Genomic DNA, 54,926 nt, shown 5'->3' with positions numbered 1-54,926 from the left:
CGGGACGGAAGCGTCGCATCCGCAGGGTCAGCGCTGCTCGCCGAGGCTCGCGAGGGTGCCGGTCGTGGGCGCCCCGGCCGTCGTCGTGCCGCCGCTGCGGTTCCAGCGCGTCGCCTCGATGATGTTGGTGCCGATGGTGGTGCGCACGGAGATGCGGATCGGCAGGAGCACGCGGGTGCCCTCCACGGGCGCGAGCCACACGGACATGTCGCGGTTGTCCTCCATGAACTTCACCCCCGGCCGGTCGGGCCGGTGACCCGCGATGGCCTGGTAGCGGGCGTTGCAGACGAGGATCGGCCCCGAATAACCCGGCTTCTCCACCGTGCGGGTCTCGCCGTAGCTCAGCACCACGTCGAAGCGGGTGGCGCCGTCGAAGACCGGCAGGGTGCGGTTGCAATTGGCCGGGTCGATGAGCTCGCCCCGGGCCACGGCGGGCATCATCAGGGCGCTCGCCGGATCGATGACGCCGCGCTTGTTCTCGGGCGTGATCGGCACGCGGTCGCCCATGTCGACCAGCGGCGGGGTGATTTCGGCCTGGGTGACGGTGCCGCGCGCCAGTGCCATCCGCACGGCGATGCCGGAATTCGAGGTCTTGGTGGAGATGGCGAAGGCGCTCGGCTGCGGGCCGGTGGCGATGAGGCCGCTGGCGCGGGCCGAGCCCATGCCGCCCGTCACCGCGCCGACGAGGCCCGTGAGCCGGGCCGACACGTCCATGCGGTAGCGCGTGCTCTCGAAGGCCCCCGTCACCTGGGCGGTGCCGATGGGGATGCCGGCGAGCGCGATGCCGTAATCGACGGTGACGTTGGCGGGGGCGGCGGCGGACGCCTTGGGGCGCGCCTGAACCGGCGCCGTCGCGACCATGAGGGCGGCGAGAGCCGCGAAGGAAAGGCTGGCGCTGGGGAAACGCTGGGCGCACATGGCTGGGAACTCGGGGTGCTGCGAGGATGCCCGGTCGAGACGTGGCCGGGTCCGTAGTCCCGCATCGTCCGCTCCCATGGTTAACACATCGTTGGACCGGTGCCAGCTTGACCGTGCCGAGGCTGAATAAGGCCGCGATGCCTTGACGCCTGGGGCACCCTTCCCCTATAGGCTCGCGCCTTCAATGAGAACGCCGCTCCACCGGGCTTGGCGTGCGTGAGACCCATTCGCGGGTGTCCCGCCATCGCCCTGTCGGACATGCGGAACGAACCGGGAAGTTTGATTATGTCGCGCCGTTGCGAACTCACGGGCAAAGCCGTGCAGACCGGCCACCTCGTGAGCCACTCGAACCGCAAGACCAAGTGCCGGTTCCTTCCGAACCTGTGCCAGGTCACCCTGCAGTCGGACGCCCTGAAGCGTCGGGTGCGCTTGCGCGTCACCGCCCATGCCCTGCGCTCCGTCGAGCACCGTGGCGGCCTCGATGCCTTCCTCATCAAGGCGCGCGAAATCGAGCTGTCGCAGACGGCCCGCCTGATCAAGCGCGAGCTGCACAAGAAGCTCGCCGAGGTCGAGACCCCCGTCGCCGCCTGAAGGCCGACGGGCCGGCCCCTGAGCCGGACCAGACATCTCAGTCGAAGCCGTCGCCCGCTTGAGTGCGGGCGGCGGCTTCGTCGTGTCCGGGGTGTCTCCGGTCGCGTGCGGGTGGGGCGCCGCGACCCGGATTGACGCGGCTCCGACCGGATTGTACCGATCGGTACAGCGCTGGCGAATCGGCGCGCCAGGAGTTCGCATGTCCGACGCCCGTCCGCCCCTGCCGCCCTTCACCCGCGAGACCGCGATTCAGAAAGTCCGCGCCGCCGAGAACGGCTGGAACGGACGCGACCCCCACAAGGTCGCCCTGGCCTACACGCCCGACAGCCGCTGGCGGAACCGCTCGGAGTTCTTCACCGGGCGCCCCGCCATCGTGGCGTTCCTCGAGGCGAAGTGGGCGCGCGAGCACGAGTACCGGCTGATCAAGGAGCTGTGGGCGTTCACCGAGAACCGCATCGCCGTGCGCTTCGCCTACGAGTTCCACGATGCCGCCGGCGCGTGGTTCCGCGCCTACGGCAACGAGAACTGGGAGTTCGACGCCAACGGCCTGATGCGGATGCGCCACGCCAGCATCAACGATCTGCCCATCACCGAGAACCAGCGTCTGTTCCGCTGGGCGGCGCCCGGCCCGCGGCCGGAGGATCACCCGGGGCTCACCGAACTCGGGCTGTGAGCGCCGCGGCCCCGGGCGCGCGGGAGGCGGCGATCCCGGCGCTCGCGGAGGTGTTTCGCGAGCATGGTTACGCCGGGGCCAGCCTCGCCCTGCTCGGTGCCCGCGCGGGGCTCGGCAAGGGCAGCCTCTACCACGCCTTTCCCGGCGGCAAGGCCGAGATGGCGGACGCCGTCCTCGACAGCATCGGCGCCTGGTTCGAGGCGGAGATCTACGCAGCCCTGCGGGACGATCCCGACCCCCGCGCCGCCATCCGGCGCATGCTGTCGGAGACGGATGCGTATTTCCGCTCGGGGCGACGGGTCTGCCTCGTCGGCGCGCTCGCCCTGTCGGAGAGGCGCGACCGATTCGGGATGCGGATCGCGGGGTATTTCGCGGCGTGGCGGGATGCCCTCACGGGAGCGCTGCACCGCGCCGGCCGGGCGGAGGCCAAGATCCTGGCCGAGGACGCCGTCCTGGCGATCCAGGGCGGCCTCGTCCTCGCCCGCGCCCTCGACGATCCCGGCGTGTTCGAACGCCTGCTCGCTCGCCTGGAGCGGCAGCTCTGTGGGACGCCATGAGCCTAGGGATGCGTTCGTCTTTGCAGGGGCGATTCATCCGACCGGCGTCCCGACTACTCCGCCCCCGGCGTCCCGGAATTGCGTCGTCACCCAGGTGAACGGGCGACGGGCCGGCTCAGGCCGCCGCCAGAGTATGGCCGCGGGCCGCCGCCAGAACTGCCTCGGCCGGGACGTTCACCCAGGTCTCGCCATCCGCCCCCGGATTCGCCCGCACCCAGTCGCCCGCAATCCGGTAGCCGAGGGTGTAGCCGTACCACCGCGGATACGCGTCGGACCCGAAGAACCAGGCCGCGTGATCGTAGTCGCGCGCCGCGAGAAGAGCCGCGTCGGGGCGCTGCGCCGCGAGCGCGGTGTCATCGAAGGCGTTTTCCCACGGTTCGGGGGCCGCGCCGAACAGGCGCTCCACGAACCGGCCCGCCAGGCCTTCGCTGACCAGGGCTTCGCCGAGGGTCCAGCCGTAGCCGGGCCCGGCCATGCGCAGGCAGTGATGGGCTTCGTGCACCACGGTCCGGCGGATGTCCCCGTCCGCCAGCACGCCTACGAAATTGGGATTGTCCGGGTCGATGGTCAGGGAGAACAGAGTCGAAGCGTAGGCCCGGCCACCGGTTCCGGTCTCAGGTAGGACCCCGTCGGCGTCGCGCTGCACGAGGATGTCGAGGGGGCGCACCGGTACCAAGCCGACGATGGCGCGGCGGGCGATTTCCACCTCCGCGGTGATCGCGTCGCGCCAGGGGCCGAGATCGCCCGAGGCTTCGAGCCAGTGCAGGTGCCACGTCATCGCGGGATCCGGGTCGGTTTGGATGCCTGCCTCTCAAGCATCGCGTTTCACAGACGACAAGCGATATCGCAACGCCCGCGTGCAGCCGGGCGGCGATGAAACCGACGTCGGGGGTCTAGCGCCGCCCGCCCGCGCGTGAGGCTTTGCGCCCACCGTTGCCCGCATCCTCCTCGAACAGCTCCGCCAGCTTCTCCGTCATCGCGCCGCCGAGTTCCTCGGCGTCGATGATGGTCACGGCGCGGCGGTAGTAGCGGGTCACGTCGTGGCCGATGCCGATGGCGAGGAGCTCGACGGGGGAGCGGGTCTCGATGTCCTCGATCATCCAGCGCAGGTGGCGCTCGAGGTAGTTGCCCGGATTGACCGACAGGGTCGAATCGTCCACCGGCGCGCCGTCTGAGATCACCATGAGGATCTTGCGCTGCTCCGGCCGGGCGATGAGGCGCTTGTGCGCCCAATCGAGGGCTTCGCCGTCGATGTTCTCCTTCAGCAGCCCCTCGCGCATCATCAGCCCGAGGTTCTTTCGCGCCCGGCGCCAGGGAGCGTCGGCGCTCTTGTAGACGATGTGGCGCAGGTCGTTGAGGCGACCGGGCGCGTTCGGCTTCGACGCGGCGAGCCACGCCTCGCGCGATTGCCCACCCTTCCACGCCCGGGTGGTGAAGCCCAGGATCTCCACCTTGACGCCGCAGCGTTCCAGGGTCCGCGCCAGGATGTCGGCGCAGGTGGCCGCCACGGTGATGGGCCGGCCGCGCATGGAGCCGGAATTGTCGAGCAGCAGGGTCACGACGGTGTCGCGGAAGTTTGTGTCCTTCTCCTGCTTGAAGGAGAGGGGCTGGAACGGGTCCGTCACCACCCGCACGAGGCGGGCGGGGTCGAGCTGGCCCTCCTCGAGGTCGAAATCCCAGGCGCGGTTCTGCTGGGCCAGGAGCCGGCGCTGGAGCCGGTTGGCGAGGCGCCCGACCACGCCCTGCAGGTGGGCGAGCTGCTTGTCGAGGTAGGTCCGCAGGCGTGCCAACTCCTCGGCGTCGCAAAGGTCCTCGGCGTGGATCACCTCGTCGAAGCGGGGATTGAACACCTTGTAGTCGGGGCCGCGGGCCTCGTTGCCCCGAGACGAAGGCGGCCGCCAAGCCTCCGAGGCCTCCTCCGATTCGGCGTTCTCGGCCTCCTCCGGCAGTTCGCCGGACGGGGCGTCGGCCGATTCGGTGGCGCCCTCCTGGAGGTCGTCGGAGGCCTCTTCCGACACCTCCATCTCGGCGCGGTCGCCCTGCGACTGCTCCTCGGCCTCTCCCTCGCTCGGGGTCTGCTCGTCGTCCTGGGACTCGCCCTCGTCGTCGTCGTTGTCGTCGTCCTCGGGGTCGAACGGCGTCTCGTCGGCCATGTCGAGGGAGCTGAGGAGGTCGCGCACGGAGCGGGCGAAGGCGCGCTGGTTCTCGAGTGCGCCGATGAGCCCGTCGAGGTTCGGCCCGGCCTTGTCCTCGATATGGGCGCGCCAGAGGTCGACGATCTTCTGCGCCGCCGGCGGGGGCGCCTGGCCGGTGAGGCGCTCGCGCACCATGAGGGCGACGGCGTCCTCCATGGGGGCGTCGGCCCGGTCGGTGATCGCCTCGTACTTGCCGCCGCGATGGTAGCGGTCCTCCAGCATGGCGGAGAGGTTCGAGGCGACGCCCGACATCCGCCGCGCGCCGATGGCCTCGACCCGGGCCTGCTCGACGGCGTCGAACACCGCCCGCGCGCCGGAATTCTCGGGCGCCAGACGGCGATGGACGGCCACATCGTGGCAGCCGAGCCGAAGCGCCATGGAATCGGCGTTGCCGCGCAGGATCGCCACGTCGCCGGGCGTCAGCTTGCGCGGCGGTTCGGGCAGGCGCGCCTTGTCGCCGGTCAGCGCCGGCCGGTCGCTGGCATAGACCACCTCGACCTCGGCCCGCTTGGCGATGGCGCGCAGGCAACCGGCCACCGAGCGCTTCAGCGGTTCGGCGACGGGCTCGCGGCGTTCGCCGGCTTTGCGGTTGGAGATGCTCACGGGCGCTGCTTCTTCACCGAGTCAAAATCGAAGGGCCGGTTCAGGATGTCGTCCCATTCGTAGGGGCATTCGGGGGGAAACTCATCCGGCGGGAGGTGCGTCTCGTCGGACGCCCACTCCCGTGCGTCCGGGTAGGCGTTGCCCAGAGCCTCGTCGATGCGCGACTTCAGACCGGGGTTGCTCGCCAGAATGCGCTCGTAGCGGCGACGCTGCTCGCGGATCGAGAAGATCCAGCTCGGCGTACGGTGCTCGGGCTGCTGATCCCATTTGAGCATGTGCATCACGAGGACGCGCAAGGCGCTCTGAAGCTTGCCGAACTCGCTCTCGGACAAGCTCTCCAACTCCTCGGCAATATGATCGAGATCGAGCGCATCGACCCGCCCGGCACGGAGAAGCGCCACCTGCTCCTGCACCCAGGTGTAAAGGTCGTCCTCGTAGCGCGTCCGGCCGGGGACCACCTCCCCCGTACGCGGTCCGCCCTTCACAGCCGGCTCGCCCATCGCGTCCTCCGCCAAAGATTCCCTAGCTCAGGGCCACGTTCGAGGCGCTCTCGGGCAGGTCCTTGCCGAAGGCGCGCTGGTAGAATTCCGCCACGAGGGTGCGCTCCAGCTCATCGCACTTGTTGAGGAACGTCACCCGGAAGGCGAAGCCGATATCCTGGAAGATGTCGGCGTTCTCGGCCCAGGTGATGACCGTGCGGGGGCTCATGACCGTCGACAGGTCGCCGTTCATGAACGCATTGCGGGTCAGATCGGCCACGCGCACCATCTTGCTGACGATCTCGCGGCCGCCGTCGCGCTGGTAGTGCAGGGCCTTGGACAGGACGATGTCGACCTCGCGGTCGTGGGGCAGGTAGTTGAGGGTGGTGACGATGGACCAACGGTCCATCTGGCCCTGATTGATCTGCTGGGTGCCGTGATAGAGGCCCGAGGTGTCGCCGAGGCCCACGGTGTTGGCGGTGGCGAACAGCCGGAAGGCCGGGTGCGGGCGGATGACCCGCTTCTGGTCCAGCAGGGTCAGGCGGCCGGAGAGTTCGAGGACGCGCTGGATCACGAACATCACGTCGGGCCGGCCGGCATCGTACTCGTCGAACACCAGGGCGACGTTGTTCTGCAGGGCCCAGGGCAGGATGCCGTCCTGGAAGGCGGTGATCTGCTTGCCCTCCTGTAGCACGATGGCATCCTTGCCGACGAGATCGATGCGCGAGACGTGGCTGTCGAGGTTGATCCGGATGCAGGGCCAGTTCAGGCGGGCGGCGACCTGCTCGATATGGGTCGACTTGCCGGTGCCGTGATAGCCCGTGACCATGACGCGGCGGTTGCGGGCGAAGCCCGCCAGGATCGCCAGGGTGGTCTCCCGGTCGAAGATGTAGTCCGGGTCGAGGTCGGGCACATGCTCGTCGGTCTTCGTGAAGGCCGGAACCATGAGGTCGAGGTCGATGCCGAAGGCCTCGCGCACGGAGACGGTCCGGTCGGGCAGCGAGGCGGGCGAGACGTCAGAGAGCATACGGGACCTCGTGGAGCGGGCGCCGGCGGGACCGGAACACGCGGGGGGCTGTGTCGGGCGAGAGGGGCGCGACGCGCGCGGAGCCGCTTTCGCCCCGTCATCTAGGGGACGGCGCCGGGGGACGCCAAGGGTGGATGCCACACGAAAGAGACGTGGTCGGGCACGATATAGGGCGCCGCGCGCCGATTGCCGCCCAGGCCCGGGCCGACCAGACCTGCAAATCCGACCAGACCTGCAAATCCGACCGGATCCCGAAAATCCACGCAGGGTTCGTGCCGCTCTCAGCACAACCCGGCGGCGCGCAGGGCGTCGTGGGCGCGGATGATGTCGCGCAGGCGCTCCTCGAACGAGCGGTCGCCGCCGTTGGCGTCGGGGTGGAAGCGCTTCACCAGCACCTTGTACTGCGCCTTGATGGCCGCCGAATCGGCGTTCTCGTCGAGCCCGAGGACGTCGAGGGCCTTGAGGGTGGCCGAGGAATGGCGCGGCCGGCGCGGCTCGGGCGCGCGCTTGCGCCGGGCGGTCTCGCCGACGCCCTCGGCGCGCAGGATGTCGAGGGGATCGACATAGGCCCAGTCGCGCGTGGCCTCGGGCTTCGGCTTCGCCGCGGCGGTGGCGGGGTTCACCCCCATGGCCCAGGTCGGGCGATGGCCGATGATGGCGTCCTTCTGGAAGGCCTGCACGGCGGCGTCGTTCATGCCGTCGAAGTAGTTGTACGTGGCGTTGTAGGCCTTCACGTGGTCCATGCAGAAGCGCCAGTACTGCCCCTCCGCCTTCCGGCCCTTGGGGGCGCGGTAGAGCCCGGGGTTCTGGCAGCCGGGCGTGTCGCAGCCCTGCGCCGACGCCTTCTTGGGCTCGTCGCAGGTGCGCTTGATGCGGATGCTGTCGAACAGGGGCGAGTTGAGATCCATGATGGGGCGATTATGAGAGGGCGGGTCGCAGACACAAGAGCACCGGGCCTGATGCCGCATGCGGCCATCGGGGGTTGACGGGAGCGGCGGCCGAGCCCCCGAACGGGCGAGCCCCGAACGCGACATCATTCGCCCGGAAGGAGACCGCACCATGACGACCATGAGGGACTGGATCGACGAGACCCTGCGATCCGCGCTCGCGCCGACGCATCTCGACGTGATCGACGAATCGCACCTGCATGCGGGCCATGCCGGGGCGCGGCCCGAGGGCGAGACCCATTTCAGACTGGATGTCGTCTCGGCGGCCTTCGACGGCAAGAGCCGGGTCGAGCGCCACCGCATCGTCAACGGCGCCCTCGATCCGGCGTTCAAGCGCGGCCTGCACGCCCTGGCGGTGCGGGCGCGGACGCCGTCCGAGGCCGCCTGACCGAACGGACCGGAGATCGTCGCCGTGGCGCTTCAGTGCACGCCCCAGATCAGCATCGACGAAGCGGAGCTGGAGGAGAGCTTCGTGCGCGCCTCGGGGCCCGGCGGGCAGAACGTCAACAAGCTGTCCACCGCGGTGCAGCTGCGCTTCGATGCGCGGCGCTCGCCGTCCCTGCCCAACGCCGTCGCGGTGCGGCTGATGCGGCTCGCCGGCCGGCGCCTGACGCTGGACGGCATCATCGTCATCTCGGCCCAGCAGCACCGGACCCAGGACCGCAACCGGGCCGATGCCCGCGAGCGCCTCGCCGCCCTGGTGGCGGAGGCCGCCGTGCCGCCGACCCCGCGCCGGGCCACGCGCCCGACGCTGGCCTCGAAGAAGCGGCGCCTCGACGAGAAGTCGAAGCGCGGCGACACCAAGCGCCTGCGTGGGGACCGGGGCGACGGGTGATCCCCGCCCCCCGCCGGCCTCAGGGCGTCGGGGCGGCGGTGCCGTCCGGCGGATGGTGCTCGACCTCGCCGCTGACGTAGGGGCTGCCGGGCTTGGCGATGGTGAGCACCAGGGCGATCACGGCGAGCAGCGCCGCCACGGCCGCCGGAAACAGGAACGCGTCCTCGCCGTAATACATCTGCAGCACGCCGCCGATGACCGCGCCGGTGCTGAGCGCCGCCCACAGGGGCGCCTGGATCCAGAACGACGGCGCCACCACGCCGAGGAGCAGGTTGGCGAGCCCGGTTCCGAACCGCACCACCGCGCCGGTGACGTAGGTGAGCGCCAGGCTGCGGCCGCCCTCGTCCTGCAGGGTCGCGTTCTGCAGGCCGAGCGCGATGACGATGGGATAGGCGTGGAGCGGGAACGCGAAGGTGCCGTGCGGGATGATCAGCCCGATGGTGAGCAGCACCGCCTGGAGCAGCAGCAGCACGGACAGGCGCCAGCGCCCGACCCAGGCGGCGATGAGCGTGCCCGCGAAGGCGCCGAAGCAGAACAGGATGATGACGGAGGCGACGCGCGAGGTGCTCTCCCAGTCGAAACGACTGACAGACACGCCGAACCGCGTGGTGTTCCCGCTCATGAACGACATGAACAGCTGCGAGAACTCGAGGAAGCCGATGGAATCGGCGCAGCCCGCCACGGCCGAGAGGGCGAGGGCGAACGGGATGCGCGTTCGCGCGCTGGCGGGAAACGCCTTGCTCTGCGGGTCTGCCATGGAATCTCCAGAGGATCGGCCCCGGGGAGGGGCAGGGAAACGGCCCGACGCAGGGACGGCGCCACGACGCGGGATTGCCGGTCCCCATACGCGCCCGGGCGCGCAATGGGATTCCGGGGTGTCGTCGAATCTGGCCATGGCGTGCCGTGCGGCACCTGTCCACCGTTCCGCCTCACGGGGACGGGATGATCGGCTGACGTTCGCGTGATCCGGCTTGCCGGCGACCCACCCTCGCCCGTGATCCGAACTCGCCCGGGATCCGGACCGGATCAGCCGGGCCGGCGGGCGACGACGATGCGTCCCGGAACGGGCAGGCCGCGTTCGCGCCGGAGGGTCGCGGGGGCGAGGCATTCGAGGACGAGGCCGGCCCGCGCCACGGCCCGTTCCACCAGGGCGTCGCCATGGGCGTAGCGGGCGTCCGCGCCGAGCACGAGGCCGTCGCCCGCATGGGATTGCACGCTGAAGCCGAGGCGCCCACCCGGCCGCAGGATTGTTGCGGCCCCGTCGAGGAGGCCGGTGAGGCCGCCGACATAGATCATCACGTCGGCGGCGGTGACGAGGTCGGTCCCGGCCGGCCGCTCCGCCGCGAGGCCGGCCACGAGGTCGGCCTCGACGAGGCGGGCGTAGCGCTTCCCCCGTGCGGCCTCGGCCAGCATGAGGGGCGAAAGGTCGATGCCCGTGAGGTGGCGCGCCCGGTCGCCCAGGGCCGCGCCCACGAGGCCGGTGCCGCAGCCGAGGTCGAGCACGGTGTCGTAGACCGCCGGTGCGTCCGGCAGGCGATCGAGGGCCGCGACGAGGAGTTCGGGGGCCCGGTAGGCGAGGTCGTCCACGAGGTGGCGCTCGAACCGAGACGCGTAGGCGTCGAACAGGGCACGGATGTAGGCCGGGGAGATCGCGCCCAGAACGTCGCCGTCGCCGTCCTCCCGGCGGCCCGCGCCGATCTGCGCCAGGGCGAGGCGGGCGCCCTGCGTATCGTCGGGGTCGAGGTCGAGGGCCGCCGCGTAGGCCCGCAGCGCCGCGTGGTGGTCGCGGAGGTCGCCGTGGGTGACGTAGCGGGCCTCCCGCGCCCGGCCGAGGAGAAACCAGGCCGGGGCGTAGCGGGGCGCGATCTCCAGGGTCTGCTCCGCCATCTCGGCGGCCCCCAGGGCATCGCCCTCGGCCAGGCACCCCTCGGCGTAGGCGTAGCGTCTGTCGGCGAGGAACTCGCCGGAACCGGAGGGGCGTGACATGCTGGGTGGGGGTGGCCGCTTCGCTCGGGGATCGGGCGCCCTATATGCCGCGCCGATGACCTTCAGCGCCAGCGATCTCCTCACCCTGACCCGCGAGGGGCTGTATTGCCCCCTCGGCGATTTCCACGTCGATCCGACTTGGCCCGTGCCCCGGGCCCTGATCACCCACGGCCACGCCGACCACGCCCGTGCCGGGCACGGGCAGGTGCTCGCCACGGGCCAGACCCTGCGGATCATGGCCGTGCGCTACGGCGAGGATTTCTGCGAGGCCCGTCAGGAGGCGCGCCTGGGGGAGGATATCCGCGTCGGCGACGTCACCGTCCGCTTCGCCCCCGCCGGGCACGTCCTCGGCTCGGCCCAGATCGCGATCCAGGCGCGGGGTGTGCGCGTCGTGGTCTCGGGCGACTACAAGCGCGCGCCCGATCCGACCTGCCTGCCCTTCGAGGTCATGCCCTGCGACGTGTTCATCACCGAGGCGACCTTCGGCCTGCCGGTGTTCCGCATGCCCGACACCCGGGACGAGGTGCAGAAGCTCCTCGATTCCGTGGCGCTGTTCCCCGAGCGCGCCCACATCGTCGGCGCCTACGCGCTCGGCAAGGCCCAGCGGGTGATGGCCCTCCTGCGGCAGGCCGGCTACGACCGGCCGATCTACCTCCACGGCGCCATGGAGAAGTTGACGGAGCTGTACAAGCAGGAGGGGATTCCGCTTGGCGAGACCCCCAAGGTCGTCGCGGCCGAGCGCGGAAAACTCCACGGCGCCATCGTGCTGTGCCCGCCCTCCGCCATCCAGGACGTGTGGTCGCGAAAATTCCCCGATCCCGTCGCCTCCTTCGCGTCGGGCTGGATGCGGGTGCGCGCCCGTGCCCGCCAGAAGGGCGCCGAACTCCCCCTGTGCATCTCCGACCATTCCGACTGGCCCGACCTCTGCCGCACGATCCGGGAGACCGGGGCCGGGGAGGTCTGGGTGACCCACGGGCAGGAGGACGCCCTGGTGCATTGGTGCGGGACGCAGGGGATCAAGGCCAAGCCCCTGCACCTGCTGGGCTACGGCGACGACGGCGAGGCCGAGCCGGGCGTCGCGGAGGTCGCCGCGTGAACCACTTCGCCCAGCTCCTCGACCGCCTCGCCTACGAGCCGCGCCGCAACGCCAAACTGCGCCTGCTGCAGGACTACCTTTCGCGGACCCCCGACCCCGAACGCGGCTTCGCCCTCGCGGCCATGACCGGCAACCTGACCTTTCGCGAGGCGAAGCCCGCGATGATCCGCGGGCTGGTGGAGGCGCGGGTCGATCCGGTGCTGTTCGCCCTGTCGCACAACTACGTCGGCGATCTCGCCGAGACCACGGCGCTGATCTGGCCGAGCTCCGCCGCTTCCCCTCTCCCCGCCGGGCGGGGAGAGGGCCGCGACGACCTTGGCGTCGGCGCGGCAAGCCCGAGGGGCGAGGGTGAGGGGGTGTCTCCGGATGTGCCACGTCCGACGGCGCCCCCTCACCCGCGGCTGCCGCCTCGCTCTGCCGACGACGAGGTCGACAGAGCCCTCTCACCGCAGGCGGGGAGAGGGGTTGGTCCCGGCCACAACAACCCGCCGCCCCACATCCCGACCCTGTCGGAGGTGGTTGAGACCCTCGCCACCGTGAAGAAGGCCGATTTGCCGGCCCGCCTCGCCGAGTGGCTCGACGCCCTCGACGAGACCGGGCGCTGGGCGCTCCTCAAGCTCATCACCGGGGCCTTGCGCGTCGGCGTCTCGGCGCGTCTGGCCAAGACCGCCGTGGGGGCGCTCGGCGGCCACGAGGCCGACGCGGTGGAGGAGGTCTGGCACGGGATGGTGCCGCCGTACCTGAGCCTGTTCGCCTGGGTCGAGGGGAGGGCCGAGCGTCCGACGACGCTGAACCCGGCGCCGTTCCGGCCGCCGATGCTGTCGCACCCCATCGACGCCGAGACGGACTTCGAAAAACTCGATCCGGCGGCGTTCTCGGGCGAGTGGAAGTGGGACGGCATCCGCGTCCAGCTGTCCGGCGGGCGCGACGAGGCCGGCGTGCAGGTCGCGCGGGTCTATTCGCGCACGGGCGAGGACATCACCGACGCGTTTCCGGATCTGGCCCAAGCCATCACCTTCACGGGCACGCTGGACGGCGAATTGCTGATCCTGAAGGAATCCCGCGTCCAGAGCTTCAACGTCCTGCAGCAGCGCCTCAACCGCAAGGCGGTGACCCCGAAGCTCCTGGAGGAATTCCCCGCCCATGTCCGGGCCTACGACCTCCTCACGGCGGAGGGCGCGGACCTGCGCCCGCTGCCCTTCGCCGAGCGCCGGGCGCGGCTGGAGACGTTCGTCGGCGCCCTCGACCACGCCCGCATCGATCTCTCACCCCTCGTGCCCTTCGCCACCTGGGAGGACCTCGCCGAGGCGCGCGCCGACCCCGGTGCGGTCGGGGCGGGGGAGGATGCCGACGCCATCGAGGGCGTGATGCTGAAGCTGCGCGACAGCCCCTACCTGCCCGGCCGCCCCAAGGGGCCGTGGTGGAAGTGGAAGCGCGAGCCCCACCTCGTCGACGCCGTGATGATGTACGCCCAGCGCGGCCACGGGAAGCGCTCGTCGTTCTATTCGGACTACACCTTCGGCGTCTGGCGCCCCCGCGCGGACGGCAGCCTCGAACTGGTGCCCGTGGGCAAGGCCTATCACGGCTTCACCGACGCGGAACTGGCCAAGCTCGACCGCTACGTCCGCAACCACACCACCAAGCGCTTCGGCCCCGTGCGCGAGGTCGCGTACGGCCTCGACGAGGGGCTGGTGCTGGAGATCGCCTTCGAGGGGGTGCAGCGCTCGACCCGGCACAAGTCGGGCGTCGCGCTCCGCTTCCCCCGCGTCCACCGCATCCGCTGGGACAAGCCGGCGGCGGAGGCCGATCGCATCGCCCTCCTCGAAACCATCCTGGCCCGGGGGACGAGCGAGATCGCCCCGGGCGCCACCCTGGAGATCCCCTCATGACCCGTGGCGCCCGCATCGGCGAACTCGACGGCTTCCGGGCGGGCCCGGTGAGCCGGCAGGCGAGCGCCCGCCTCGTGGTGGCGACGGAGGGCCCCGGCTTCACCGACATCACCGGACGCGTCGCCGCGTTCGTGGCCCGCAGCGGCGTCGCGCACGGCGTGCTGACGGTGTTCTGCCGGCACACCTCGGCCTCCCTGACCATCCAGGAGAACGCCGACCCGGACGTGCAGACCGACCTCATGACCGCCCTCGACGGGTTCGCCCCGCGCCACGGCGCCTACGTGCACGGCAGCGAGGGACCGGACGACATGCCGGCCCATATCCGCACCCTGGTGACGGATGCGAGCCTCGCCGTGCCGGTGCTGGACGCCCGCCTCGCGCTGGGCACCTGGCAGGGCATCTATCTCATCGAGCACCGCGACCGGCCGCACCGGCGGGAGGTTGTTCTGGCGGTTGTGGGAGGATAGTTCGTACAACCCAGGCGCTTGAAGGCGTTCCTCCTGGCAACGACGATCGCCGATGCCTGAAATCCGCCGGACGATCATTTTCGGGCATTGGCTCGATGCGCTTCGAGATCGCCGCGCCGCCGCGCGGATCGAAATGCGTCTCGATCGCTTGCGTCTCGGTAATCCGGGCGACGTCCGACCCGTCGGTGGGGGGATCAGCGAGATGCGGATCGATTACGGTCCAGGGTACAGGGTCTATTTTTCGCGACGCGGAAGCGATCTGGTTATTCTGCTCTGCGGCGGCGATAAATCGACCCAGTCGAACGATATTCGCGCCGCACACGCCTTGGCACACCAGGAGTAGGGCAATGCCCCTCGCGACGTTCCCGTATGATACGGCGGAGCACCTCAAGACCGAGGAAGACATCGCCTTCTATATCGAAGCCGTCCTCGAAGACGGCGATCCTGCTCTGGTCCGTGACACGATCGGGGTCGTGGCGCGGGCGCGGGCCATGACGCAGGTCGCCCGGGAGCTCGGACTACCCCGGGAGACGTTGTTTGAGATGATCGCCGACGAGGGAAAACCGGGTGCCGAAACGGTCGCGAAGGTCCTGAAGGCGCTGGGCCGGCAACCGACGACCGACCCTGCCGTCGCGCCGGCTTGATCGGCGCTGCTCGTTCCTTCCGACCGGAGTCATGCGTCAGGATTTGCTGACGCTGCGTCAGCCCGTCCTCTCCGCGACGAACGCCCGATACCCCTTCGCCCGCAGGTCGCAGGCCGGGCAGGTCCCGCACCCGTAGCCCCAATCATGCCGCGCGCCCCGCTCGCCGAGGTAGCAGGTGTGGCTGTCCTCCACGACGAGGTCGACGAGGGGGCGGCCGCCGAGGGTTTCGGCCAGCGCCCAGGTCGCGGCCTTGTCGATCCACATGAGGGGCGTGTGGAGGACGAAGCGGCGGTCCATGCCGAGGTTGAGGGCCACCTGCAGGGCCTTGATCGTGTCGTCGCGGCAATCGGGGTAGCCGGAATAATCCGTCTCGCACATGCCGCCGACGATGTGGCGCAGGCCACGCCGGTAGGCCAAAGCCGCCGCGAAGGTGAGGAACAGCAGGTTGCGGCCCGGCACGAAGGTGTTGGGCAGGCCGTCCGCCGCCAGGGCGATCGCGGTGTCGCGGGTGAGCGCCGTGTCGGACACGGCGCCGAGCGCCGCGAGGTCGAGGGTGTGGTCGTCGCCGAGGCGCTGGCCCCAGCCCGGGTTCAGGGCCGTCATGCCGTCCCGCAGGGCGGCCCGGCCGTCGAGCTCGATCCGGTGGCGCTGGCCGTATTCGAAGCCCAGGGTCTCGACGTGGGGGAAGCGGTCGAGCGCCCAGGCGAGGCAGGTGGCCGAATCCTGGCCGCCCGAGAACAGGACCAGGGCGCCGTCGTGGCTCACCGGGTCTCGCCTTCGTATTCCGCCCAGGACATCGGCGTCTCGTAGACCTTTACGGAGGACAGGGCCGGCAGGGCCGCCTTGGTGCGGGCCCAGATCCAGGCGGCGATGTGCTCGGCGGTGGGGTTCTCCAAACCTTCGATGTCGTTGAGGCAGTAATGGTCGAGCTGTAGCAGCACGGGGGCGAAGGCGTGCTCCACGTCGAAGAAATCCACCACCCAGCCGGTGTCGGGATCGACGGCGCCGGTGAGCGTCAGCTCCACCCGGTAGGAATGCCCGTGCATGCGGTGGCAGCGATGGGTCTCGGGTACGTTCGGCAGGCGGTGGGCCGCCTCGAAGGTGAAGGCTTGGGTGATCTTCATGGGTCGCAATCTACACGGCTCGCTAGGGGATTCCGATGATCTTGTGGGTCTGGAGCGAGAGCCGCCAGCGCGCGTCGCTCCGACAGTACTCGACGGCCGCCTGCGTGTTGGCGAGGCGCGCCGGCCCGTCCATGGGCTGGAGCCAATGGTGGCGGAAGGGCAGATCCGCGAAATGCGCGGGATCGGCCGCGGCCTCCGCCTGTGGATAGACGAGCTTGAGTTCATGGCCCGTGCGCTGCACCAGGGGATTGCCGGCCTTGGGGCTGACGCAGATCCAGTCGATCCCCTCGGGGGCGGCCAGGGTGCCGTTGGTCTCGACCGCGATCTCGAACCCACGGGCATGCACCGCCGCGATGAGGGCGGGATCGAGCTGGAGCAGGGGCTCGCCGCCCGTGAACACCACGTAGCGATGGTGCGGCCCGCCGGTCCAGGTCGTGGCGATGGCGTCCGCGAGGGCGTCCGGCGTGGCGAACCGGCCGCCGCCCTCGCCGTCCATGCCGAGGAAATCGGTGTCGCAGAACCGGCAGGCCGCCTCGGCGCGGTCCTGCTCGCGGCCGGACCACAGGTTGCAGCCGGTGAACCGGCAGAACACCGCCGCCCGGCCCGCCTGCGCGCCTTCGCCCTGGAGGGTGTGGAAGAGTTCCTTGACCGCGTAAGCCATGCTGTTCCGGGGCGCCCCTCGCCAAGCGCCGCGCCCGATGTTCCCGAATGAGGCCCTGCACATAGGCCCGCCGCGCCCGCGAGGCCACACCGAACCGCGCGGATGCCGTATCGCGGGAAGACGGGCCGGCCGTCGGCCTCACGATCGCTGCGCCTGCTTCATGGAAAACACCCAGCCCATCCACGCGAGCGCGGCTGGCCTGTGCGCTGCGAAACCCTTCGCCATGCTCTCGCCACGGAGGCCGGGTTGGTGGCATCCGAATGGCGGGGACCCTCGCCCGAGCTTTGCCGTTGCCCCCAACATGTCCGCCGGGTTCGATGTCCATCGAGCCGGACTGGACCTTTCCGAGACAGGCCCGATGTCGAACCCGTTGTTGAGGCGTCTCGCCTTTGGTTTCACGGCGTGCGTGGGACTGCTCGGTGCGAGTTCCGCCGGCGCGGTGACCGCGCCGATCCTCGTCGTCGAGGTGGATTCCGGCAAGGTGATCTACGCGCAGGGTGCCACCGACCCGTGGTTTCCCGCCTCCATCACCAAGCTGATGACCGTCTACGTCGCCCTCGACCTCGTGCGCCAGGGCAAGGTCTCGCTGGATTCGCTCCTCACCATCTCGCCCGCCGCCGCCGCCGAGCCGCCCTCGAAGATGGGCTTCCGGCCGGGCACGCAACTCACCCTCGACAACGCCCTGAAGATCATCATGGTGAAGTCGGCCAACGACGTCGCCTGGGCCATCGGCGAGAATCTCGGCGGCTCCATCGACGGCTTCTCCGCGATGATGAACGAGACCGCCCAGCGCATCGGCATGCGCGAGAGCCGGTGGACCAACCCCAACGGCCTGCCCGACGCCCGGCAATGGACCACGGCCCGCGACATGGCGATCCTCGGCCGCGCGCTCATCCGCGACTTTCCCGACAATCGCGGTCTGTTCTCCATCTCGGCGATCCAGTTCGGCAAGTCGATCATGGCCAACCACAACGGCCTGCTCGGGCGCTACGCCGGGGCCGACGGCATGAAGACCGGCTTCATCTGCGCGGGTGGGTTCAACGTGGTGTCGAGCGCCACCCGCAACGGGCGCCGCCTCATCACCGTGGTCATGGGCCAGCCGAGCGCCCGCGAGCGCGACCTCAAGGCCTCCGACCTGTTCGATTACGGCTTCGGCCAGTCCGCCGGCTGGACGGCCCAGACCCTCGACGCCCTGCCGACCTCCGCCATCGCCGAGCCGCCGGACCTGCGCCCCTACATCTGCGACCGGAAGAAGCCCATGCCGGTGGACGAGGGCCCGGGCGCCATCGCGGGCAACACCGACAGCTCCAACGCCCAGATCCTCGCCGCGGCGGCGCTCCCCGGTTCGGCCCTGGCGCTCGCCACCCTCAACAACGGCGCCATGCGGGGCCGTGCCCTGCCGGCCCGCGCCCCGCTCCAGCCTATTCCCGTGTGGATCGGCCGCAATCCGGCCGAGGGCGCCATCGTCCTCAACGCCCAGGCGGAAGCCGACAAGGCCGAGCGCGCCCAGACGCAGGCCGCCGCCCGCAAGGCCCGCCTCGACACCCTCGCGGCCCGCCGCGAGGCGGCGAAGGAGGCCCGTCAGGCGCAAGCGAAATCGGACCCGAAGCACCCCGATGCCAAGAAGGTCAACGGCAAGACGCCCGAGTCGAAGAAGGCCCTGGCGCGCGGCAAGTCCACAGTCCCGTCGACGGCGAGCGCCTATGCCCCCGTCGAGTCGACGCCGGTCTTGGAGGGCGCGCCGAAGCTCAAGGTGACCACCCCCGCCGGAAAGACGGCGCCGAAGGGGGGCAAGCCCGAGGCGAAGGTCGAGATCAAGCCGGTCGCCAAGCCAGCGACCAAGCCGGTCGTCAAGCCGAAGCAGGCGGCCCGCCCGGCGAAGGCCGGCGACGACGAGTAACGCCGGGGGCTTCCCCCACGGCTGGGGCCAAGCCCCGGCATCGGAGCGGTCGAGCCTCGGTATCGGGGCGATTGAGCCCCGGCGCGCGCCGGGTTAGGCCATCCCCATGACTGCATCCCCCGCTTCCGTCCTCTCGCCCACCGATCCGCGCGCGCCCGCGCCGATCCCCCTGACAGTTCTCACGGGCTTCCTCGGGGCCGGCAAGACCACCCTGCTCAATCGGATGCTGCGGGATCCCGCGCTCGCCGACACCGTGGTGATCGTCAACGAGTTCGGCGAGATCGGCCTCGACCATCTCCTCATCGAGACGGTGGACGAGGACATGATCCTCCTCGGCGCCGGCTGCCTGTGCTGCACCGTGCGGGGCGACCTCATCGCCACCCTCGAAGACCTGCTGCGCAAGCGCGACAACGGCCGCATCCCGCCGTTCCGCCGCGTGGTCATCGAGACCACGGGCCTCGCCGACCCGGCCCCGATCCTCCACGCCCTGATCTACCATCCCTACCTGGTGATCCGGTACCGCCTGCAGGGCGTCGTCACGGTGGTGGACGCGGTCAACGGCGACGCGACCCTCGACGCGCACCCGGAGGCCGTCCGGCAGGCGGCGGTGGCCGACCGGCTGGTGCTGACCAAGGCGGACCTGGCGGAGGGAGGCACCGACGCCCTCGTCGCCCGCCTGCGTGCCCTCAACCCGGCCGCCCCCATCGACGGCGCCGACGTCGCCCCGGCCGACCTTCTCGGCGGCTTCTTCGGCCTCGCCGGCAAGAGCGCCGATGTGGCCGCGTGGCTCGGGGTAGAGGCCGTGGCGGCGCACCACCACCATGATCACGCGAACGACCACGGGCACGGCCATCATCATCACGACGTGAACCGGCACGACGCGGCGATCCGGGCCTTCACCTTGACCCACGACGTGCCGGTGCCGCGCGCCCGGTTCGAGATGTTCCTCGACCTCGTGCGCTCGGCCCACGGCCCCAAGCTCCTGCGCCTCAAGGGGCTGGTGGCCCTCTCCGACGCGCCGGACAACCCCGTGGTGGTGCACGGCGTGCAGCACATCGTCCACGCCCCCGTGCACCTCGACGCCTGGCCCGACGACGACCGGCGCTCGCGCCTCGTCCTCATCGTGCGCGACCTCGATCCGGCTTTCGTCACCGGCCTGTGGGACGCCTTCCTGGGCCGCCCGCGCATCGACGCGCCCGACATGACCGCGCTGACCAACAACCCCCTGGCGATCCCGGGCGGCTGACACCCCGCGGCCCGATGCGGGGCATATCCGCCCGGCATCGATCTTGGACCGATGGACCAAAGGGCGCCCTGCAGGGTGCCGGTTCGTCCCGAAACGGGACGCCGCTTGGGATCGGTGCGAAATGGTGAAACGGCGCTTCACGGTGATCATGGGCGGGGCGGGCATGGCACCCGAGGCCGGACCCTGGCAGGTCGATCTGTGCCGGCCGGGAGAGGTCGCGCCCGAGGCCGTGGCGGGCTGGCGCGCCCTCCTGACCCGGACGGGCGCGGCGGACCCGGTCTTCTCCGATCCCGATTATCTCCTGACCGCGGCCCGGCACCTTTCCGACGGACGCACGGTGACGGTCGCCCTGGTCTCGGCCGGGGAGGGCGCGCGGCGTACGCTCCATGCCGCGATCCCCCTCACGGTGCCGCATCCGGTCTGGGGCAAGGGGCGGTTCGCCGTCTGGCAGCCGCACGGGCACGCCGGCGCCCCGGCCCTCGACCCCCGGTTCGCCGGGGCGATCCGCGCCGCGCTGTTGGAACGCCTCGAGACCCTGCGCCGCGGCGCCAGCCTCGACCTCGCTTCCACGGGTCCGACAACCGTCGGTCCGGCCCTCCGGCCGGTGGCGGAGGCCGTGCGGATCCCGGCGCACCACATCCTCGCTGTCGGCGGAGCCGGCGCGTCGGTGCGGGAGCGCATCGCCGAGCCGCACCGCATCCGCGACGCCGTGGAGGAATTCTTGGGCCTCGATGCCGCTCATGCGGCGGCGCCGATCATCGGCGACCCGTGCGAGGCGACCCTGGTCCGGGTGGTGACGCGCCTGTTCGCCGAGCGCCGTCAATGCGCCGTCGACCTCACCCGCCGGGACGGCCAAGTCGTCGCCGCCAGCCTGATCCTCGGAACCGGCCTTCAGGCGGTGGTCTGGCGGCGTGCGGCCGAGGGCATGGCGGGGCGCCGGCGCCTCGACCGGTCGGCGTGAGGGCCAAGCCGCCGCAGGCACCTGCGCGTGCGCAGGCACCTGCKCGTGAGAGCCGGGCGCCGCAGGCACCTGCTCGTGAGAGCCGGGCGCCGCAGGCACCTGCTCGTGAGAGCCGGGCGCCGCAGGCRCCTRCTCGTGAGGACCAAGCGCCGGCGGCGCCTACTCGTCCTCGCCGAACTTGTTCGCCAGGAGGTCGGTGATGGCCTGGAGGCTGGCATCCGCGTCCGGGCCGGAGACCACCACCGCGATGGTGGTGCCCTGGGCCGCACCGAGGGTGAGCAGGCCCATGATGGAGCGCCCGCCCACGGTCTCGCCCGAGCGGGTGACGGTGACGACGGCGTCGTAGCGCTCGACGGTCTGGACGAACTTCGCTGAGGCTCGGGCGTGCAGGCCGCGCCGATTGACGATGGGCAGCACCCGCAGCAGGCCGCCCTCGGGGACGGGGGGAAGGGCCGCGTCGGAATCCTCGTCGTCGATCATGCGCTTGGTCGCCATTCCCGATCCGCCGCGCCCCGTTGGCCGGCACCGGATCCGTCACGATGGCCTGTAGGCCCTTGTGAAGGCGTTAGGAAGGCAAGCCGACGTTCGAATCGGCCTCGACCCGCGCTCGCCCTACTTGCCCGCCAGGACCCGCGAGGCGACATTGATGTACTTGCGGCCCGCCTCCTGGGCGTGGAGCACCGCGTCGCCGAGGGGTTCGGCGTCGCGCACGCTGGCGAGCTTGATCAGCATGGGCAGGTTGATGCCCGCCACCACCTCGACCTGACCGCCGTTCATACACGACAGGGCGAGGTTCGAGGGCGTGCCGCCGAACATGTCCGTGAGCACGACGACGCCCTTGCCGGAGTTCACCCGGCCGACGGCGGTCATGATGTCGAGCCGCCGCAATTCCATGTCGTCCTCGGGCCCGATCGTGATGGTCTCGATCTGCTTCTGCGGCCCGACCACGTGTTCAAGGGCAGCCTTGAACTCCGTCGCGAGCAGCCCGTGGGTGACGAGCACCATTCCAATCATCGACGCGGATTCCAACGCCCTGTGAGCGGAGCCGCCATCTTGTGCAGCGCAAGGTCGAGCGCAAGGTGATCGCGACGTTTTGTAGGCCCGAACGTCATGATCATGCCACGATGGTGGCCCCCGCGCTACGGTTCGCTTGGCCTCGGCATCCGAAGGATCGCCCCGGGGGCTCCGATCCCGAGCTCCGCCAGGGCGTCGAGGACGAGGCGGGGGCCGAGGCCGGAGCGCAGGTGCCGCCGGTCGAGGACCAGGCGCGGGAGCGCGAGGCCGAGGAGCCGGGCCGGGGCCGCGGGCTCCGGCAGGCGCGGTTGGCGCGCCACGAGGTCGACCACGAGGCGGACCGGGGCCTCCGTCACCGCCACGGCCCGGCACAGGCCGAGGCCCCGCACCTCGATCCCGTCGCCGAGCGCCGGATGCCGCCGGGCCAGGAGGGTGTCGCCGTCGCGGGCGAGCCGGATGCGGTCGTCGCCGATGAGGGCCGCCGGCAGGGTGAGGGCGGCCGCCCGGTCGAGGAGCAGCAGGGCGAGGGTCGATTTGCCCGATCCCGACGCGCCCCGGACGATCACGCCCGCGCCCCGGAGGGCGAGGCCGGTGGCGTGGATCGTCTCCCCGTCCAACGCGCGGCTCAGCGCACCGCCGGCAGGCGCACGATGAAGCGGGCGCCGCGCACCGTCGGCTCGCCGTCCTCGTCCGCCGGGCCGGGGCGGTTCTCGGCCCGGATGGTGCCCCGGTGCGCCTGGACGATCTGGCGCGAGATCGAGAGACCGAGGCCCGAATTCTGGCCGAAGCCCTGCTCGGGCCGGTCGGTGTAGAAGCGCTCGAAGATGCGCTCCAGGGCGTGCTCGGGGATGCCCGGACCCTCGTCCTCCACCACCAGCTCCACGTCGGCCCGGACCCGGCGCAGGGCCACCCGCACCTTGGCGTCGGGGGGCGAGAACGAGCGGGCGTTGTCGAGGAGGTTGTTCACCACCTGACCCAGGCGCGAATCGTGGCCGAAGATCGCGAACGGCGCCTCGACCTCGCCGGGCGGCACGGCGACGTCGAACAGGATCACCGCGTCCTTCGGGCGTCGGCGCTCGTTGGCCACCGAGACCACGGTGGTCATGAGCTTGTGCATGTCGACCTTGCGGGCCTCGGCGCGGGCGAGCTCGGCGTCGAGGCGCGAGGCGTCGGAGATGTCGGAGATCAGCCGGTCGAGGCGCTTCACGTCGTGCTGGATGATCTGGAGCAGGCGCGCCTTGGACTCGTCGGATTTGGCCAGCGGCAGGGTCTCGACGGCGCTGCGCAGCGAGGTCAGGGGGTTCTTCAACTCGTGGGAGACGTCGGCCGCGAAGCTCTCGATGGCGTCGATGCGCCGGTAGAGGGCCTGGGTCATGTCGCGCAAGGCCCCCGAGAGGTGGCCGATCTCGTCCGTGCGCCCGGTGAAGTCGGGGATTTCCTCGCGCGACTTGATTCCGAGGCGCACCTTCTCGGCGGCGTCGGCGAGGCGGCGCACCGGCCCCGCGATGGCGCCGGCGAGCAGGATCGACAGGACCAGCATCACGGCCGCCGCCACCAGGAACACCTGAAGCAGGCCGAAGCGCTCCGAGGCGATGACGCGGTCGATGTCGCCCCCTTGCGTCGAGAGCAGCAGGGCGCCGCGCACGGACGTGCCGCGCTGGATCGGCACCGCCACGGACACGATGGTCTCTCCGACCTCGTTGCGGCGCACGATGGTGCCGCGCGAGCCGCCCAGCGCCACCTGCACCTCTTTGAGGCCGTGCCCGCTGGTGGGGCCGACCTCCTCGGCCGGCACCGCGCGTTGCCCGCCGAGGATGCGGGTCTGAACGAAGTCGAACGCCTGTTCCAGGGTGGTGCGCTTGCTCTCGCGCAGGACGGACTCGCCGCGCCCGATCTCGCCCCGCCCGATCTCACCCCTTGCCGACAGGGTGCGGGAATCGAACAGCAGGCCGCCGTCGCCGTCGTAGACCCTGGCGCGGTTGCCCGTCGGGGTGATGAGGCGGCGCAGGAGCGGGGCCACGCGCTCCGGGTTCAGGGAGAAGGCCAGGGGCGAGGGGGCCTCCTCCGCCTCGCCGGCCTGGAGTTCCAAGAGCTTGTCGGGGTCGATGCGGATCGCGCCCGTATCCCCGGAGGCCGAGGCCGAGGCTGCGATGGCGCCGGCGATGATCTCCCCCTGGATCAGCAGGCTCTGCACCCGCGCCTGGATCAGCCCCTGGCGGAACTGGTTGAGGTAGAGGAAGCCGAACAGGAGGGCGAAGAGCCCCACGAGGTTGAGCACGACGATCCGTCGCGTCAGGCTCGACGAGGCCCTCTGGCCGATGGCGTTCCACAGGGCGCGGGGCCACTCCACCAGACGGAGGGGACGGTCTTCGGCTTGATCTGTGGTGGCCACGTCTGTCCGGTTCGGTGGGATTGCGGAAGAGGGGCGGCGGGCCGCCCGGTGCCGGGCCGGGCTCAGCCTTCCTTGAAGCGGTAGCCGACGCCGTAGAGCGTCTCGATCATGTCGAAGCTCGTGTCGGTGACCTTGAACTTCTTGCGCAGGCGCTTGATGTGGCTGTCGATGGTGCGGTCGTCGACGTAGACCTGGTCGTCGTAGGCGGCGTCCATGAGGGCGTTGCGGCTCTTCACGACGCCGGGGCGGTGGGCCAGCGCCTGCAGGATGAGGAATTCGGTGACCGTCAGGGTCACGGGCTCGCCCTTCCACGTGCAGGTGTGGCGCTCGGGGTCCATCATCAGGAGGCCGCGCTCGAGGGAGCGGGCGGCGGCGTCCGCCTCGCGGGCGGCGGCCCCCGGGCCGTCCTTCGGGGCGAAGCGGCGCAGCACCGCTTTCACGCGCTCGACGAGGAGGCGCTGCGAGAACGGCTTATGGATGAAGTCGTCGGCGCCCATCTTGAGGCCGAACAATTCGTCGATCTCCTCGTCCTTCGAGGTGAGGAAGATCACCGGAAGGTCGGATTTCTGCCGCAGACGCCTGAGAAGCTCCATCCCGTCCATACGCGGCATCTTGATGTCGAAGATCGCGAGATCGGGCGGGGAATGCTTCAGGCCGTCCAGCGCCGAGGCGCCGTCCGTGTAGGTCTGGATGCGGTAGCCCTCGGTCTCCAGCGCGATGGAGACGGAGGTGAGGATGTTTCTGTCGTCGTCCACGAGGGCGATGGTGGGCATGCGCGTTCCCTACTGCTCGGATGCGGTCCTCGCGGCCGAAGGTTCGCCCGCATCCCCGCATCCCACCCCGAACACACCGGAGCCGGCGAAAAACGCGCTGGCGGCCGGGCCCCGAGGGGCGAGGCCGCATTCGCGCGGAGAGTCAGGCTGTGTAAAGGCTCCCTTCCGAAAAAGCGAGCCGTGTTGGATTGGCGCTTGACTGAGGCCAACGGGCCGCACTCTCTCCACCTCGCAAACCGGACCGTGCCACCGCTATCATCGCGTGTCTGAACGAGAGCCGAGACGGGGACGAGACCATGGCGGACGCTGGCGAGAAGACCGGGGACAACACGCCCGCGCGGCGTGGGCCGGCGGTGCCGCTGCCGGCCGCGGAGGCGCCGTTCGACGCCATCGGCCTCGCCCGCCACCTGCTGCGCACGATCCGATCGGGGGCCCTCGCCACCCTCGATCCGGAGGACGGCACGCCGTTCGTCTCCCTGGTGACCATCGCCACCGACGTGGACGGCACGCCCCTGATGCTGCTGTCGCGGCTCTCGGCCCACACCCGCAACCTGCTGGCCGATCCGCGCGCCTCCCTGCTGTTCAGCGCCGGCGGCAAGGGCGACCCCCTGGCCCATCCGCGCCTCACGGTGACCGGGCGGGTGGCGCAGACGGCCGAGCCGCGGGCCCGCGCCCGTTTCATCGCCCGGCACCCGAAGGCGAAGCTCTACGCGGATTTCCCCGATTTCGGATTCTTCGCCCTGGAGCCGAGGGCCGGCCACCTCAACGGCGGGTTCGCCAAGGCGGCGGTGCTGACGGCGGGCGAACTGCGCCTCGACCTCACGGGCGCCGAGGGCCTGGTGGCGGGCGAGGCCGGCGCCGTCGAGCACATGAACGCCGACCATGCCGACGCCCTGGCACTCTACGCCGCCGGCACCGGCGCCGAGCCCGGGCCCTGGCGCCTCACGGGCCTCGATCCCGAGGGCATGGACCTGCTGGCCGGCGACCGCACGGCGCGGGTGCCGTTCCCGGAGCCGGTGCGGGAGATGGGCGCCCTGCGCAAGGTGCTGGTGACGATGGCGGCCGAGGCCCGGGCGGGTGAGGGTCCGAAGCCCGAATAGGGCAGGCGTGGCGCCCGTGGAATCCCTCGGCCCGCTGCGCTCAGCTTATCATGGGCGACCCGTCGGAGGATCGGTGTTCCGACGGGATTAAAAGGCTATCGCATCGACGGCAGGAGGATCGTCCGATCAGCCGAGGCGGCTTTCCAACTCCGTCATCCAGGCGTCGAAATGTGGGCAGCGCGCGCGTAGGGTCGGAAGACCGATCTCCATGGCGACGAGCGTGCCGGCGAGAACCTTCGTGTATTCCGGGAGGTGACGGAGGATTCGTTTCGAGGGAGCCGTTTCTGGGCCCTCATTGACGGCCTCCGGCGCAAGATCGCCGATGTCCTGTCGCAGCGCTGCGATGGCATCTTGGCGATCTGGATAGAACCGAAGGAGCGCTTCTGGATCTGCAAGCAGCAATGCCTCGTACTCGTGACATTGCAGATAGGGTGTGAAGCGCCAGAGTTGGTCGGTACGGATATCGGTGCGAAAGGCCGCTTCCAAGGCGACGACGCGTGCCTCTCCCGATCGGTCGGCGTCGGTTGCGGCATTCGGAAAGTCGCTGGGCAACGCGTAGAGATCGAGCATGGTCGTGAACCACGTGTCGTCCGCGTGCATCTGCTCCATGGTCAGTCGAATGAATCTGCGTGCCTTGCTGTAGCTCGTCCACCCACCCTTATGCTGGCGCGACGTCGACCCCGCTTTGCTGGGGAGGACGAGAGGCTTGGCGATGACGTCGCGCGGTGCGAAGTGCTCGAGGAGCAAGTTGTCGACGAAGCTTTCCTCCGTCGGTCCTTCGCAGAAGACGTAATGGCGCTTCATGCGCTAACCTGGTACGACGGCATGCGGGCGACCGCCGAGGATATTCATGTCCCACAGGTCGCCGAGCGAGTATTCGTCCAGCCAACGATCGAACTGCTCTCCTGGGAGCCTGCGTAGATGTGACCCGCCCCCGAAGCGTTCGACGACGATCACATCGCCCACATCGAACTCGTTGAGGAATTCGGGCGACTGAGTCGCGACGAGGCATTGCCGATCGACGGCAGCGGAACGGACCAGATTGGCGATCATCCTGACCGCGGCGGGATGAAGCCCGAGTTCGGGCTCATCGATGACGATCATTGATGGAAGCAGGCGGGGCGGCTGAAGCAGTAGGGTGAGGAGCGCAACGGCACGGATCGTTCCATCGGACATCTGATGGGGGCCGAAGACGACGTCCGATTTCGTTTCGCGCCAGCGCAACAGCACGCGCCCATTCTCGGATTCCAAGATGAAATCGTCGAAAAATGGGGCGACCTGCTTCAGCGCGTCGAGGATACGTCGATAATACGGCTGATACTGATCCCGCAGCCGCATGAGAAACGCGGCCAAGTTGCTTGCGTTGCCCCTGAGATAACGGTTGTCCTCCTCGTATCCGCGTTGCTTCACGGGCGCTTCGTTCGAGGTGTCATGAAAATGATAGACTTGCATTCCGCGTAGGAGGGCCAGGATGGTCCGCTGCGTCTTTTGCGCGGCTTCCTGAGGTGCGTGGAGCAGCTTCGGCCATGTGTGACCGGCGCCGAAGTCGATCCATTTGGGGTTTGTCCCACGTCCCTTCGCGGAAAACCGGCAACGCTCCCGGTCGAAATACAACGTGTCGCCGCCAGCATAGGCCAGCGCGAACTCGTACTCGTTCGTACCGAGCGCGGTCTCGAGGATGAGGTTGGCCCGGACGTGCTGAGTCGTTTTCGGCCCTTCGTGGAGGAGTGAACTCGCACCGCCGGCCTGTGCGACATGGCGGGCTAAGCCCGCGTCCCCCGACAGCATGAAAGAGAGCATGTGAAAGAAGGCGATGAGATTGGATTTGCCTGCGCCGTTGGGCCCAATCAGGACGTTGATGGGTTCAAGGCGCAGCTCTGCGGTCGCGATCGAGCGAAAACCGCTCAATTCGAGCCGCGAGAGCAGGACCCGTGGCGCGTCAGCCACACGCTCGGCTTCTGTCTCACCCGTCGCCATTGGTGTCTCTCGTATGACGCCCTGCGCCGTTACGCACTGAGTGTGAATCCGCGGTGGTCGGGCGCTGCGTGAAGCACCCTCTAGCAACCGGCTATTTGGGCGGGATCGCACAAAGCCGGTGGGACGGCAAACGATCCCACCTCGTCGCTTACGCTTCGACGGGTCGGAATGCGGATTCTCCGTGGCTCGCTTTGGTACGCCTTGAGTCCGGTACGTCGCTCTCCCGGTCGCCCGCGCTTGGCGTGGGCAACCCACGCTGCTATCTGCGGGCGACCAGTTTCCCTCACCCTTGAGGCCGTGCGCCGGGCCCGTCCCACGACGAGGGGCCGCGCGCGCCGGAGATCGCACCCTCGATGACCACGTCCCCCATCGACAACATCCGCAACTTCTCCATCGTGGCGCATATCGACCACGGCAAGTCGACGCTCGCCGACCGGCTGATCCAGACCACCGGCACCGTGGCCCTGCGCGACATGAGCGAGCAGATGCTCGACTCCATGGACATCGAGAAGGAGCGCGGCATCACCATCAAGGCGCAGACCGTGCGCCTCGAATACAAGGCCCAGGACGGCAAGACCTACATCCTCAACCTGATGGACACCCCCGGCCACGTGGACTTCGCCTACGAGGTCTCGCGGTCGCTCGCCGCCTGCGAGGGCTCCCTGCTGGTGGTCGATGCCAGCCAGGGCGTGGAAGCGCAGACCCTCGCCAACGTCTACCAGGCGCTGGACGCCAACCACGAGATCGTCCCCGTCCTCAACAAGATCGACCTGCCGGCCGCCGAGCCCGAGCGCATCCGCGCCCAGATCGAGGAAGTCATCGGCATCGACGCCTCCGAGGCGGTGGCGATCTCGGCCAAGAGCGGGCTGAACATCGAGGCGGTGCTGGAGGCCATCGTCACCCGCCTGCCGCCGCCCAAGGGCGACCGCGACGCGCCCCTGAAGGCGCTCCTGGTGGACAGCTGGTACGACGTCTATCTCGGCGTCGTGGTGCTGGTCCGCATCGTCGACGGCGTGCTGAAGAAGGGCATGAACATCCGCATGATGCGGGCCGACGCCGTGCACGGCGTCGACAAGATCGGGGTGTTCCGCCCGAAGATGGCCGATATCGGCGAACTCGGCCCCGGCGAGGTCGGGTTCTTCACCGGCTCGATCAAGGAGGTCGCCGACACCCGCGTGGGCGACACCCTCACCGAGGACAAGCGCCCCTGCAAGGAGATGCTGGCGGGCTTCAAGGACGTGCAGTCGGTGGTGTTCTGCGGCCTGTTCCCCGTGGACGCCGCCGAGTTCGAGACCCTGCGCAGCGCCATGAGCAAGCTGCGCCTCAACGATGCGTCCTTCTCGTATGAAATGGAGACGAGCGCGGCGCTCGGCTTCGGCTTCCGCTGCGGCTTCCTCGGCCTGCTCCACCTCGAGATCATCCAGGAGCGCCTGGAGCGCGAGTTCAACCTCGACCTCATCTCCACGGCGCCCTCCGTGGTCTACCGCCTGCAGATGACGGATGGCACCATTAAGGAGCTGCACAACCCGGCCGACATGCCGGACGTGATGAAGATCACCGCCATCGAGGAGCCGTGGATCCGTGCCACCATCCTCACGCCCGACGAGCATCTCGGCGGCGTGCTCAAGCTGTGCCAGGACCGGCGCGGCGCCCAGGTCGACCTCAACTACGTCGGCAAGCGCGCCATGGTGGTGTACGATCTGCCGCTCAACGAGGTGGTGTTCGACTTCTACGATCGACTGAAGTCGATCTCGAAGGGCTACGCCTCGTTCGACTACCACATCTCCGACTACCGCGAGGGCGACCTCGTGAAGATGTCGATCCTGGTCAACGCCGAGCCCGTCGACGCCCTCTCGATGCTGGTCCACCGCACCCGCGCCGAGCATCGCGGCCGGGCCATGTGCGAGAAGCTGAAGGACCTCATCCCCCGCCACCTGTTCCAGATCCCGGTCCAGGCGGCGTTGGGGGGCAAGATCATCGCCCGCGAGACCATCAAGGCCCTGTCCAAGGACGTGACGGCCAAGTGCTACGGCGGCGACATCTCGCGCAAGCGCAAGCTCCTCGACAAGCAGAAGGAGGGCAAGAAGAAGATGCGCCAGTTCGGCAAGGTCGAGATCCCGCAGGAGGCGTTCATCGCGGCTTTGAAGATGGACGATTGAAGCTTTCCTCTCCGGTCCGCATCCATCCGGGCTCGTCCACGCTGTAGGCAGGGGCCGCTCTTGCTTTGGCGCAGGTTTCCCCTCCTACCGGAAGCGGATCGGTGTCGGTCGGTGGCGTTGCCATTCCGGGGGGCGCTGAGCGAACCCCAACCCGGAGGGCTGTGCCGGAGGCGTGCAATCCAGCCCCTCTGCCGATATCGAATCTTTGGAAGGTCCGAATGTCCGGTTCCCGTGTTCTGCCTCGTCGCGAAATGCGGACACGACACTCCGAAAGAATTATTCAGAATCGCAATCCCCTGAGAAATGGAAAAGGTGAAGGCGATGGGCAGGGCATCATGTCGCGGTTGCAAGAATCTTCGAATCTGGCTCTGCTGGCTTTCTTAAGTCTAAAACACGAAAGGTGATATTCATTTTTGCTATGACGACTGAGTGATAAGATTAGCTGTATGTGGTCATGTCCCTGAAATTTCGCGGTAAACCCTTCGCGCGTCTTTTCCGGAGTCATGGGGTCTGTTCCGCTCCTGAACATCCCGGTGTTCTTTTCGATCTCGAATGACTTTCCGGCACCGCATTTATGCAACTCGGCCAGGGTGCGGAACGCATCCTCAGTCATAAGGGGGGCTGGGCGCTTCTGCTGCCAAGTCATTCTAAAAAAATGACCATGCGAATCCAAATAGATCTTATAGGCTCCGCTCTCGCTTTCGAATGCCAGTGCGTTGCCTTTGGCATGACAGCTTTTCGGCAGCGGTTCTCCAAGAATTGCGCTGACGTCCTTCGCCTCCATTCCGGGAGTCAATCGGTAGAAATCGAGATCGATGTTTCGAGCCTGGACGGTCACTGGCGCAAGACCAATCATGGCCGTGCTCGATGATATAAACATGATCAAAATGTTGGCCGGTGGCGGCATGACTGAGCTTTGCTCCGATCTCGATGCTTCGTTCACTGAACAGGCGTAGCGCAGTCCTGGTCCCTTGCATTCGCGTCCCCCTCTGCTTCGTGTGCAAGAACGCGATGGCCGTCTGGCGTGGCTGGGGTAGGGCGTCGATCTCGATGAACTTAATGAATATGTCTCGGATGCGGCGTTGAAGGCGCGCCATCACGAGGGTCGTGCGCTGTCCCTTATCCCGTCGTCCCGCCAAGCGCCCGCATCGCCTCGCCCAGCGCCCGCTCCTGATCCCACAATTGCCCCCAAGTTCCCCAGAGAGCATGCGGCTGGGCCAAGGCCGCGTCCGTGGTGGTCCGCACCGAGTCGCGGTGCTGCGTCGCCGCACCCCGGGGGGCGGGGACTTGGCCGACCCCGGCGGCAATCCGGCCGGTGGCCGTCTGGTGCGCGCCGCTTACCAGCAGGAGGTCGCTTGCCGTGTCCTGCACCGTCACGATCTCAGCCCGCATCCCGCGACAGGCATTCCGGCGCGCGGGTAGCACCCGGGCGCAGGTGATCGATCCGCCCCGCGATCTCGGCGCCGGCCTGGCTCGCCCGGGTCGACAGGACCTTCATTTCGCCCGCCACCATGCAGAGGCCGCGCCCGGCTTCCCCGCCCGCGCCGCCGCGATGGAGATGGTCAGCGTCACCAGGTCGGTCCGGCCCGCGAGGGTGCGGATGAGGTCGCCGATCCGGCCGATCCCGACGTGGCGCCCCACGAGGTCCGCGAACACCCCGGCCGCCCCGTCGGTGGCTTCGAAAACAACGGTGCATTCGCTGCGATCGGCGCCGCTCTTCCCCGAACGGCCTCTTGGAAAAACAACCTGAGGTAACGATACTGCCCCGTGCCTTCAGCGGGACAGCCGATGCCGATCGACGCAGACATCCTCGCCGCCATCGTGGCGGAACTGACGAGCCGCCCGGGTCACGAGAAGGTCCGGGCCCTCCTGCACCGGCTCCTAACCGATGCGCTCGGCGCTCGCAGCGAGCAGATCGCGTTCGAGCGAAAGATACCTGAGGTTAACGGGCGCGTGGACGCCCTCCTCGGGCGTACGATCATCGAGATCAAGGCGGACCTGCGCCGGGAGCGGCCGGCCGCGGAGGCGCAGCTCGCCCGCTACCTGCCCGAGCGCGAGCGGGCGACGGGCCAGCGCTACGTCGGCCTCGCCACGGACGGCGCCACCTTCACCGCCTACGAGATGCGCGACGGCGTCCTGGTGGCGCTCACCGGCCACGACGTGCGCGTGGCCGAGGCGGCCCGCCTCGTCGCCTGGCTCGAAGGCGTCATCGCCGTGCGCGACTGGCTGCCCGCCGACGCCATCGGCATCACCGGCGAGCTCGGGCGCGAGAGCGCCGCCTTCGCGCGGACCCTCGGCCTCCTCGCCGCGGCCTGGGACGCCCTGGAGCGCCACCCGGAGGCCGTGCTCAAGCGCCAGCTGTGGTCGCGCCACCTCGGGATCGTCTACGGCCGAACCATCGACGACAGTACCCTTTGGCTCCAGCACACCTACCTGGTGATCCTCGCCAAGGCCATCGCGGCCGGCACCATGGGGTCGGGCCGCTACACCCCGGCCGACCTCCTCTCCGGGCGGCAGTTCCGGGAAGCCGGCGTCCACGGCGCCGTCGAGACCGACTTCTTCGGCTGGGTCCTCGACGCGCCGGGGGGCGAGGCCATCGTGGCGGGCCTTGCGGCCCATGCCGCCCGGTTCGATCTCGGCAGCGTCGACGTCGATCTCCTCAAGGTTCTCTACGAATCCCTCATCGATCCCGAGCAGCGCCACGATCTCGGCGAATACTACACACCCGACTGGCTCGCCCGGAAGGTCGTGCGCCGCGCCCTCGACGCGCCGGCGGACCAGAGCTGCCTCGATCCGGCCTGCGGCTCGGGCAGCTTCCTGTTCCACGCCGTGCGCCTCAAGCGCGAGGCCCTGCTGGCCGCGGGCGTCGAGCCCGGCGCCGTGGCGGCGCGCTGCTGCGCGTCGGTGACGGGGTTCGACGTCCATCCCGTCGCGGTGATCTTCGCCCGGGTGACCTATCTCCTGGCCCTCGGCGAGGCCCTGCCGGCCCGGTCCGGAGATATCTCGCTCCCGGTCTACCTCGGCGACGCCCTGCAATGGAACGTCACCCGCGACGGCCTGATGCGCGACCTCGTCGTCGAGGTGCCGCGCGATCCCCGCGAGGGCCGCAAGGGGGCGCCGCTCCTGCGCTTTCCCCTCGATCTGTGTGCCGACCCGGCCCTGTTCGACCGGGTGGTCACCGCCCTGCACGCGGCGAGCGAGGCCAGCTGGCGGGTCGAGGCCTTCGTGGCGAGCCTGCCCGGCCTCGGCGTGCCGCCCGGGCAGGTCGAGACCCTGCGGGCGACCTACGTCACCTACGACCGCCTACGCCGGGCCGGGCGCGACCACGTCTGGGGGTTCGTCGCGCGCAACCTCAGCCGGCCCGTGGCGCTCTCGGACGGCGCGCGGGTGGACGTGGTCATCGGCAACCCGCCCTGGCTGTCCTATCGGTACATGGCCCGGCCGATGCAGCGCCTGTTCCGCGACACCGCCCGGCGCCTCGGTCTCTGGGTCGGGCCCGACGAGGCCCGCCTCGTCACCCAGACCGATCTCTCCGGCCTGTTCTTCGCCCGCGCCGCCGAGCTCTATGCCCGCCGCCCGGCGGGACACCGCGCCGGCGGGCGCGTCGCCATGGTTCTGCCCCTGGCGGCCCTGAGCCGGGGCCAATTTCGCGCCTTCCGCACCGGGGACTGGACCGGCCTCACCGTCGCCTTCACGGAGGGTTGGGTGCTCGACAACCAGGCGGTCGCGCCGGTCTTCCGGGTCCCCACCTGCGTGCTGTTCGCCGAGGTCACCAACGGCCGGGCCCGGGCGACGCCGGCGCGGGTCACGGCCTTCGCCGGCCGCCTGCCGTCGAAGGATGCGCCCGAGGCCCTGGCCGACCGTCATCTTGTCCTGCGCGACGCACCGGCGCCGGAAGCGGCGAACTTCGCCGCCGTCTCGCCCTACCGCGACCGCTTCCGCCAGGGGGCCTCCCTGGTCCCCCGTGTGCTCTGCCTCGTCGAGCGCGTGCCCGTGGGCCGGCTCGGCGCCAATCCGGGCGCGCCCCTGGTGCGGAGCCGCCGCTCGTCCCTGGAAAAGATGCCCTGGCGCGACCATCCGGGACAGCAGGGCGCCATCGAGGCGCGCTACCTCCGCCGCGTCCACCTCGGGGCGACCATCGCCCCGTTCCGCGCCCTGGACCCGGCCGAGGGCGTGATCCCGGTGGCGGACGGCGTCCTCCTCGATGCGCGTCAGGCGGCCGGAGCGGGCGCGCCGCGCGCCGCCGCCTGGCTGCGCGAGGCCGAAGCGGCGTGGACCGGGAAGAGCGCCGGCACCATGACCCTGAAGCAACGGTGGGACTACAATCGCGGGCTCGCAGTTCAGTTTCCCACCGCCCCCCTGCGGGTGGTCTTCGCGAAGGCCGGCACCCGCCCGGCGGCCTGCCTCCTCGATGGTGACGAGATCATCGATCACAAGCTCTACTGGGCTTCTGTGGAGAGCCGGGCCGAGGGCCTCTACCTCCTCGCCCTACTCAACAGCGAGGCTGTGCGTCGGCGGATCGCGCATCTCCAGAGCCGGGGCGAGCAGGGCACCCGCGATTTCGACAAGCTCATGTTCACCCTGCCGATCCCGCTCTTCGACGCGCGCCTGCCCCTCCACGCCGAACTGGCGCGGTATGCTGAGACCGCCGAGGCCGTGGCCGACGGGGTCGCGCTCGTGCACGACCTTCCGTTCCAGAAAGCCCGCGCCCTGGTGCGGGCGGCCCTCCTGGCGGACGGCATCGCGGCGCGGATCGACGGCGCCGTCGAGACCCTACTCGGGCCGGTGGTCGGCGGGCTCGTCGTGCCGGTCGAGGCCAGGCTCCCGGAACCGGCCGAAGTCTGACCATCGTCCGCTCCCCCGAGCGCGGAGCAGTACGGCCAAGCTTTCTCCGGTGCGACCCTGCGATGGGTGGCCGGTTCGGTGCGTGCGGAACGAGGTTTCCTCACGCAAAACGCGATCTTTCACCGAGAAAGACGTTTGCCGGTCGCACAGAACACTGGCAGCGGCAGACTATTTTTTTGGCGTATTGAACGACATTGCGCCGACTGCGTTGCCAATCCAAGACGAACACATTGGATGGAACGCACCATGCGCACGACGACACTCGCCCTCGCCGCCACCCTCGCCCTGTCGCTCGCCGGAGCGGCGTTCGCTCAGACCCCGGCCGGCGGCGGAAGCGCCACCGGCAACATGAACAATCCCGGGAGCGTGAAGAGCAACGGCGAGAAGATGAACGAGCGCGCGACGGGCTCGGCCACGGGCGACACCACCGGCACCGTCGGCGGTGCCCCGGGGGCTGCGGGCGGCGCCGGCAACATGGGTGGCGGCACCGGTGCGAGTTCCAACACCGGCGTTGGCCTCGGTGCGGCCGGAAACACCCAGGGCCCGCGCCAGTAACATCGGCGCAGGTTCGGACCGAAGGGCGAAGCGCCGTTCGGTCCGGGCCGTTCTCCAAGAGCGATCGACCGGAAGGGCTGGGGGTTTCCCCGGCCCTTTTCGTTTGGCCGGGGCCGGCTTCGTCCCACCCGTCGTTCGATCCCGTACAGCCCCCGTACAGCCCCCTGATCTGCGTCGGCCTGTACTTGTTGCGTTAGCTATGGGGTGCGCTAGCCACGCGGAAGAGCGTCTTTACATTTGATCAAGCAAGGCGGGGCACGGTTTTTTCATTTCTCTCCGTCAATCAAGAGGAGAACGAGCGACACGTTATTCGGTGCAGGCAACGATGGTTTCGATCTTCCGCACAACAAGAGTTCACACCAACACCGCCGTCGACTGCGCTGACTTGGGCCATGTCTCGCGCACCGCAGGGTTGGAAACATCGACTCGACGGCCGGACGTCGACTTCGTCGCTGCGCGCGACCAAAGCAGACGGACGCGTGGAGCGGGCGTCCGGAACGCCCGAGTGATGGCCGCCCGAGTCCTGGCAGCCCTGGCCGCCCTGGCGCTGGCGACGCCGCTCGGCTCCGTTCGCGCCGAGCCCGCGCCCAGCGACCTCGAGACCCTGCTGACCTGGTCCGCCGATCTGCCGCCCCGGGGGACCGCGCGCGACGGTGAGAACCCGCTGCACAACCGAGTGGTGTTCGTGTCCTTCGTCAGCGCCGGCTGCACCATCGGGTGCGTCGTCCGAACCCGCGACTTCGACAAGGCCGCCCGCGCGGTCCCCGAGGCCCTGCGGACCCGCGTCGCCTTCCTGGCCATCGGCACCGATCCGGCCGGCGACGACGCCGGACGCCTGCGCGCCTTCGCGGACGGCCTCGTCGGCCGGGAAACCCCCTTGCGCTTCCGCACGGGCGACGCGGCCGGAACGGCGGCGCTGGCAGCCCGGCTGCACTACCCGGCCGCGTCCCTGCCCGAACCGCCCCCGACGATCCTCGCCTTCGACCGGCGCGGCCGGATCGCCATGACCTACGCGGGGGACAGCGTCGATGGAGACCGCCTCCTGCGCGATGCGGCCCTGCTCGACACCTTCGCGGACGGCATCGGCCGCCCGCCGCGCGTCGCCCCCGACGCCGCCCCCTTCTGATCGGCTCCCGCCCCGGCGCGCCGGGGTCCTGCCCGTTCGGTTCCCCCCGATGCGACACCGGTCCCCGCGACGGGGACCGGCGCCCATCGTCATCCAACCTGCCGAGGAGATCTTCGTGACGACACCGACCCTGGACGCGGTTCGAGACCGGGCCTGCGCCCGCAGGACCTCGCTCCTTTCCGCCACCATCCTGGCGAGCTTCGTGCTGCAACCGGCGCAGGCGGCCCGCTTCGGCGTCGTCGTCAACCCGGTGGCGGACCCGCTCCTCGCCGGCCTGGCGATCCCCGACAACGCACCGACCGCCGGGATGTGGTCGGGCGTGCGCGACTGGCCGATGAACGCGATCCACCTCGGCCTGCTGCCGAGCGGCAAGGTCGTCTCCTTCGGCACCGCCGGCGGCAATCCCGGCGTGCAGGACGGCCGGACCTTCGACATCTGGGACCCCTACCGCGGCCTCGCGCGGGAGAGCCACCTCACCCTGCGGGGGCCGGGCGGCGTCAACAGCTTCTGCGCCACTGATGCCTTCCAGGCCGACGGCTCGCTCCTGATCTCGGGCGGCATCTTCGAGGCCGGCAACGACAAGGGCAGCGCCATCCTCAACATCACGGCCAACACCGTGACGGCCGCCGGGGCGCGGCTCGCCAACGATCGCTACTATTCCACCATGCTGACCCTGCCGAACGGGCAGCAGATCATCATGGGCGGTTCGTACCCGTATCTCGGCGGTTACGCCGATCCGCAGGGGAGCATCGACCGCGGCTGGATGACCGGCATGACCCCGGAGGTCTACGATGGAGGGGCCTGGCGCAGCCTGTTCGGCGCCACGAGCCGCGAGGCGTTCGGCCCCGATTTCGGCCGCTTCTGGTATCCGCGTGCCTGGGTCGCCCCCAACGGGCGGATCTTCGGTATCTCTTCCGAGCGGATGTGGACCCTCGATCCGGCGGGGAACGGGGCCGTCACCACCATGCCGTTCCGCGAAGCGCAGCGGAACGCCGGCACGGCGGCGGATGCGCCGAACGTCGGCCCCTCCTCGACGGCGGTGATGTACGAGCCCGGCAAGATCCTCCAGGTCGGTGGCAACAGCTACGACAACGGCAACGGCTTCCTCGCGAGCAGCCGCGCCTCCCTCATCGACATCAACGGGGCGGCTCCCGTGGCCACCGACGCCGCGCCCATGAGCACCGGGCGCGCCTGGGCCAACGCGACGATCCTGCCCAACGGGATCGTGGCCGTGACGGGCGGCAGCAAGTGGAACGACCGCGGCGGCGGCGACGTGGTGCTGGCCTCCGAGTTCTGGGACCCGAAGACCGGTCGCTGGTCCGTGGGCGCGTCCGGGGCGGTCTATCGCGGGTACCACTCCACCGCGATCCTGATGCAGAACGGTGCCCTGCTCATCGCCGGCGGCGGCGCTCCGGGCCCCGTCGACAACCAGAACGCGGAGTTCTTTTATCCGCCCTACCTGTTCACCACGGTCGGCGGCCGGGCGGCCCTCGCGCCGCGGCCGCAGATCATCAGCCTGAGCACCAACCGCCTGCAGCACGGCCAGGCGATGCAGTTCGAACTCGCCTCGCCGAACGGGGTCGCGCAGGTGGTGCTGATCGGCCTGAGTCAGGTCACGCACAGCTTCAACACCACGCAGCGCCGCTACCCGGCGAGCTTCACCCAGACCAACGGGACCGTCACCCTGCAGACCCCCCCCAACACAGCGATCGCACCGCCGGGCTACTATCAGCTCGTCGCCATCGACGAGAAGGGCGTGCCCTCGCCGGGCGTGATCGTCGCCCTCGGCGCCGTCGCCGCACCGCCGCAATCCGCGGCACCCATCGTCGGCACCCCGGCGACCGCCGGGGGAACCGGCACGGCCGGCGGCGGCACCACGGCCGGCGGGGGCGGCACGGGGACTGGCACCGGCACCGGCGGCACCGGTACCAATCCGGGCACCGACACCGGCGGGGGAACCGGGGGCCTCGGCACCGGTGGGGGCGGCCCGCTCAAGGCGGCGAATTCCGGCCTGTGTCTCGCCATCCCGGCCGGTGACGTCAGTGACGGCGCGCTCGTCACCCAGCAGCCCTGCTCCGGCAAGGCCGAGCAGAACTGGAAGATCCAGGCCGTCAACGGCGGGTCCGCCCTCGTCAACGCCGCCACCGGCAAGTGCCTCGATGCGAGCCTCGCGACACCGCTCGCCAACGGAAGCCGGGTCTACCAGTGGGGTTGCCACGGCGGCACGAACCAGGCGTGGACCCCGCGGGCGCAGGGCGGCGGCAACGCCTACGTCTCGGTGGCGGCCAATCTCTGCCTCGACGTCTTCGGCGCCACCACGCAGGCCGGTGCCGGAACGGTGGTGTGGGCGTGTAACGGCGGCGGCAACCAGACTTTCACCAGCCCTGTCACCGCGACGGGCGGCGCCACGGGACCGGTGGCGGGCGCAGCTTCGGCCTTCACCCAGCCGGGCACCGGAAACTGGACCGAGATCGGGGTCGGCGCGAGCAAGATCGCAACGGCTGCCGATGGGACAACCGTTACGATCAACCGGGACAACGGAACCGTTTGGCAGTACGTCGCCGACAATGTCTGGAAGCAGCTGCCCCTGGCCATGAAGGACGTGGCTGTGGTCAAGGCCAACAGCATCTACGGGATCGGCATTGATGAGAAAGTCTATCGCTACGACGGGACGAAGTGGACGCTCCTTGAGGGTGCCAACAACGTCACCATCGCGGCGGCGGCCGATGGGACAGTGGTGGTCGTCAACCGCAACAACGAAGTCTGGGTCAAGCCCACGGACGATACCCAGGTGAACTGGCGGCGCCTGCCAGGCACCGCCCGCAAGGTGGTTCCGATGAATGGCAGGAGCTTCTGGTCCATCGGCCTCGACAACAACGTCTATCGCAGCGACGGCGTCGCCGGCTGGGTCTATGTCGGCAACGCCGTCAGTGACATCGCCGCCTCCGCCGATGGCAGCGTCAGCGTGGTGAACCGGAACAACGGCATCGTCTGGCGCAAGATCGGTGACAATACTGTCGAGGCCTGGGCGCCGATCCCGAACTCCAAGGCGGTGTCGGTGGCGATTCCCAACAGCCAGCGCGCCCTGGCCATCGGTCCGGACGCGAAGGTCTACCGGTACTGAGTGTTCGTGACCGAGCCTCCGTCGCGCGTGCCCCCGGGCTTCCGCGACGAGGGCCGATTGGCCGGGCGGGGACCCGCTCCAAGCACGCGGACGGCTTCGCCGTCCGCGTGCAACCCTGTATGAGAAAGCGCCGCATGCATAGCGACGGCGCCAACGTCACCTTGCTTCGCGAAAGAAGGCAGGGAATGGATAGGGTCTCGGCTGCCGTCTCGACCAGGGGTGGTAAGACCGCCGGCGGTACGGACGGCTTCACCCTCGTGGAGATGCTGGTGATCCTCGCGATCATGGGCATCGCCGTGACCATGGCCGCCCGCTCCATGGGCGGCGGCGCTGACCGGCGCGCCCTCCACGTCGCCGACGCCATTGCGGCCGAGATCGGCCGGCTGCGGGCCGATGCCCTGCGCTCCGGCCGCAGCGGGCGCCTGGTGTTCGAACCGCCGACCGGCCGCTTCCTCAGCTCCCGGGCCGGCATGGCGCCCATCGGCGCCGCCGCTCTGCGGGTGAGCGTGGAGGCCGACGGGCCGGACCGTGCGGTGCCGGGCGAGATCCGCTTCCTGCCCGACGGCAGCTCGACGGGCGGCCGCATCGTCCTCGACACCGGGGCCGCCCGCCTCGTCGTCACGGTCAGCGCCCTGACCGGCCGCGTGCGCCGCGACGGGGTCCGATGACGACCGGGACGCCTCGGCCGGGCGATCGCCCCGAGGCCGACGCGGACGCGGCCGGCTTCACCATCGTGGAGGTGCTCGTCGCCTTCGCGGTCACGGCCCTCGCCACCCTCGTCGCCCTCGAGACCGGGGCCGGGCTGGTCGCGGGACTCCGCCGCGTCGATGCGGTGCGGGTCGCCGTGGACGAGGCCGAGGGCGTCGTCCTGCGGCGGCTGTCGCAGGGGCGCCTCGCGCCCGGCCTGACGCAGGGGGCCTTCTCCAACGGTGCACCCTGGACCCTCGCGGTGAGCGATGCCCGCCCGGCCCTCGGCCTCGTGCGCGCGCCGCCGCTCTGGCGCATCCGGGTCACCCGGGGCGGCCCCGACGGCGAGCCGGTCTTCGCGACGGTGGTCACGGGGGATCCCGATGGCTGACATGGACGCGGACGCCCGCGCCGACGAGTGCGCCGATGCATGGGTCGATGCGCGCCGGGCCGGCTTCACCCTGGTCGAGATGATCGTCTGCCTCGCCCTCGCGTCGCTGATCGGCGTTCTCCTGATCAACACCATGCGGATCGCCGGCTCGGCCTCCGTCGACGCCGCGACGGCCGCCCGGGCCGAGGACGTGCAATCCGTCCGCGATCACCTGCGCCGGACGTTCGGGGGCCTTGCCCGGCGCCGCGTCGACGGCCGTCGCCCCCCCCTGCGCGGCGGCCCCGACGGGCTCACTGCGGTGATCGGCGCCGACGCGTCCCTGGAGCGGACCGAGGAGATCGCCGTGTCCCTGAGCGGCCGTCCGCGCGCGGACGGCACCGTCGATCTCGTGGAAGCCCGCGCGCCGTCGGAGGCCGCGCCCGGCGCCGGCGCCCGCACGGAGGTTCTGCTGGAGCGCGTCGCCGGCTTCGAGATCCGCTACTTCGGCGCCCAGGCCGAGGGAACCCGCCCGTCCTGGCACGCGACCTGGCGGCCGAACGAGCGCCAGCCCACCCTCATGGAGATCTCGGTGGCGTTCCCGCCGGGGGACCGGCGCCGGTGGTCGCCCCTCCTCGTCGCGTTCGGGGATCGGCCGTGACGGCGCGGCGCGAAGCGGCGGAGGTCCGGCGAGCCGGCTCCGGGGCCGAAGGCGGACGGGCGGGCTTCGTGCTCGTCTCGGTGCTGGTTCTCCTCGCGGTGGTCAGCGCGATCCTCACCACCGCGATCCTGCAGGCCCGCTCCGGCACGGCGTTGACCCAGGCGCGGGCGGCGAGCCTTCGCCTGCAGGGCGTGGCCGACGGGATCGCCCGGTTCCTCGCCTACGATCTCGCCATGCAGCGGACCTACCGGGCCGCCGGGCTGGCGCTGCCCGAGGACGGGACCGTCGTGGTCTGCCGGCTCGCGCCGGGGCGGACGGCGTGGCTGTCGCTGCAGGACCAGGGCCGGCTCATCGACGTGAACACCACGCCGCGCCCGGCCATGGAGGAGGCCTTCCGCCTCCTCGGAATCCCCGACGCCACGGTGCTCGCCCTCGCCGCCGAGATCGTCGACTACCGCGATGCCGACGACGTGCCCGAGCCGAACGGCGGAGCGGAGGCGCCGCAGTACCGCGCCCGCGGCCTGGCGCGAGGTCCGAAGAACGCCCCCTTCGCCAGCCCCGACGAGATCGAGCGCCTGCCCTCCATGACGCCCGAAATCGCCGCGACCCTGGCCCCCGTCCTCACGGTCTACAATGAGGGCGGGCGCTTCGATCTCGCGGCCCTGATCGGGACGGTAAAGCCGTCGGCGCTGCGCTCGCTCCCGCAGGCCTCCGGGCCGGTGCCCTCGCCGCGCCAATACTACCGGATGCAGGTGGTGGTGGCGGGCCGGCGGGCGCGGGCCGGGCGCTCCGCCCTCTACGCCATGGGTGGCAGCCGGACCGGCACCGACTTCCTCGTCTGGCAACAGGCGGCGCCGCCCCTGGCCGCATCCGGACCCGACCACCCGGCCTGCCGGATGATCGTGGCGGTCCTCGGTCCCGAGGCCATCGGGTCGGAGGCCGGTCCGGCCCTCCCGTGACGACGCGGGAGGTTCTGTCGCAGGCTCCTCGCCGTGTCCGCCGCGTTGCCTGCTGCGAACCCAATCACGCACGCGCACCCGCCAGCTGGAGATCACATGGCCGCCACCGAGAAAGCCGCAGTCTACACGCTCAAGCAGGCCATCGCCGCCAAGGTCGACGACCATGTCGAGATCGCCGTCGAGGCCGAGGACGGCACCAAGTTCAAGATCGTGGCCACGCCCGAGCAGCTCGAAGCCCTGACGGGCGACCTCGAAACCATCCTCGACGCTGACGACGCCTGACCGCCCAGCGCCACCCCCTCGGGGGTGCCCGAGGGAATTTCGCCGCGCCACCCGCCCCGGGCATCGGGGCCGGGTGGCGCGGGTTTCCGTGCGTCGTCGCTCGGCCGATACGTCCCGTCACGCCTCGGACATCAGCCGGACCGAGAAGGCGGCGAGCAGGCTGCCCATGAGCCGCCACTGCGCCAAGAGCCAGCGTCGCGCCAGGAGCCGGGACGGGCGCCTAGCGAGCGCCCTGGTCTGGTCGACGGCGCATCACAATCCGTTGGTCGATGCCGTCCTCGAACTGGTGGGACAGGATTCCGACCGGCCGTCGGCGGATCCGGGATGAACGTCCCCCGCGGCTTCCTTGATGTGCCGCTTCCGAGGCAAGGCCGACGGGCTTCGACGGCGTGCCCCGGGGAGCCGGCCCCGCCTCTCACCTTCCGGCGATCCGCGTGATCGATGGCACCGCCACGGCCGCCCCGTCGCCGAGGTGTCAGCCGGCGGGGACCGACTCCGACATCCGTGGAAAAAAACTCCGGTGGGCGTTCCCACCCGTGGCCTTGGCGGCGTAGAGCGCCCCGTCGGCCCGGTCGAACAGTTCGGCCGCGCCGCAGCTGCCGGTCCGGGCGATGCCGATGGAGGCCCCGAGGTGGACGACGCGGCCGTTGCCCTCGATCCGGGTGCCGAGGGCGGCGATGATCCGGTCGGCGCAGGCCTCGGACCCCTCGGCTTCGAGGGGCCCGTGGAGCAGGACCGCGAATTCGTCGCCGCCGATCCGGGCCACGAGGTCGCCGGGCCGGCAGGCGTCGTGCAGGCGCGCGGCCGCCTCCGTCAGGCAGGTGTCGCCCCGCGCGTGCCCGAAGGTGTCGTTGACGGCCTTGAACCCGTCGAGGTCGATGAGCAGCAGGGCCGCGAAGGCAACCGCGTCGGCACCGGGCCCGTCGAGGGCGGCGAGGCCGGCCTGGAACACGCTGCGGTTGGGAAGCCCGGTCAGGTCGTCGAACTCGGCGCGGTGCCGGGTGCGGTCCGCCTCGCGCTTCTCCTCGGTGATGTCCTGCTTCATGCCGAAGATTCGCACGGGCACGCCGTCCACGCACTCCACCGTGGCGGTGAGGCGCATCCAGCGCCGCCGGCCCCGCGCCGTGACGATCTCGGTGTCGAGGTGGAAGCCGCCGCCCTCGGCGATGGCCCGGCTCCGCAGCGCCTGCATCGTCGCGAGGGACCCCGGCGGGTAGCACCGTAGGGTGGCGTCGCGGTCGAGACGGTCGCCGCGCGGAATCTCGAAGAGGTCGTAGACGCCGTCCGTCCAGGTCAGGCGCTCGTCGGACAGGCGGCACTCCCACACGCCGATCCGGGCGCCCCGCGCCGCGCCCTCGAAGGTGTTTCGCGATTCGGCCAGGGCCGCGCCCTGGTCGCGGACGATGGCGGTGAGAAGGGCGCACTCGGACTTCGCCCGCGCCAGGGCCGCCGTGTCCTGCCGCCGCGCGAGGGTGAGCGCCACCGCGAGGGCGTAGCCCGACAGGCACGCGCCCTGGGCCTCGGACAGACCGGGAAGGCTGGGATCGAACAGGCTCAGGGTGCCGAGGTCCCCGTCTGGTCCGAGGGGAATGTCCACGAGCCGTCGCGGCTCGGCCCGACCGGTCCCGCTGCGCACCAGAACCCCGTCGGCGAGGCGGACCTCCGCGCACGCAACCCCCACCGCACCGCGCAGGGTGTCGAGCAGGCCGACGAGGGGGTCCGCCGCCGTGGAGGATACGCCCCACGGCCCCACCGGGATCGGCTCCGAGGGAAAATCCGGTTCGGACCACCGTGCCACGAACATGAAGGGTCGCTCCATCCGTGCAACGCTGCACCGATGCCGTACCCTATCGCACGAACCTGAAGGAAAAACCCCGGTCCGCGTCCTATTCGGCCGTCCGGCTCACGGCGAGGATGTCGGCCGTATCCAGGGCGGCCTCCGCCCGCTCGAAGGCGGGTTCGGCGCTGGCGACATCCTGGCGCGTCAGCACCGGCTGGAGTTGGCCGGCGAGCTGCTCGCCGAGGTGGCGGGTGTAGGCGGTGCGGAAGAACCGCTCGCCGCTGCCGCGGCCGTAGAGTCCGTCATGCGCCCGCACCATGGCGTCGACCTCCGGCCGGCACAGGAAGCCGATGACCCCGGCGGCCTCGTACCAGCGCCCCGCCCGCGCATGCTTCATCGCGGTGGGATTCGCCAGGATGGTCTCGGCGAAGCACGCCGTCGCGACGGTTTCGAGGGGGGACATCACCGCGTGCGGTCGGGCCGGATTCCGGGGGGCGGCCCCGGCCTCGGACCCGAAGCCCGTCAGGACCGCGATGGCGCCCAACAGCCGAATCGTCCCGAGCAAGCCAGTCTTCATCGCGCCACGCCCCGATCGAACCCTGCTTCGAATCCGAACGAGTATTCCGTGGGAATTTCGGCGGGAACAGGGCCGGGATGCCGGTCAGCGCGGTTTGCGCCCGTCGTGTGACCGGCGCATCACAGGGGTGGACCGGTCCGCGCGACGGCGCAGGGCGGGATGCGCAGTTCCACGCTGTGTCAGCTGCGCCGCTCGGCGTTCCAGCGTCCGCTGCAGCCGATGAGACCCGTGGTGTTCCAGGTTCCGCCGCCCGTGCCCTGGCGCCCGAGCCGTCCCACCACGTCGGCCTTGTCCGAACCCCGGCTGATCACGGCACGCACGGAGCCGTTGCCCGAGACCCGGCCGTTGATGCTGAACTCGCCGCCCGCATAGGTCGCCTCGCCCCGGCGGATCTGGACGCCGTAGCGGTAGGCGCGGTCGCACGGCCCGTCGAGGGTGACCACCTCGATGCTCCACGCGCCATCGTACCGATGCGGCACCTGGACCTTCTTGGTGGCGGCCGTCGCAGGTCCCGTCAGAACTAGAAGGGCAGCGGTAAGAAGTTGAAGGCGCATGGTTTTCCGCTCCGGAGATAGTACGGCAACGCTCGTAGAACGCCCCGGACGCCGGTTCGGTTGCGGCTTCGGCGTACCGCGGTCTGGTCGTCAGCGCCCCGCAGCTTGGTCTTCAGCGTGCCGCAGCTTGCGCCTCCGTGAGCAGGGCCAGCAGGTCGCAGCCGGCGAACAGGAAGTCGTGGACGCCGGCCGCCTTCAGCGCGTCGTTCAGCTCCCCGGGCTTGCCCGCGAGGTAGATCCGCTCGGCGCCGGCCGCCTTCAGGGCCTGCGCCACCGCCACCGCCCTGGCGGCGTAGACCGCGTCCGACGAGCATAGGCAGGCGATGCGGGCCTCCGATTTCGTGAACGCCTGCGCCGCGGCCTCGGCCTCCTCGAACCCGTCCTCGTTCACCGCCTCGATGCCGCCGGCCGCGAACGCATTGGCGGCAAACGTCGAACGGGCATTGAACACCGCCACCGCGCCGAGATTGGCGAGGAACACCCGCGGTCGCTTGCCGGTCGCGGCGAGGTGCGCATCGGACGCATCGCGAAGCGCCTCGTAGGGCTCGGCCAGACGGCGCGAGGGCAGGGGCGCGCAGGTGAGTGTCTCGCCCGCGCCGAACGGAACGGCCTCTCCGGGCACTGGTGCGACGTCCAGAACGGTCACCGGCTTCTCGGCCAGGAACGGGAATTCGCTTGCCCCGGTCAGGGCTTCACGCCGGGTGGCGACGTTCCGCGTACGGGTCTCGGCGGTCTCGGCGATCCGGGCCTGGAGGGTGCCGGCGCGAAGGCTCGCGACGATGCCGCCCTCGGCCTCGATGGCCTGGAACGCGCTCCAGGCAGTCCGGGTCAGCTCGTCCGTCAGGGTCTCGAAGCTGCCGGCCCCCGCCGCCGGATCGGCGACCCGGGCGAGGTTGGATTCCTCGATCAGGACGATCTGGCTGTTGCGCACCACCCGGCGCGCGAAGGCGTCGGCGAGCCCGAGGGCCGCCGTGTAGGGCAGGGCGGTGACGCTGTCGGCGCCGCCGAGGCCGGCCGACCCCGCCGCCATGGAGGTGCGGAGGATGTTCACGAACGGATCGTTGCGGTTCATCATCCGCCACGCCGTTTCCGCGTGCAGCCGTAAGGGCTTGGGGTCGAGCCCGCAGGCCGCCTCGACCCGGGCCCAGAGCCGGCGCATGGCCCGGAATTTGGCGATGGTCAGGAACTCGTCGGCATCGGCCACCAACAGGATCGCGATGGCGTCGCGGGCACGGGCGAGATCGTGGCTGCCGGTTTCGAGCGCGCGCAGGTAGGAGACCGCCGTGGCGAGGCTGGCTGCGAGTTCCACCGCCTCGCTGGCGCCGGCCTCGTGGTAGGGGCGCCCATCGGCGAGGCCCACCCGGCCGTCGAAACCCGCTTCGTCGAAGCGCGCGAGCGTATCCGACAGGTCCTTGGCGAAGTCCGCGCCGAGGCGGCCCGTCGCCGCGAAAGTGCCGATGGGATCGAGACCGAGATCGAGGTCGAGGCCGGCCAGGGCCTCGCCCCGCCGCTCGGCCACCCCCTTCAGCAGGGTCGCGGCCTCGACACCCCGGCCGCCCGCATCGAGGCGAATGGCGATGAGGGGCAGCATCACGCTGGCGAGCGCCGCGTCCAGATCCTCGACGGTGGCGGCGCTCAGTCCGTAGCCCCTGGCCGAGGGGGCGCCTGAAAAGACGAGGGTCAGGGCATCGGCGCCGCCTTCGAGATCGGCGAGCGCCAGCGCCTGGGCAGGCTCCGCCTGCGGGTGATCGACCCGTTGCGCGATGCGCCAGGGCCCCGGCGCCCGCATGGGCTGGGCTACGGGGGCTGCCGGTTCGTAGAGGGGTTCGACCCGGATGCCGTCGGCGGTCTTCGAGACGAGGCGCTTCTCGAAATCCCCGCCTTTCAGCACGCCGTCGACGAGGCCGAGCCAGCGCTCGCGGGTCGCAGGCGGAAACAGGTCGGCGAGGGGACGGTCTTCCATCGTTCGGGCCTTCGATCGGGGCACCGGCCGCAGAGGGCCGGTCACAGCATCAATGTCCGGAAAAGCCCTTGCACGGTGGCGCACGCCGAAGCAATCGCCCCCGATCCCGGATATCGAATACGCCGGCCCGGTCTCGGAATTGCCCTCCGGTCCTCGCCGGCGTGGCGCGCCTCAACCGAAGACGATCAACCCGAAGAAGCCGAGGGACCCGACGATGATGCGCCACCATGCAAACAGGCGAAAGCCGTGGGCGGAGACGTAGTCGAGCACCGTACGGACCACGAACAGGGCGGAGAAGAACGCGACGATGAAGCCGACGACGATGAGGCCGGTGTCGTCGCGGGAGAGGTTCTTGTAGTTGTCGAGCAGGTCCTTGGCGAAGGCACCGGCCATGGTGGGGATCGCGAGGTAGAACGAGAATTCCGTCGCGGAGCGCTTGTCGGCACCCATGAGCATCGCACCCACGATGGTGGCGCCGGAGCGCGACACACCGGGAATCATCGCGATGCACTGGAACAGGCCGATCTTGAAATCCATCGGCAGGGAGAAGTCGAACACGTCGCGCTTCTTCACCTCGAGATCCGTCTCGTCGAGCACGAGGAGGACGAGGCCGCCCGCCACGAGGGTCGCGCACACGATCCACGGATTGAAGAGGTAGTACTTGATGTACTTGGAGAAAAGGCCGCCGACGATGGCCGCCGGCAGGAACGCGAGGAGGATGCCGAAGACGAAGCGGCGGGCGTTGGGATCGCTCGGGAGAGCTTTGGCGATGCCGAGCAGACGCCCGAAATAGACCGCCAGGATCGCCAGGATCGCACCGAGCTGGATCAGCACCTCGAAGGTGTTGTTGGGCGACTGGAAGCCGATGAAGTGGCCGACCAGGAGCTGGTGCCCCGTGGACGAGACGGGGATGAACTCCGTCGCGCCTTCCACCACGGCGAGGACGACCGCCTTCGCGATGCTCATCGCATCCATCATCGTATCGCCTCACTTCAAGTTGTAGAGCATTGTGTCGCGGCGTGGCCACGCAGGTCACGCGCCGGGCACGGCCTCGGATTTAATCCGAGCCATCGACCATGACGGTTGACGGATGGTTACCGCCTTTGGCCGAGCGTGTTAATGAGGCGGCAACGATCGAGCAATATGTCTGGAGGGGCGACCCTCTGCGAGGGGCCCGATACGGCTCGTCCCCGGCAGCTTCCCCCGTCCGAACGGCCTCGATGGCGACGCTTCACCACTCCCCCTTCTGCCCCCATTCGCGCTTCATCCGCCTCGTGCTTGCCGAGATGGGGATGGAGCCCTCCCTGCTGGAGGAACGCCCGTGGGAGCGGCGCGACGCCTTCCTGATCATCAACCCGGCCGGCACGACGCCGGTGCTGGTGGAGCAATCGGGGCTGGCGATTCCGGGAGCCGGCATCATCGCTGAGTATCTCGACGAGACGCGGGGGCTCGGCCTCAGCGGCCGGCGCCTCCTGCCCGAGACCACGGCGGCCCGGGTCGAGGTCCGCCGGCTCCTCGACTGGTTCCTGGTCAAGTTCGATGCGGAGGTGACGGGCTACCTCGTCACGGAAAAGATCTTCAAGCGCTTCATGAACAGTGCCGCAGGTGGCGGGCCCCCGGACATGAACGCCATCCGGGCGGCGCGCACCAATGTGCGCTATCACCTGAAGTACATCGGCTACCTCATGTCCCGCCGCAAATGGATTGCGGGCGACCATCTGACCTATGCGGATCTGGCGGCGGCCGCCCACCTCTCCTGCGTGGATTACCTCGGCGACGTACCATGGGACGAGGACGAGACGGCGCGGGACTGGTACGCACGGGTGAAGTCGCGCCCGTGCTTCCGCACGCTCCTGGCCGATCGGGTGCCGGGCATGGCGCCGGCCGACCACTACGCGGACCTGGACTTCTGACCGACGGCCCGACGAAAGTCCGTCCACCGCGCAAGATTCTGGCGGGGGACGACCTGCGCCGGGCCGTGGAGACCCGCGCCCGGCACCTCGGCTTCGACGATGTGCGCGTGACCCGGCCCGATGCGGTGCCGGCCCTGGTCGAGCGCCTGCCGACATGGCTCGCCGCCGGCCATCACGGCGACATGGCCTGGATGGTGGACCGGGCCGACCAGCGCGCCGACCCGGCGACCCTGTGGCCGGGGGTGCGCAGCGTGATCATGCTCGGCATGAGCTACGGGCCGGAGGAAAATCCCCTCGCGGCGTTGGACCGGCGCGACCGGGGCGCCATCGCGGCCTATGCGCAGCGGCGCGACTATCACGAAGTGCTGAAGGGCAAGCTCAAGGAACTCGGGGGCTACCTCTCGGCCAAGGGCGACGTGCGCGTGAAGGTGTTCGTGGACACCGCGCCGGTGATGGAGAAGCCCCTGGCCGAGGCCGCCGGCCTCGGCTGGCAGGGCAAGCACACGGTCCTCGTCTCGCGCGCCCACGGCAACTGGCTCCTGCTCGGAGCGATCTACACCTCGGCCGATCTCGCGGCGGACGCGCCCGAGACCGACCATTGCGGCTCGTGCCGGCGCTGCCTCGATATCTGTCCGACCAACGCGTTTCCGGCGCCCTACCAGCTCGATGCCAGACGCTGCATCTCCTACCTTACCATCGAGCATGAGGGTCCGATTCCCCGCGCGTTTCGCGCCGCCATCGGCAATCGCATCTTCGGCTGCGACGACTGCCTCGCGGTCTGTCCCTGGAACAAGTTCGCGGCGATCGCGGGGGAAGGGCGGCTCGCCGCGCGGGCCGACCTAGTGGCTCCCCCCCTCGCCGATCTGGCCCGGCTCGACGACGCAGGGTTCAGGACGCGGTTCGCCGGGACCCCGATCAAGCGCACGGGCCGAGACCGATTCCTGCGGAACGTCCTCATCGCCATCGGCAATTCCGGATCGGCCGCGCTCGCACCCGAGGTGGTACGCTGCCTCAGCGATCCCGCGCCCCTGGTGCGCGGCATGGCGGTCTGGGCCGCCACCCGCCTCTTCGACGCGGACGCCCTGCGGGCCGCATTCGAGGAGCACGGTCGGCAGGAAACGGATGACGCGGTCCGGGCTGAATGGCAGAACGGCCTGACTCAGAATGGCCCGTCGGGATCGATCGCGCAGGAACTACGAGACTCATGAACCTCTTCGTCTTCGGCCTCGGCTTCACGGCTCGCCGGTTCGTCGAACGGGCCTCGGGCCGCTTCGCCGAGGTCCGTGCCACGGTGACCGATCCGTCGCGGCCCGGGGCCGGCCTCGCCGGCGTGGCACTTCGGACGTTCGGGCCGGACGGCGACGACGACCGCATCGCCGCCGATCTCGCCGATACCGATGTGCTCCTCGTCTCGGCTCCCCCCGGGCGGGAGGGCGACACGGTTCTGGCTGGCTACGGCGATGCCATTCGCAGGAGTCGCATCGGCTGGATCGGTTACCTCTCGACCATCGGCGTCTACGGTGACCAGCAGGGTGCGTGGATCGACGAGACGACGGAGCCGCGTCCGACGAGCCAGCGCTCACACGGGCGCCTCGCCGTGGAAGCGGCCTGGCTCACCCTTGGGCGCGAGTCCAACAAGGCCGTTCAGGTGTTCCGCCTGGCCGGCATCTACGGGCCTGGCCGAAACCCGATCGTCAAGTTGCGCGAGGGCAAGTCGCAGCGGATCATCAAGGCCGGGCAGGTGTTCAACCGCATCCATGTGGACGATATCGCGACCACGCTGCTCGCCTCCCTCGACCGGCCCCGGGCCGGGGCGGTCTACAACGTCACGGACGACGCACCGACCCCGCCACAGGTGGTGACCGAGCACGCAGCCAGCCTCGCGGGCCTGCCCCTGCCGCCGGAGATCGATTTCGAGACCGCGGATCTCAGTCCGATGGCGCGCAGCTTCTACGGCGAGAACAAGCGCGTGCGGAACCGGCTGATCCGCGAGGAACTCGGCGTCGATCTCGCCTATCCGACCTACCGCGAGGGACTGGCCGCCCTCGTGGCGGATGCGCGCGCGCCTTAGACTTCAGGCCCGGCCCTGGGTGGGCTGCGCCCATCCGAGCCGCGACAGAGCACCGAAGAGGGCCGCCCGTGCCGGCTTCGGACGCTCCACGGCACGGGCGGCGGCGATCGCAACAGCCTGGGCCACGAGCCACGCCGCCGCGAAGGTCGCAACATCGCCGGTCCGACCCGACGCCCAGCCGAAGTGGGCGCGAACGGAGAACACCAGGACCAGGATCGGCATGTGCACCACGTAGAGGGTGTAGGAGAACGAGGCTGCGCCTTCCCAGCGCGCGAAAGTCCGTGCGGCGGGCGCCTCGTTCGTCGCCAGACCGAGCAGAGCGACGGCCAGGGGCAGTCCCAGTGCAGCCTGGTAGGCGAGGAACGGCCCCCACGCGCTCATGGCATCGACGAAGCCGGGGTTCGCCGCGAAGGCCAGGGGTGCGCCGAGCGCGAGCCCCGCGATGGGGAGAACGACCGGTGTCGCCGCCAGCCGGCGTAGACCGGGATGTCCCCCGAGCCGGGCCGCGCCCACGCCCGCCCCGAACAGGGCCAGGGATTGCAGGTAGAAGAACCGATTGGCCGTCACGAGAACGAGCCCCGAAGCGAGGACGATCCCCGTGGCGCGCCAGGCTCCACGCCCGACGATGGCCAGGGTGGCGAAGGCGGCGACCGCGTAGAGGTAGACCTCCTGGCGCAGGGACCAGAGCGGATTGTCGATGACGAAGGTCGCGTCGCTGGGGGCGAACGTCAGGGTGATGCCCCGCAGGAAGGCGAGGACGCCCATGGTGTAAGGCTCCCCCGTCCGGGTCAGGAGGGGGAGGCCGGCCCGGCCGAGGATGCCCACCGCGAAGGTGAGGGCGATGGCGAAGATCAAGGGGGGCGCGATGCGGGCCACCCGGTGGACCGCGTAGGGCACGAGGAAGCGGCCATCCCGCCCGGCTATCCGGCCGAGACTCGTCGCGATGACGAAACCGCTGAGGGCGAAGAAGGTCATCACCGAGACTCGGCCGATCCAGCCGGTGATGGCCGCTCCTGTCCCATGGGTGGGCAGGAACGCCATCTCCACCGCGTGGGTGAGCACCACCGCCTGCGCGGCGAGACCCCGCACACCGTCGAGCGCCTCGTATCGATAGCCCCGCATCCGTCCCGCCCCTCCGGCCCGCGGGACCGGGTTGCCGGAGGGATGCGGTTCCCGCAAGCCGCGTTACGCGGCCTTGCGGTTCGCGGTGGGGCCGAAATGATCGATGTAGCGCGCGGCGATGGCCGAGACCGGCAGGACCACGAATACGTCGGTGGTGCCGAACTGATGATCGACCACGGCCCCGTCGCCGAAGGTCGCGCCGACCCGGAGGTAGCCCTTGATCAGGGGCGGCAGGGATTGAAGGGCGGCTTTCGGGTCCACGGCTTCGCGGGCGAGGCGGTCCATGGCGACGTAACGTGCGGGCAGGGCCGTGGCGCCCCAGCCTTCTGGCGCGCGGGCGTGATGATGGAGGAAGCTCAAGGGGAGGGCGAGGCGGTCCGGATCGGTGCCCTCCAGGCTGGCGCAGCCGAGCATGGCATCGATGCGGTGGTGTTGGACGTAGGCCCAGATTCCGGCCCAGAGCAGTTCCACCGTGCGCTTGGTCCGGTAGGGCTTGAGGACACAGGAGCGGCCGAGTTCGAGGAAGCGCTCGCCCGGATGCGCGGCGAGGAGGGGCGCGATGTCGTACTCGGCCTCCGTGTAGAAGCCGAAATGCCGGTCGGCCGTCTCCTGGCGCAGGAGGCGGTAGGTGCCCACCACCTTCGGGCGGGGGCGCCGGAACGGGGTCTCGTCCGTGGCTGCGTGATCGATGACGAGGAGGTGGTCGCAGACCGTGTCGTAGGCATCGATATCCCGGCGCGAAAGCAGGGACAGGCCGGTGGCCACCGCCTGCATCTCCTCGAAGAACACCCGGTAGCGCAGGCGCTGCGCCCGGCGAATCTCGGACACGGAAGTCGCCAGCCGAACCTCGAGATTGCCGATGCGTCCGAGGCTCGGATCGAGGCCTGGGGCCGGGAACGGCTTCTTCAGGCGCGGCGTGAACTTGATCGGTACGGAACCGGGCGGGATGAGCGCCCGCCCGTGTGGGGTGGGTACTCCCAAAAGGCCTGCTTCGCTGCGCTTGCGCTTCATTCGGGTGAAGGGCGCATGAACGTGCGTCTCCCAACCGGTGAGCCACGCCGCGGATGCCTCTCGCGCGAAGTTCGGAACCATGGTCGAATCCGCCTGTCGGGATCGCGAGACGGGCTCACCCCGGAGCCCTGAACCTCACGCCTTCGGGACGCCACAACACCATGCGGCGCACACGCTTTTATGACACGGATTCGCCAAGTGCGAGAGGGGGTTGAGGCGCTTAGCCGACACCTCTCCGGCAGCCCGCACGTGCGTAGCCGCCGAAGTGGATCGAATGGATGGTCAGACGAACTGGTTCAGGCCAGGGATCGAGCCGACGATGGGCCCCATGACGTCCTCGCCGGCCTTCTCGCGGCCGTAGGCGAACAGCTCCCGGCCGAGCGGCTGCATCTGGCCCATGGGGACACCGGCCGCCATGAGTTTCTGACCCAGCGCCATCACGCCGCCGCCCATCATGCCACCGAGCATGCCCATCAGACCGCCGCCGCCTTCGCCCGCATTGGACTCCGCAATGGTGGTCTCAGAACCGGGAAGGGTGGCGAGGAGCTGGCTGACTTCGGTGGCGGGCCCTTCCTTCTGGAGGAAGGCCAGGATGTGGCCGATGGCCGTCTGGGCGGTCGCGGCGTCCAGCCCCGTCACGGTGGTGACGCGGGCAATCAACTCTTCCATCTCGGGTCGCTCCAGAGCATTCGGGATTTTGTCTGTCCGGCCTTGCCGCGGGTAAATCAAGGGTGGCAGCCGCGTCAGGCCTCTGTTGCTGGAAAATGCCGCGCCCAGGCCGCATAACCCACCTGAGCGAGGCGGCACGCCGCTTCTCAGCATCGGGGAGTGGGCGATCATGCAGGGCGACGGCACAATCCTCGTGGGCAAGAGTCTCCTGAAGGGGGGCGGCACCAAGCCGGAGGCACTCACCCTGCGGCTCGCCAACCGCCATGGCCTCGTGGCGGGCGCCACCGGCACCGGCAAGACCGTGACCCTGCAAGTGATGGCCGAGGGCTTTTCGAATGCCGGGGTCCCGGTCTTCGCCGCCGACATCAAGGGGGATTTGTCCGGGCTCGCCGCCGCCGGGGAAGCGAAGCCTCATTTCGTCGAACGTGCCGAGCAGCTTGGTATTC

General features: G+C 70.1%; 58 protein-coding genes (2 of these 58 only partly in view). 29 read left to right on the top strand and 29 right to left on the bottom strand.

Going from position 1 to position 54,926, the window contains the following annotated elements; translation table 11 throughout:
- Together ASF25_RS01275 and ASF25_RS01270 are read right to left on the bottom strand one after the other, a co-directional pair.
- Positions 1-19 carry the 5' portion of a hypothetical protein gene (locus tag ASF25_RS01275; protein WP_082502421.1) on the bottom strand. It extends 353 nt beyond the left edge of the window, so the window shows 19 of its 372 coding nt (coding positions 1-19); its start codon is at positions 17-19; its stop codon lies beyond the left edge, outside the window.
- Positions 20-27: 8 nt separating this feature from the next.
- Positions 28-861 carry a DUF3108 domain-containing protein gene (locus ASF25_RS01270; RefSeq protein WP_056303147.1) on the bottom strand — a complete coding sequence of 278 codons (834 nt, stop codon included), beginning with the start codon at positions 859-861 and terminating at the stop codon, positions 28-30.
- 342 nt (positions 862-1,203) lie between these two features.
- Between ASF25_RS01270 and rpmB the strand changes: the two genes are divergently transcribed.
- The 3 genes from rpmB to ASF25_RS01255 all read left to right on the top strand — a co-directional run bounded on the left by rpmB (position 1,204) and on the right by ASF25_RS01255 (position 2,739).
- Positions 1,204-1,509, top strand: a complete 306-nt coding sequence (gene rpmB, locus ASF25_RS01265; RefSeq protein WP_056087207.1) for a 50S ribosomal protein L28 — start codon at positions 1,204-1,206, stop codon at positions 1,507-1,509.
- Between the two features lie 199 nt (positions 1,510-1,708).
- The gene (locus ASF25_RS01260) at positions 1,709-2,182 is read left to right on the top strand and encodes a nuclear transport factor 2 family protein (RefSeq protein WP_056302787.1); all 474 of its coding nucleotides are present in this window, start codon (positions 1,709-1,711) and stop codon (positions 2,180-2,182) included.
- Complete coding sequence (locus tag ASF25_RS01255; RefSeq protein WP_056302784.1) at positions 2,179-2,739, top strand: TetR/AcrR family transcriptional regulator; 561 nt, start codon at positions 2,179-2,181, stop codon at positions 2,737-2,739. The genes ASF25_RS01260 and ASF25_RS01255 overlap by 4 nt, the downstream gene beginning before the upstream one ends.
- A 115-nt stretch (positions 2,740-2,854) precedes the next feature.
- Here ASF25_RS01255 and ASF25_RS01250 read toward each other — a convergent pair whose 3' ends face one another.
- The 5 genes from ASF25_RS01250 to ASF25_RS01230 all read right to left on the bottom strand — a co-directional run bounded on the left by ASF25_RS01250 (position 2,855) and on the right by ASF25_RS01230 (position 7,951).
- A complete protein-coding gene (locus tag ASF25_RS01250) occupies positions 2,855-3,517 on the bottom strand; it encodes a DUF2268 domain-containing putative Zn-dependent protease (protein ID WP_056302783.1) in 663 nt (220 codons plus the stop codon).
- 115 nt (positions 3,518-3,632) lie between these two features.
- Entirely contained in the window at positions 3,633-5,537 is a 1,905-nt protein-coding gene (cobT, locus tag ASF25_RS01245; protein WP_056302782.1) for a cobaltochelatase subunit CobT, read from the bottom strand.
- Entirely contained in the window at positions 5,534-6,037 is a 504-nt protein-coding gene (locus ASF25_RS01240) for a DUF29 domain-containing protein (RefSeq protein WP_056302781.1), read from the bottom strand. Before ASF25_RS01240 ends, cobT begins: the two co-directional genes overlap by 4 nt.
- Before the next feature lie 22 nt (positions 6,038-6,059).
- Entirely contained in the window at positions 6,060-7,043 is a 984-nt protein-coding gene (gene cobS / locus ASF25_RS01235; RefSeq protein WP_056171938.1) for a cobaltochelatase subunit CobS, read from the bottom strand.
- A gap of 281 nt (positions 7,044-7,324) precedes the next feature.
- Positions 7,325-7,951, bottom strand: a complete 627-nt coding sequence (locus ASF25_RS01230) for a DnaJ domain-containing protein (protein ID WP_056263650.1) — start codon at positions 7,949-7,951, stop codon at positions 7,325-7,327.
- Between the two features lie 151 nt (positions 7,952-8,102).
- Here ASF25_RS01230 and ASF25_RS01225 point away from each other — a divergent pair, with 151 nt between their 5' ends.
- The gene (locus ASF25_RS01225; RefSeq protein ID WP_056302780.1) at positions 8,103-8,378 is read left to right on the top strand and encodes a BolA family protein; all 276 of its coding nucleotides are present in this window, start codon (positions 8,103-8,105) and stop codon (positions 8,376-8,378) included.
- A 24-nt stretch (positions 8,379-8,402) separates the two neighbouring features.
- A complete protein-coding gene (arfB, locus tag ASF25_RS01220) occupies positions 8,403-8,825 on the top strand; it encodes an alternative ribosome rescue aminoacyl-tRNA hydrolase ArfB (RefSeq protein ID WP_200927262.1) in 423 nt (140 codons plus the stop codon).
- A gap of 19 nt (positions 8,826-8,844) precedes the next feature.
- Here arfB and ASF25_RS01215 read toward each other — a convergent pair whose 3' ends face one another.
- Together ASF25_RS01215 and ASF25_RS01210 are read right to left on the bottom strand one after the other, a co-directional pair.
- Positions 8,845-9,582 carry a YoaK family protein gene (locus tag ASF25_RS01215; protein WP_056302776.1) on the bottom strand — a complete coding sequence of 246 codons (738 nt, stop codon included), beginning with the start codon at positions 9,580-9,582 and terminating at the stop codon, positions 8,845-8,847.
- Between the two features lie 269 nt (positions 9,583-9,851).
- Positions 9,852-10,811 carry a methyltransferase gene (locus ASF25_RS01210; RefSeq protein WP_056302774.1) on the bottom strand — a complete coding sequence of 320 codons (960 nt, stop codon included), beginning with the start codon at positions 10,809-10,811 and terminating at the stop codon, positions 9,852-9,854.
- Between the two features lie 55 nt (positions 10,812-10,866).
- On the opposite strand from ASF25_RS01210, the gene ASF25_RS01205 reads away from it, so the two are divergent.
- Genes ASF25_RS01205 through ASF25_RS01190 form a run of 5 tightly spaced genes read left to right on the top strand, consistent with a single transcriptional unit; the run spans position 10,867 to position 14,907 of the window.
- Positions 10,867-11,907, top strand: coding sequence for a ligase-associated DNA damage response exonuclease (locus ASF25_RS01205; protein WP_056302772.1), 1,041 nt, complete (start codon positions 10,867-10,869; stop codon positions 11,905-11,907).
- Entirely contained in the window at positions 11,904-13,796 is a 1,893-nt protein-coding gene (locus tag ASF25_RS01200) for a cisplatin damage response ATP-dependent DNA ligase (protein ID WP_056302770.1), read from the top strand. The genes ASF25_RS01205 and ASF25_RS01200 overlap by 4 nt, the downstream gene beginning before the upstream one ends.
- Positions 13,793-14,263 carry a secondary thiamine-phosphate synthase enzyme YjbQ gene (locus ASF25_RS01195; RefSeq protein WP_056302769.1) on the top strand — a complete coding sequence of 157 codons (471 nt, stop codon included), beginning with the start codon at positions 13,793-13,795 and terminating at the stop codon, positions 14,261-14,263. Before ASF25_RS01200 ends, ASF25_RS01195 begins: the two co-directional genes overlap by 4 nt.
- A 52-nt stretch (positions 14,264-14,315) precedes the next feature.
- Complete coding sequence (locus tag ASF25_RS21660; protein WP_082502420.1) at positions 14,316-14,606, top strand: type II toxin-antitoxin system RelE/ParE family toxin; 291 nt, start codon at positions 14,316-14,318, stop codon at positions 14,604-14,606.
- A 4-nt stretch (positions 14,607-14,610) separates the two neighbouring features.
- Complete coding sequence (locus ASF25_RS01190) at positions 14,611-14,907, top strand: addiction module antidote protein (protein WP_056302767.1); 297 nt, start codon at positions 14,611-14,613, stop codon at positions 14,905-14,907.
- A 57-nt stretch (positions 14,908-14,964) separates the two neighbouring features.
- On the opposite strand, the gene queC is transcribed toward ASF25_RS01190, so the two are convergent.
- From queC to queE, 3 genes are read right to left on the bottom strand one after another with little or no spacing between them, the layout of a single operon-like run.
- Positions 14,965-15,672, bottom strand: a complete 708-nt coding sequence (gene queC, locus ASF25_RS01185) for a 7-cyano-7-deazaguanine synthase QueC (RefSeq protein WP_082502419.1) — start codon at positions 15,670-15,672, stop codon at positions 14,965-14,967.
- Positions 15,669-16,031, bottom strand: coding sequence for a 6-carboxytetrahydropterin synthase QueD (gene queD, locus ASF25_RS01180; protein ID WP_056171917.1), 363 nt, complete (start codon positions 16,029-16,031; stop codon positions 15,669-15,671). Before queD ends, queC begins: the two co-directional genes overlap by 4 nt.
- A 22-nt stretch (positions 16,032-16,053) precedes the next feature.
- Positions 16,054-16,692, bottom strand: a complete 639-nt coding sequence (queE, locus tag ASF25_RS01175; protein WP_056302763.1) for a 7-carboxy-7-deazaguanine synthase — start codon at positions 16,690-16,692, stop codon at positions 16,054-16,056.
- Between the two features lie 358 nt (positions 16,693-17,050).
- Here queE and ASF25_RS01170 point away from each other — a divergent pair, with 358 nt between their 5' ends.
- The 3 genes from ASF25_RS01170 to ASF25_RS01160 all read left to right on the top strand — a co-directional run bounded on the left by ASF25_RS01170 (position 17,051) and on the right by ASF25_RS01160 (position 20,799).
- On the top strand, positions 17,051-18,592 hold the full coding sequence (locus ASF25_RS01170) for a serine hydrolase (protein ID WP_056302761.1): 1,542 nt from the start codon (positions 17,051-17,053) through the stop codon (positions 18,590-18,592).
- A 106-nt stretch (positions 18,593-18,698) separates the two neighbouring features.
- The gene (locus tag ASF25_RS01165) at positions 18,699-19,838 is read left to right on the top strand and encodes a GTP-binding protein (RefSeq protein ID WP_056302759.1); all 1,140 of its coding nucleotides are present in this window, start codon (positions 18,699-18,701) and stop codon (positions 19,836-19,838) included.
- Between the two features lie 121 nt (positions 19,839-19,959).
- Complete coding sequence (locus tag ASF25_RS01160; RefSeq protein ID WP_056302757.1) at positions 19,960-20,799, top strand: hypothetical protein; 840 nt, start codon at positions 19,960-19,962, stop codon at positions 20,797-20,799.
- Positions 20,800-20,958: 159 nt separating this feature from the next.
- On the opposite strand, the gene ASF25_RS01155 is transcribed toward ASF25_RS01160, so the two are convergent.
- The 5 genes from ASF25_RS01155 to ASF25_RS01135 all read right to left on the bottom strand — a co-directional run bounded on the left by ASF25_RS01155 (position 20,959) and on the right by ASF25_RS01135 (position 24,978).
- On the bottom strand, positions 20,959-21,279 hold the full coding sequence (locus ASF25_RS01155; protein ID WP_056172198.1) for an HPr family phosphocarrier protein: 321 nt from the start codon (positions 21,277-21,279) through the stop codon (positions 20,959-20,961).
- Positions 21,280-21,411: 132 nt separating this feature from the next.
- Positions 21,412-21,813 carry a PTS sugar transporter subunit IIA gene (locus tag ASF25_RS01150; protein ID WP_056087142.1) on the bottom strand — a complete coding sequence of 134 codons (402 nt, stop codon included), beginning with the start codon at positions 21,811-21,813 and terminating at the stop codon, positions 21,412-21,414.
- A gap of 125 nt (positions 21,814-21,938) precedes the next feature.
- Positions 21,939-22,430: a hypothetical protein gene (locus ASF25_RS01145; RefSeq protein ID WP_156368809.1), complete on the bottom strand. Its 492-nt coding sequence runs from the start codon at positions 22,428-22,430 to the stop codon at positions 21,939-21,941.
- A gap of 8 nt (positions 22,431-22,438) precedes the next feature.
- Positions 22,439-24,163, bottom strand: a complete 1,725-nt coding sequence (locus ASF25_RS01140) for a sensor histidine kinase (RefSeq protein WP_244472878.1) — start codon at positions 24,161-24,163, stop codon at positions 22,439-22,441.
- 104 nt (positions 24,164-24,267) lie between these two features.
- Complete coding sequence (locus tag ASF25_RS01135) at positions 24,268-24,978, bottom strand: response regulator transcription factor (RefSeq protein WP_056171906.1); 711 nt, start codon at positions 24,976-24,978, stop codon at positions 24,268-24,270.
- A gap of 296 nt (positions 24,979-25,274) precedes the next feature.
- Here ASF25_RS01135 and ASF25_RS01130 point away from each other — a divergent pair, with 296 nt between their 5' ends.
- Positions 25,275-26,078 carry a DUF2470 domain-containing protein gene (locus ASF25_RS01130; RefSeq protein WP_056302755.1) on the top strand — a complete coding sequence of 268 codons (804 nt, stop codon included), beginning with the start codon at positions 25,275-25,277 and terminating at the stop codon, positions 26,076-26,078.
- Positions 26,079-26,204: 126 nt separating this feature from the next.
- Here the strand turns inward: ASF25_RS01130 and ASF25_RS01125 are convergent, their stop codons facing one another.
- Positions 26,205-26,882, bottom strand: a complete 678-nt coding sequence (locus tag ASF25_RS01125; RefSeq protein ID WP_056302751.1) for a DUF4276 family protein — start codon at positions 26,880-26,882, stop codon at positions 26,205-26,207.
- Between the two features lie 3 nt (positions 26,883-26,885).
- Positions 26,886-28,055, bottom strand: coding sequence for an AAA family ATPase (locus ASF25_RS01120; protein ID WP_056302749.1), 1,170 nt, complete (start codon positions 28,053-28,055; stop codon positions 26,886-26,888).
- Between the two features lie 353 nt (positions 28,056-28,408).
- Between ASF25_RS01120 and lepA the strand changes: the two genes are divergently transcribed.
- Entirely contained in the window at positions 28,409-30,214 is a 1,806-nt protein-coding gene (lepA, locus tag ASF25_RS01115) for a translation elongation factor 4 (RefSeq protein ID WP_056266103.1), read from the top strand.
- Between the two features lie 280 nt (positions 30,215-30,494).
- Here lepA and ASF25_RS22430 read toward each other — a convergent pair whose 3' ends face one another.
- Positions 30,495-31,121 (bottom strand): hypothetical protein, encoded by a 627-nt coding sequence (locus ASF25_RS22430; RefSeq protein ID WP_156368808.1) that lies wholly within the window; start codon positions 31,119-31,121, stop codon positions 30,495-30,497.
- A 587-nt stretch (positions 31,122-31,708) separates the two neighbouring features.
- On the bottom strand, positions 31,709-31,870 hold the full coding sequence (locus tag ASF25_RS22425) for a hypothetical protein (RefSeq protein ID WP_156368807.1): 162 nt from the start codon (positions 31,868-31,870) through the stop codon (positions 31,709-31,711).
- A gap of 132 nt (positions 31,871-32,002) precedes the next feature.
- Here ASF25_RS22425 and ASF25_RS01105 point away from each other — a divergent pair, with 132 nt between their 5' ends.
- The 10 genes from ASF25_RS01105 to ASF25_RS22410 all read left to right on the top strand — a co-directional run bounded on the left by ASF25_RS01105 (position 32,003) and on the right by ASF25_RS22410 (position 43,148).
- Positions 32,003-35,059 (top strand): N-6 DNA methylase, encoded by a 3,057-nt coding sequence (locus ASF25_RS01105; protein ID WP_056302745.1) that lies wholly within the window; start codon positions 32,003-32,005, stop codon positions 35,057-35,059.
- 246 nt (positions 35,060-35,305) lie between these two features.
- Entirely contained in the window at positions 35,306-35,614 is a 309-nt protein-coding gene (locus tag ASF25_RS01100) for a hypothetical protein (RefSeq protein WP_056303143.1), read from the top strand.
- A 508-nt stretch (positions 35,615-36,122) separates the two neighbouring features.
- A complete protein-coding gene (locus tag ASF25_RS01095; protein WP_056302744.1) occupies positions 36,123-36,740 on the top strand; it encodes a hypothetical protein in 618 nt (205 codons plus the stop codon).
- Positions 36,741-36,855: 115 nt separating this feature from the next.
- Positions 36,856-39,864 (top strand): RICIN domain-containing protein, encoded by a 3,009-nt coding sequence (locus tag ASF25_RS01090; protein WP_056302742.1) that lies wholly within the window; start codon positions 36,856-36,858, stop codon positions 39,862-39,864.
- A 185-nt stretch (positions 39,865-40,049) separates the two neighbouring features.
- Positions 40,050-40,532 (top strand): prepilin-type N-terminal cleavage/methylation domain-containing protein, encoded by a 483-nt coding sequence (locus ASF25_RS01085; protein WP_056302740.1) that lies wholly within the window; start codon positions 40,050-40,052, stop codon positions 40,530-40,532.
- Positions 40,529-40,942 (top strand): prepilin-type N-terminal cleavage/methylation domain-containing protein, encoded by a 414-nt coding sequence (locus ASF25_RS23050; protein WP_056171885.1) that lies wholly within the window; start codon positions 40,529-40,531, stop codon positions 40,940-40,942. Before ASF25_RS01085 ends, ASF25_RS23050 begins: the two co-directional genes overlap by 4 nt.
- Positions 40,935-41,579, top strand: coding sequence for a prepilin-type N-terminal cleavage/methylation domain-containing protein (locus ASF25_RS23450; RefSeq protein ID WP_162239239.1), 645 nt, complete (start codon positions 40,935-40,937; stop codon positions 41,577-41,579). The genes ASF25_RS23050 and ASF25_RS23450 overlap by 8 nt, the downstream gene beginning before the upstream one ends.
- Positions 41,576-42,538, top strand: a complete 963-nt coding sequence (locus ASF25_RS23445; RefSeq protein WP_056302736.1) for a type II secretion system protein GspK — start codon at positions 41,576-41,578, stop codon at positions 42,536-42,538. Before ASF25_RS23450 ends, ASF25_RS23445 begins: the two co-directional genes overlap by 4 nt.
- A gap of 96 nt (positions 42,539-42,634) precedes the next feature.
- The gene (locus ASF25_RS01065) at positions 42,635-42,820 is read left to right on the top strand and encodes a hypothetical protein (RefSeq protein WP_056171881.1); all 186 of its coding nucleotides are present in this window, start codon (positions 42,635-42,637) and stop codon (positions 42,818-42,820) included.
- Between the two features lie 166 nt (positions 42,821-42,986).
- The gene (locus ASF25_RS22410; RefSeq protein ID WP_156368804.1) at positions 42,987-43,148 is read left to right on the top strand and encodes a hypothetical protein; all 162 of its coding nucleotides are present in this window, start codon (positions 42,987-42,989) and stop codon (positions 43,146-43,148) included.
- Between the two features lie 147 nt (positions 43,149-43,295).
- Here ASF25_RS22410 and ASF25_RS01060 read toward each other — a convergent pair whose 3' ends face one another.
- The 5 genes from ASF25_RS01060 to ASF25_RS01040 all read right to left on the bottom strand — a co-directional run bounded on the left by ASF25_RS01060 (position 43,296) and on the right by ASF25_RS01040 (position 48,669).
- Entirely contained in the window at positions 43,296-44,624 is a 1,329-nt protein-coding gene (locus ASF25_RS01060) for a diguanylate cyclase (protein WP_082502445.1), read from the bottom strand.
- A gap of 82 nt (positions 44,625-44,706) precedes the next feature.
- Positions 44,707-45,177, bottom strand: a complete 471-nt coding sequence (locus ASF25_RS01055; RefSeq protein WP_056302734.1) for a hypothetical protein — start codon at positions 45,175-45,177, stop codon at positions 44,707-44,709.
- 179 nt (positions 45,178-45,356) lie between these two features.
- Positions 45,357-45,731 carry a hypothetical protein gene (locus ASF25_RS01050; protein ID WP_056171877.1) on the bottom strand — a complete coding sequence of 125 codons (375 nt, stop codon included), beginning with the start codon at positions 45,729-45,731 and terminating at the stop codon, positions 45,357-45,359.
- Between the two features lie 112 nt (positions 45,732-45,843).
- Positions 45,844-47,694 carry a methylmalonyl-CoA mutase subunit beta gene (locus tag ASF25_RS01045; protein WP_056302732.1) on the bottom strand — a complete coding sequence of 617 codons (1,851 nt, stop codon included), beginning with the start codon at positions 47,692-47,694 and terminating at the stop codon, positions 45,844-45,846.
- 171 nt (positions 47,695-47,865) lie between these two features.
- A complete protein-coding gene (locus ASF25_RS01040) occupies positions 47,866-48,669 on the bottom strand; it encodes an undecaprenyl-diphosphate phosphatase (RefSeq protein ID WP_056302730.1) in 804 nt (267 codons plus the stop codon).
- Between the two features lie 245 nt (positions 48,670-48,914).
- Here ASF25_RS01040 and ASF25_RS01035 point away from each other — a divergent pair, with 245 nt between their 5' ends.
- From ASF25_RS01035 to ASF25_RS01025, 3 genes are all read left to right on the top strand, one after another.
- Positions 48,915-49,607 carry a glutathione S-transferase family protein gene (locus tag ASF25_RS01035; RefSeq protein ID WP_056171871.1) on the top strand — a complete coding sequence of 231 codons (693 nt, stop codon included), beginning with the start codon at positions 48,915-48,917 and terminating at the stop codon, positions 49,605-49,607.
- Between the two features lie 65 nt (positions 49,608-49,672).
- Positions 49,673-50,815, top strand: a complete 1,143-nt coding sequence (queG, locus tag ASF25_RS01030; RefSeq protein WP_280137313.1) for a tRNA epoxyqueuosine(34) reductase QueG — start codon at positions 49,673-49,675, stop codon at positions 50,813-50,815.
- Positions 50,812-51,678, top strand: coding sequence for an SDR family oxidoreductase (locus tag ASF25_RS01025; protein ID WP_056302728.1), 867 nt, complete (start codon positions 50,812-50,814; stop codon positions 51,676-51,678). Before queG ends, ASF25_RS01025 begins: the two co-directional genes overlap by 4 nt.
- Positions 51,679-51,681: 3 nt before the next feature.
- Here the strand turns inward: ASF25_RS01025 and ASF25_RS01020 are convergent, their stop codons facing one another.
- The 3 genes from ASF25_RS01020 to ASF25_RS01010 form a co-directional block, all read right to left on the bottom strand.
- Positions 51,682-52,800: an acyltransferase gene (locus ASF25_RS01020; protein ID WP_056302726.1), complete on the bottom strand. Its 1,119-nt coding sequence runs from the start codon at positions 52,798-52,800 to the stop codon at positions 51,682-51,684.
- Between the two features lie 63 nt (positions 52,801-52,863).
- Positions 52,864-53,892: a GNAT family N-acetyltransferase gene (locus tag ASF25_RS01015; protein WP_056171865.1), complete on the bottom strand. Its 1,029-nt coding sequence runs from the start codon at positions 53,890-53,892 to the stop codon at positions 52,864-52,866.
- Positions 53,893-54,093: 201 nt separating this feature from the next.
- Positions 54,094-54,480 (bottom strand): hypothetical protein, encoded by a 387-nt coding sequence (locus ASF25_RS01010; protein ID WP_056171863.1) that lies wholly within the window; start codon positions 54,478-54,480, stop codon positions 54,094-54,096.
- A gap of 169 nt (positions 54,481-54,649) precedes the next feature.
- On the opposite strand from ASF25_RS01010, the gene ASF25_RS01005 reads away from it, so the two are divergent.
- Positions 54,650-54,926, top strand: partial view of a helicase HerA-like domain-containing protein gene (locus tag ASF25_RS01005; protein WP_056302724.1) — the start only. 1,256 nt of this gene lie beyond the right edge of the window; 277 of the gene's 1,533 nt are visible here — the first part of the coding sequence; it begins with the start codon at positions 54,650-54,652; the stop codon falls past the right edge of the window.

This window comes from Methylobacterium sp. Leaf100 (genome assembly GCF_001422845.1).
Taxonomy (GTDB): Bacteria; Pseudomonadota; Alphaproteobacteria; order Rhizobiales; family Beijerinckiaceae; genus Methylobacterium.
Note: the sequence above shows the minus strand (reverse complement) of the source record. Positions and strands in the feature narration are given on the sequence as shown.

Coding starts and splice junctions, on each gene's coding strand:
- ASF25_RS01270 (WP_056303147.1), bottom strand. CDS start 861: ATGGTCGCGACGGCGCCGGTTCAGGCGCGCCCCAAGGCGTCCGCCGCC.
- rpmB (WP_056087207.1), top strand. CDS start 1,204: ATGTCGCGCCGTTGCGAACTCACGGGCAAAGCCGTGCAGACCGGCCAC.
- ASF25_RS01260 (WP_056302787.1), top strand. CDS start 1,709: ATGTCCGACGCCCGTCCGCCCCTGCCGCCCTTCACCCGCGAGACCGCG.
- ASF25_RS01250 (WP_056302783.1), bottom strand. CDS start 3,517: ATGACGTGGCACCTGCACTGGCTCGAAGCCTCGGGCGATCTCGGCCCC.
- ASF25_RS01240 (WP_056302781.1), bottom strand. CDS start 6,037: ATGGGCGAGCCGGCTGTGAAGGGCGGACCGCGTACGGGGGAGGTGGTC.
- cobS (WP_056171938.1), bottom strand. CDS start 7,043: ATGCTCTCTGACGTCTCGCCCGCCTCGCTGCCCGACCGGACCGTCTCC.
- ASF25_RS01230 (WP_056263650.1), bottom strand. CDS start 7,951: ATGGATCTCAACTCGCCCCTGTTCGACAGCATCCGCATCAAGCGCACC.
- ASF25_RS01225 (WP_056302780.1), top strand. CDS start 8,103: ATGACGACCATGAGGGACTGGATCGACGAGACCCTGCGATCCGCGCTC.
- ASF25_RS01215 (WP_056302776.1), bottom strand. CDS start 9,582: ATGGCAGACCCGCAGAGCAAGGCGTTTCCCGCCAGCGCGCGAACGCGC.
- ASF25_RS01210 (WP_056302774.1), bottom strand. CDS start 10,811: ATGTCACGCCCCTCCGGTTCCGGCGAGTTCCTCGCCGACAGACGCTAC.
- ASF25_RS01205 (WP_056302772.1), top strand. CDS start 10,867: ATGACCTTCAGCGCCAGCGATCTCCTCACCCTGACCCGCGAGGGGCTG.
- ASF25_RS01195 (WP_056302769.1), top strand. CDS start 13,793: ATGACCCGTGGCGCCCGCATCGGCGAACTCGACGGCTTCCGGGCGGGC.
- ASF25_RS21660 (WP_082502420.1), top strand. CDS start 14,316: ATGCCTGAAATCCGCCGGACGATCATTTTCGGGCATTGGCTCGATGCG.
- ASF25_RS01190 (WP_056302767.1), top strand. CDS start 14,611: ATGCCCCTCGCGACGTTCCCGTATGATACGGCGGAGCACCTCAAGACC.
- queD (WP_056171917.1), bottom strand. CDS start 16,031: ATGAAGATCACCCAAGCCTTCACCTTCGAGGCGGCCCACCGCCTGCCG.
- queE (WP_056302763.1), bottom strand. CDS start 16,692: ATGGCTTACGCGGTCAAGGAACTCTTCCACACCCTCCAGGGCGAAGGC.
- ASF25_RS01170 (WP_056302761.1), top strand. CDS start 17,051: ATGTCGAACCCGTTGTTGAGGCGTCTCGCCTTTGGTTTCACGGCGTGC.
- ASF25_RS01165 (WP_056302759.1), top strand. CDS start 18,699: ATGACTGCATCCCCCGCTTCCGTCCTCTCGCCCACCGATCCGCGCGCG.
- ASF25_RS01160 (WP_056302757.1), top strand. CDS start 19,960: ATGGTGAAACGGCGCTTCACGGTGATCATGGGCGGGGCGGGCATGGCA.
- ASF25_RS01155 (WP_056172198.1), bottom strand. CDS start 21,279: ATGATCGACGACGAGGATTCCGACGCGGCCCTTCCCCCCGTCCCCGAG.
- ASF25_RS01150 (WP_056087142.1), bottom strand. CDS start 21,813: ATGATTGGAATGGTGCTCGTCACCCACGGGCTGCTCGCGACGGAGTTC.
- ASF25_RS01135 (WP_056171906.1), bottom strand. CDS start 24,978: ATGCCCACCATCGCCCTCGTGGACGACGACAGAAACATCCTCACCTCC.
- ASF25_RS01130 (WP_056302755.1), top strand. CDS start 25,275: ATGGCGGACGCTGGCGAGAAGACCGGGGACAACACGCCCGCGCGGCGT.
- ASF25_RS01125 (WP_056302751.1), bottom strand. CDS start 26,882: ATGAAGCGCCATTACGTCTTCTGCGAAGGACCGACGGAGGAAAGCTTC.
- ASF25_RS01120 (WP_056302749.1), bottom strand. CDS start 28,055: ATGGCGACGGGTGAGACAGAAGCCGAGCGTGTGGCTGACGCGCCACGG.
- lepA (WP_056266103.1), top strand. CDS start 28,409: ATGACCACGTCCCCCATCGACAACATCCGCAACTTCTCCATCGTGGCG.
- ASF25_RS22430 (WP_156368808.1), bottom strand. CDS start 31,121: ATGCCGCCACCGGCCAACATTTTGATCATGTTTATATCATCGAGCACG.
- ASF25_RS01105 (WP_056302745.1), top strand. CDS start 32,003: ATGCCGATCGACGCAGACATCCTCGCCGCCATCGTGGCGGAACTGACG.
- ASF25_RS01100 (WP_056303143.1), top strand. CDS start 35,306: ATGCGCACGACGACACTCGCCCTCGCCGCCACCCTCGCCCTGTCGCTC.
- ASF25_RS01095 (WP_056302744.1), top strand. CDS start 36,123: ATGGCCGCCCGAGTCCTGGCAGCCCTGGCCGCCCTGGCGCTGGCGACG.
- ASF25_RS01085 (WP_056302740.1), top strand. CDS start 40,050: ATGGATAGGGTCTCGGCTGCCGTCTCGACCAGGGGTGGTAAGACCGCC.
- ASF25_RS23050 (WP_056171885.1), top strand. CDS start 40,529: ATGACGACCGGGACGCCTCGGCCGGGCGATCGCCCCGAGGCCGACGCG.
- ASF25_RS23450 (WP_162239239.1), top strand. CDS start 40,935: ATGGCTGACATGGACGCGGACGCCCGCGCCGACGAGTGCGCCGATGCA.
- ASF25_RS01065 (WP_056171881.1), top strand. CDS start 42,635: ATGGCCGCCACCGAGAAAGCCGCAGTCTACACGCTCAAGCAGGCCATC.
- ASF25_RS22410 (WP_156368804.1), top strand. CDS start 42,987: ATGAGCCGCCACTGCGCCAAGAGCCAGCGTCGCGCCAGGAGCCGGGAC.
- ASF25_RS01060 (WP_082502445.1), bottom strand. CDS start 44,624: ATGTTCGTGGCACGGTGGTCCGAACCGGATTTTCCCTCGGAGCCGATC.
- ASF25_RS01055 (WP_056302734.1), bottom strand. CDS start 45,177: ATGAAGACTGGCTTGCTCGGGACGATTCGGCTGTTGGGCGCCATCGCG.
- ASF25_RS01050 (WP_056171877.1), bottom strand. CDS start 45,731: ATGCGCCTTCAACTTCTTACCGCTGCCCTTCTAGTTCTGACGGGACCT.
- ASF25_RS01045 (WP_056302732.1), bottom strand. CDS start 47,694: ATGGAAGACCGTCCCCTCGCCGACCTGTTTCCGCCTGCGACCCGCGAG.
- ASF25_RS01040 (WP_056302730.1), bottom strand. CDS start 48,669: ATGGATGCGATGAGCATCGCGAAGGCGGTCGTCCTCGCCGTGGTGGAA.
- ASF25_RS01035 (WP_056171871.1), top strand. CDS start 48,915: ATGGCGACGCTTCACCACTCCCCCTTCTGCCCCCATTCGCGCTTCATC.
- ASF25_RS01025 (WP_056302728.1), top strand. CDS start 50,812: ATGAACCTCTTCGTCTTCGGCCTCGGCTTCACGGCTCGCCGGTTCGTC.
- ASF25_RS01020 (WP_056302726.1), bottom strand. CDS start 52,800: ATGCGGGGCTATCGATACGAGGCGCTCGACGGTGTGCGGGGTCTCGCC.
- ASF25_RS01015 (WP_056171865.1), bottom strand. CDS start 53,892: ATGGTTCCGAACTTCGCGCGAGAGGCATCCGCGGCGTGGCTCACCGGT.
- ASF25_RS01010 (WP_056171863.1), bottom strand. CDS start 54,480: ATGGAAGAGTTGATTGCCCGCGTCACCACCGTGACGGGGCTGGACGCC.